The organism is Aquimarina longa SW024, assembly GCF_001401755.1.
Taxonomy (GTDB): domain Bacteria; phylum Bacteroidota; class Bacteroidia; order Flavobacteriales; family Flavobacteriaceae; genus Aquimarina; species Aquimarina longa.
This window is the reverse complement of the sequence record NZ_AVQK01000023.1, coordinates 115343-158301: the sequence shown is the minus strand read 5'-3', so window position 1 is coordinate 158301 and position 42959 is coordinate 115343. Positions and strand designations below refer to the sequence as shown.

General features: G+C 31.8%; 37 protein-coding genes (1 of these 37 cut by a window edge). 25 read left to right on the top strand and 12 right to left on the bottom strand.

What is annotated here, in order from left to right; genetic code table 11:
• Positions 1-460 precede the first annotated feature (460 nt).
• The 6 genes from N456_RS05440 to N456_RS05415 all read left to right on the top strand — a co-directional run bounded on the left by N456_RS05440 (position 461) and on the right by N456_RS05415 (position 6918).
• A complete protein-coding gene (locus N456_RS05440; RefSeq protein WP_062054724.1) occupies positions 461-2248 on the top strand; it encodes a tetratricopeptide repeat protein in 1788 nt (595 codons plus the stop codon).
• A 166-nt stretch (positions 2249-2414) separates the two neighbouring features.
• Complete coding sequence (locus tag N456_RS05435; protein ID WP_062054721.1) at positions 2415-2729, top strand: DUF4286 family protein; 315 nt, start codon at positions 2415-2417, stop codon at positions 2727-2729.
• Positions 2722-3576 (top strand): 16S rRNA (adenine(1518)-N(6)/adenine(1519)-N(6))-dimethyltransferase RsmA, encoded by an 855-nt coding sequence (rsmA, locus tag N456_RS05430; protein WP_062054719.1) that lies wholly within the window; start codon positions 2722-2724, stop codon positions 3574-3576. Before N456_RS05435 ends, rsmA begins: the two co-directional genes overlap by 8 nt.
• A 282-nt stretch (positions 3577-3858) precedes the next feature.
• Positions 3859-4308 carry a nucleoside deaminase gene (locus N456_RS05425; protein WP_062054717.1) on the top strand — a complete coding sequence of 150 codons (450 nt, stop codon included), beginning with the start codon at positions 3859-3861 and terminating at the stop codon, positions 4306-4308.
• Between the two features lie 18 nt (positions 4309-4326).
• Positions 4327-6246, top strand: a complete 1920-nt coding sequence (locus N456_RS05420) for a DUF294 nucleotidyltransferase-like domain-containing protein (RefSeq protein WP_062054715.1) — start codon at positions 4327-4329, stop codon at positions 6244-6246.
• On the top strand, positions 6247-6918 hold the full coding sequence (locus N456_RS05415) for a 3'-5' exonuclease (protein WP_062054714.1): 672 nt from the start codon (positions 6247-6249) through the stop codon (positions 6916-6918).
• A gap of 354 nt (positions 6919-7272) precedes the next feature.
• Here N456_RS05415 and N456_RS05410 read toward each other — a convergent pair whose 3' ends face one another.
• From N456_RS05410 to aspS, 4 genes are all read right to left on the bottom strand, one after another.
• The gene (locus N456_RS05410) at positions 7273-7470 is read right to left on the bottom strand and encodes a cold-shock protein (protein ID WP_062054712.1); all 198 of its coding nucleotides are present in this window, start codon (positions 7468-7470) and stop codon (positions 7273-7275) included.
• 87 nt (positions 7471-7557) lie between these two features.
• Positions 7558-7815: a hypothetical protein gene (locus tag N456_RS05405; RefSeq protein WP_062054710.1), complete on the bottom strand. Its 258-nt coding sequence runs from the start codon at positions 7813-7815 to the stop codon at positions 7558-7560.
• Between the two features lie 55 nt (positions 7816-7870).
• Positions 7871-9658 carry a chloride channel protein gene (locus N456_RS05400; protein WP_062054708.1) on the bottom strand — a complete coding sequence of 596 codons (1788 nt, stop codon included), beginning with the start codon at positions 9656-9658 and terminating at the stop codon, positions 7871-7873.
• A gap of 100 nt (positions 9659-9758) precedes the next feature.
• On the bottom strand, positions 9759-11507 hold the full coding sequence (aspS, locus tag N456_RS05395) for an aspartate--tRNA ligase (protein WP_062054706.1): 1749 nt from the start codon (positions 11505-11507) through the stop codon (positions 9759-9761).
• Between the two features lie 598 nt (positions 11508-12105).
• Here aspS and N456_RS05390 point away from each other — a divergent pair.
• Positions 12106-15138 carry a SusC/RagA family TonB-linked outer membrane protein gene (locus tag N456_RS05390; RefSeq protein WP_062054704.1) on the top strand — a complete coding sequence of 1011 codons (3033 nt, stop codon included), beginning with the start codon at positions 12106-12108 and terminating at the stop codon, positions 15136-15138.
• 19 nt (positions 15139-15157) lie between these two features.
• Positions 15158-16465 (top strand): RagB/SusD family nutrient uptake outer membrane protein, encoded by a 1308-nt coding sequence (locus tag N456_RS05385; protein ID WP_062054733.1) that lies wholly within the window; start codon positions 15158-15160, stop codon positions 16463-16465.
• 93 nt (positions 16466-16558) lie between these two features.
• Here N456_RS05385 and N456_RS05380 read toward each other — a convergent pair whose 3' ends face one another.
• From N456_RS05380 to N456_RS05370, 3 genes are all read right to left on the bottom strand, one after another.
• Positions 16559-17335 carry a DUF6261 family protein gene (locus N456_RS05380; RefSeq protein ID WP_062054702.1) on the bottom strand — a complete coding sequence of 259 codons (777 nt, stop codon included), beginning with the start codon at positions 17333-17335 and terminating at the stop codon, positions 16559-16561.
• Positions 17336-17836: 501 nt separating this feature from the next.
• Positions 17837-18385 (bottom strand): hypothetical protein, encoded by a 549-nt coding sequence (locus N456_RS05375; RefSeq protein ID WP_062054699.1) that lies wholly within the window; start codon positions 18383-18385, stop codon positions 17837-17839.
• A 49-nt stretch (positions 18386-18434) separates the two neighbouring features.
• Positions 18435-18818, bottom strand: coding sequence for a hypothetical protein (locus N456_RS05370; protein ID WP_062054697.1), 384 nt, complete (start codon positions 18816-18818; stop codon positions 18435-18437).
• Positions 18819-19191: 373 nt separating this feature from the next.
• Here N456_RS05370 and N456_RS05365 point away from each other — a divergent pair, with 373 nt between their 5' ends.
• The 5 genes from N456_RS05365 to N456_RS25110 all read left to right on the top strand — a co-directional run bounded on the left by N456_RS05365 (position 19192) and on the right by N456_RS25110 (position 22434).
• Positions 19192-19770: a HupE/UreJ family protein gene (locus N456_RS05365; protein WP_062054695.1), complete on the top strand. Its 579-nt coding sequence runs from the start codon at positions 19192-19194 to the stop codon at positions 19768-19770.
• Positions 19771-19855: 85 nt separating this feature from the next.
• A complete protein-coding gene (locus N456_RS05360; protein ID WP_062054693.1) occupies positions 19856-20287 on the top strand; it encodes a deoxycytidylate deaminase in 432 nt (143 codons plus the stop codon).
• Positions 20288-21868, top strand: a complete 1581-nt coding sequence (locus N456_RS05355; RefSeq protein WP_062054691.1) for a S41 family peptidase — start codon at positions 20288-20290, stop codon at positions 21866-21868.
• 21 nt (positions 21869-21889) lie between these two features.
• Positions 21890-22195 carry a hypothetical protein gene (locus N456_RS05350; protein WP_062054689.1) on the top strand — a complete coding sequence of 102 codons (306 nt, stop codon included), beginning with the start codon at positions 21890-21892 and terminating at the stop codon, positions 22193-22195.
• A gap of 113 nt (positions 22196-22308) precedes the next feature.
• Positions 22309-22434 (top strand): hypothetical protein, encoded by a 126-nt coding sequence (locus N456_RS25110; protein ID WP_262482805.1) that lies wholly within the window; start codon positions 22309-22311, stop codon positions 22432-22434.
• Between the two features lie 54 nt (positions 22435-22488).
• Here N456_RS25110 and N456_RS05345 read toward each other — a convergent pair whose 3' ends face one another.
• Complete coding sequence (locus N456_RS05345; RefSeq protein ID WP_062054687.1) at positions 22489-23070, bottom strand: MarC family protein; 582 nt, start codon at positions 23068-23070, stop codon at positions 22489-22491.
• 113 nt (positions 23071-23183) lie between these two features.
• Here N456_RS05345 and N456_RS05340 point away from each other — a divergent pair, with 113 nt between their 5' ends.
• The 4 genes from N456_RS05340 (at position 23184) to dgt (ending at position 29511) form a co-directional block, all read left to right on the top strand.
• Entirely contained in the window at positions 23184-23753 is a 570-nt protein-coding gene (locus tag N456_RS05340; protein ID WP_062054686.1) for a DUF3109 family protein, read from the top strand.
• 381 nt (positions 23754-24134) lie between these two features.
• The gene (locus N456_RS05335) at positions 24135-25115 is read left to right on the top strand and encodes a ribonucleotide-diphosphate reductase subunit beta (protein WP_062054683.1); all 981 of its coding nucleotides are present in this window, start codon (positions 24135-24137) and stop codon (positions 25113-25115) included.
• A 357-nt stretch (positions 25116-25472) separates the two neighbouring features.
• Complete coding sequence (locus N456_RS05330) at positions 25473-27938, top strand: ribonucleoside-diphosphate reductase subunit alpha (RefSeq protein ID WP_062054681.1); 2466 nt, start codon at positions 25473-25475, stop codon at positions 27936-27938.
• 229 nt (positions 27939-28167) lie between these two features.
• Positions 28168-29511 (top strand): dGTP triphosphohydrolase, encoded by a 1344-nt coding sequence (gene dgt, locus N456_RS05325; protein WP_062054730.1) that lies wholly within the window; start codon positions 28168-28170, stop codon positions 29509-29511.
• Between the two features lie 93 nt (positions 29512-29604).
• Here the strand turns inward: dgt and N456_RS05320 are convergent, their stop codons facing one another.
• Positions 29605-31374, bottom strand: a complete 1770-nt coding sequence (locus tag N456_RS05320; protein WP_062054679.1) for a 1-deoxy-D-xylulose-5-phosphate synthase — start codon at positions 31372-31374, stop codon at positions 29605-29607.
• A gap of 279 nt (positions 31375-31653) precedes the next feature.
• Here N456_RS05320 and mgtE point away from each other — a divergent pair, with 279 nt between their 5' ends.
• The 3 genes from mgtE to N456_RS05305 all read left to right on the top strand — a co-directional run bounded on the left by mgtE (position 31654) and on the right by N456_RS05305 (position 33846).
• The gene (gene mgtE / locus N456_RS05315; protein ID WP_062054677.1) at positions 31654-33009 is read left to right on the top strand and encodes a magnesium transporter; all 1356 of its coding nucleotides are present in this window, start codon (positions 31654-31656) and stop codon (positions 33007-33009) included.
• Positions 33010-33071: 62 nt separating this feature from the next.
• Positions 33072-33467, top strand: a complete 396-nt coding sequence (locus tag N456_RS05310; protein WP_062054675.1) for an acyl-CoA thioesterase — start codon at positions 33072-33074, stop codon at positions 33465-33467.
• A gap of 13 nt (positions 33468-33480) precedes the next feature.
• A complete protein-coding gene (locus N456_RS05305; protein ID WP_062054673.1) occupies positions 33481-33846 on the top strand; it encodes a cupin domain-containing protein in 366 nt (121 codons plus the stop codon).
• A 64-nt stretch (positions 33847-33910) separates the two neighbouring features.
• Here the strand turns inward: N456_RS05305 and N456_RS05300 are convergent, their stop codons facing one another.
• Genes N456_RS05300 through N456_RS05290 form a run of 3 tightly spaced genes read right to left on the bottom strand, consistent with a single transcriptional unit; the run spans position 33911 to position 37915 of the window.
• Positions 33911-36472, bottom strand: a complete 2562-nt coding sequence (locus N456_RS05300; protein WP_062054671.1) for a TonB-dependent receptor — start codon at positions 36470-36472, stop codon at positions 33911-33913.
• Positions 36473-37381 carry a FecR family protein gene (locus tag N456_RS05295; RefSeq protein WP_062054669.1) on the bottom strand — a complete coding sequence of 303 codons (909 nt, stop codon included), beginning with the start codon at positions 37379-37381 and terminating at the stop codon, positions 36473-36475.
• A 12-nt stretch (positions 37382-37393) separates the two neighbouring features.
• Entirely contained in the window at positions 37394-37915 is a 522-nt protein-coding gene (locus tag N456_RS05290; protein WP_338021346.1) for an RNA polymerase sigma factor, read from the bottom strand.
• A gap of 291 nt (positions 37916-38206) precedes the next feature.
• Between N456_RS05290 and N456_RS05285 the strand changes: the two genes are divergently transcribed.
• The 5 genes from N456_RS05285 to N456_RS05270 all read left to right on the top strand — a co-directional run.
• Positions 38207-39187 (top strand): zinc metalloprotease, encoded by a 981-nt coding sequence (locus N456_RS05285; RefSeq protein WP_148639200.1) that lies wholly within the window; start codon positions 38207-38209, stop codon positions 39185-39187.
• Between the two features lie 59 nt (positions 39188-39246).
• Positions 39247-39696 (top strand): DUF6438 domain-containing protein, encoded by a 450-nt coding sequence (locus N456_RS24025; RefSeq protein ID WP_148639199.1) that lies wholly within the window; start codon positions 39247-39249, stop codon positions 39694-39696.
• Between the two features lie 470 nt (positions 39697-40166).
• A complete protein-coding gene (locus tag N456_RS05275) occupies positions 40167-42002 on the top strand; it encodes a type VI secretion system Vgr family protein (RefSeq protein WP_062054662.1) in 1836 nt (611 codons plus the stop codon).
• A 2-nt stretch (positions 42003-42004) separates the two neighbouring features.
• Positions 42005-42175, top strand: a complete 171-nt coding sequence (locus N456_RS24265; RefSeq protein ID WP_158447833.1) for a hypothetical protein — start codon at positions 42005-42007, stop codon at positions 42173-42175.
• A protein-coding gene (locus N456_RS05270) for a hypothetical protein (RefSeq protein ID WP_062054660.1) crosses the window boundary here: on the top strand, positions 42162-42959 show its 5' portion. Its footprint extends 21 nt past the window's final position; only the first 798 of its 819 coding nucleotides appear in the window; its start codon is at positions 42162-42164; its stop codon lies off the right edge, out of view. The genes N456_RS24265 and N456_RS05270 overlap by 14 nt, the downstream gene beginning before the upstream one ends.

Here is a 42959-nt window from a genome sequence, read left to right as displayed (position 1 = left end):
GTGAGGATTCTAAAAAACTATACCTTTTATCTTTTTCTATCCTCCTTTTTTAAACCAGACAGTTCTTATAATTGCAAGAACGATCCCTATTGCTCCATAATCAAAAACTAAGGCGACTAAATATTGGAATACCCAAAAACAAAAGAAATTGATAATTGTGGGAGTTTTAGTATCTCCTGCTAGTTAGATGAGGTGATTTAGATAAACTGAGTTTAGCATTTAATCCCTCATAGAGCATTTAATTTTTCATGAACTTCTTCTGAGGTTGTTGTTATAATAAAACAATATCTTTTTTTGGATGCAGAATAAAATGAAAAAAGACATTTTATTCTAGTAATTTCAATTTGTAAATGAGATTATGAGTATATTAACATCAGAATTAGTATAACTAGACGATATTGATTTGCTCTGCTTAAAAACTCATTAACTTATTTATTATATTTACAAAAAAACTTGCAGAATGCGTCGTATCATTTTATATATCACCTTGTTGTTTACTGTTTTGACAGTTGCACAGTCAGAGCAGTTGGCTAAAAATTATGCTCAGCAAGGGCAATATAAAAAAGCACTTTCTGTATACCAGAAATTATATGCAAAAAACCCAAATCGTACGAATTACCTATTAGGGTTAGTAGAATCACACCAACAATTAGAACAATTTACCGAAGCAGAAAATATCCTTAAAAACAGAATAGCAGCAATTCCTAATAATGCACAAATGTTAGTAGAATTAGGACATCACTATGATGTACAAGGGAAAACAGAAGAAGCACGTTCTTATTATGATAAAGCTATCAAAACGTATGATGATAATAATGCAAACCATGCTTATTCTCTCGCTCAGACTTTCGAAAAGTATAGTTTATTAGATGAAGCTGCTATAATTTATGAAAAAGGGATGGTAGATAACCCAAGAGCTAATTTTAATGTACAGCTAGCTAAAATTTATGGAGAGCAAGGAAAATTAGAGAAAATGTTCGATAGTTATTTGGCATTATTGCAATTACAACCTAATTACATAAGTGTTGTACAACGAAACTTTGGAGATTATATCACCGATAATCCAGTAAGCGAAGCCAATGTTATTTTTAGAAAGCTATTGATTAAAAGACTTCAACAGAACCCTAATATCTTGTATAATGAAATGCTAAGTTGGTTATTTGTACAGCAAAAAGAATTTAAAAAAGCATTTATACAAGAAAAAGCTATGTATAAACGTACAGAAGATGGGCCAGGAGGTATTATTGCTTTGGCTAGAATTGCAATTTCAGAAAAAGACATTAAATCTGCCACAGAGATCCTAAACTATATTTTAGAAACTTCTGCATCAAAAGATATGAAGCTGACTGCTCATAAAATTATTCTAAAAGCAAAAGTGGAGAACGCTTCTAAAAAAGACTATAAAACAATTTTAGAACAATATAACACCATATTTGAAGAGTATGGTAAATCCAGAGAAACAATTGGATTGCAGATTGATTATTCACATTTTTTAGCATTTAATCAAGATAAAAAACAAGAAGCGATTCGTTTTTTAAAAGAAATCTTAGATAGAGAACGTCTTTCGAGATTTCAATCTTCTCGTATAAAAATGAAAATTGCAGATATTTTGGTTTTAGATCAAAAATTTAATCAAGCATTAATCTATTATACACAGGTTCAGAATGTATTAAAGAATAATTTTCTAGCTCAGGATGCTCGTTTTAAAGTCGCAAAAACTAGTTATTATAAAGGAGATTTTGCATGGGCACAGACACAACTCGATGTATTAAAATCATCAACCTCTCAATTAATTGCTAATGACGCTATGGAACTTAGTCTTATCATTAGTGATAATTCTCTGGAAGATTCTACGCAAACAGCATTAAAGATTTTTGCTAAAGCAGACTTACTAGCTTTTCAGAATAAAAACCAAGAAGCTATTGCAATGTATGAAACGATACTACAGCAACATAGAGGAGAAAAGATTGAAGATGAGGCTTTTTTGCGCCAAGCAAAGTTGCTAGAAAAAGAGAAGCAGTTCACTAAAGCTAAAGTTAATTATCTAAAAATTATAGAATTTTATAACGACGATATTTTGGCAGATGATGCCTATTATTGGTTAGCAGAATTATATGTAAATGAATTAGCAGAACCAGAAAAAGCTAAAGAATTATACGAAAAAATAATTTTTAACCATGCTGATAGTATTTATTTTGTAGAAGCTCGAAAAAAGTATAGAGCCTTGCGCGGTGATGCAATAAATTAGATAATCACCCAGAGATAGATTCATTATAAAGAAGTAAAGAATTTGATCACTATTAAAAGAGATTTTCATTTTTTAAAAGGAATTACCCCACTAGACTTCTGCTTCTTTGTAACTTTATGCGTTTTTAACGATATTAAAAGTAACCTCCTAAACGAATATAACAATTATGTATATCTATAATGTAACCATAAATATAGAAGAAACTATCCATGATGTGTGGTTAAATTGGATGAAAGAAGAACATATCCCTGATATGTTAGCTACAGGAAAGTTCAGTAAAGCATTAATGAGCAAAGTGTTAGTGGATGAAGAAATGGGAGGATTGACGTACTCCGTACAGTATACTACAGATAGTAAAGAAACGTTACAAAAATATTATGATGAAGATGCAGATCATCTTAGGGCAAAAGGGAATCGTTTTGCAGGTAAGTTCGTCGCTTTTAGAACAGAGTTAGAAATTGTAAGTAAGCAGAATGTCTAAAAATAAAAAAAAATATACTCCTAATCATAAACGTTCCCCTGAGAAAACTGCAGTAAAAGCAAAAAAACATCTGGGACAACATTTTTTGAAAGATGAGAATGTAGCTAGAAAAATAGGGGATACGCTTACTTTAAACGGATATCAGAATGTTATTGAGATTGGACCAGGAATGGGAGTACTCACCAAATATATTCTCCAAAAGGATATCAACCTTGTAGCAATGGATCTGGATAGTGAATCTATAGCATACCTCAATACTAATTTTCAATTAGAGCACTATGAGATTTTAAAAGGAAATACTAGTTTTCAAGTTATAGAAGCAGATTTTTTGAAATTTGATTTAAGTAAATTATTCTCAAAAGAGCAATTTGCAATAACAGGAAACTTTCCTTATAATATTTCTACACAAATTGTTTTTAAAACATTAGAAAATAGAGACCGTATTCCAGAGTTTACAGGGATGTTTCAGAAAGAAGTGGCACAGCGGATCTGTGAAAGATCAGGAAGCAAGATCTATGGAATTCTTTCTGTATTAACACAAGCATTTTATGAAGTAGAATATCTTTTTACTGTTCCTCCTGATGTTTTTAACCCTCCACCAAAAGTTGATAGTGGAGTCTTACGATTGATACGAAAAAAAGAATATGGATTATCATGTGATGAGAAATTATTTTTTAAAGTAGTGAAGACAGCTTTTGGGCAGAGACGTAAAACATTAAGAAATAGTCTTAAAACTTTTGAATTAGAAGAAGAAATTAAAACACTCGAAATATTAAGTAAACGTCCAGAGCAATTATCAGTTGAGCAATTTTTAGAATTAACACTTTTGATCGAAAAACAAGAGTAGAATTAATGAATTTCTTACTATTTGACTAGTATAATATCTCAATAGAATATATTTTTTTATGTTAAGAGCTTTTAATTAGTAAGTTAATGACTCTTTAAGTTTGTGTCAAAACTTCTGTTCTTTATTTGGTATTACCATCGGATACCAGTATTTTTATTTAGTTTTACTCACTAAGTGAGGTTTTTATTGCTTAGAAGCTTGCCTCGAAATCAAAAATATTTTTTCAAATGAATACCTCTGAGATTTGTCCCGAGGTAGTTTACTAAAAAATGATATAGATATATGTTAGCCCCATTAGATGATTCTTATTATATGAAGAAAGCACTTCAGGAAGCAGAATTGGCATATGAAAAAAATGAGGTCCCTGTAGGAGCGATCATTGTAGTAGCGGATAGGATTATTGCCAGAGCTCATAACCTTACAGAATTGCTAACCGATGTTACTGCTCATGCTGAGATGCAAGCTATAACAGCAGCATCTAATTTTCTTGGAGGAAAATACCTTAATGAGTGTACATTGTATGTAACATTAGAGCCATGCCAGATGTGTGCTGGAGCCCTCTATTGGAGCCAGATTAAGAAAATTGTTTATGGAGCTGTAGATCAAAAGAGAGGATGTACAGTGATGGAAACAAAGTTGCATCCAAAAACTGAAATTGTAGGAGGAGTTTTAGAAAAAGAATGTGGGGAAATTTTAACTCGTTTTTTCGTTGAAAAACGTAATTTGAATTAACAACTAGTTTTTTAGCATATGAAAAATACAATCGCTGAACGGATACAGGATTTTTTGAAACAATTCCCTCCTTTTGATAGCTTAACAAAAGAAGAGCTTCTGTTGATTTCTGGTAAAATTAAAGTTTTATATGCTGAGAAAGGAGAATACATCTTTCAACAAGGAGGACCGTGTCATGATGAATTCTATATTGTAAGAGAAGGAGCTGTAGGACTATATCGAGGTTTTGATACAGATCAGAGTTTGATCGATATATGTGATGCAGGAGATCTATTTGGTCTCCGTATTATGATTATCAAAAAAAAATACCGGATGTCTGCTAAAGCAGATGAAGAATCCATCATATATGCTATCCCAGCGCAGGTATTTGAACCATTAATTGAAAAAAATAAAGAAGTAAATAAGTTTTTATTAGGCACTTTTGCAGCTCATGCTAGAAATAATTTTACTGAAACAGAAAAAGGACAACGAATAGATAATACAATTTCTATTGAAGCAGCCAAGGACCTTTCTTCATTGAGGAGAGTTTCTTATCGAAAAAAACCAGTTACCTGTTCATTAGATGATACGATTCAGCATATCGCTATAAAGATGACAGATAAAAAAATAAGTTGTATTGTAATAGTTAACAATGATAAACATCCTGTAGGCATCATTACTGATAGGGATTTAAGAGCCAAGATAGCAACAGGGTTATATGCTGTAACATCATTAGTAGGACAAATTATGGTTTTTCCTGTAGTTACATATTCAAAAGATATGACAGTTGCAGAAGCTCAGATCGCTTTGATTAAACATGATATAAGCCATCTTTGTATTACTAAAAATGGTACTCAGAACTCAAAACTTATAGGGATTCTTTCTGAGCATGATCTTTTAGTCTCGTTTGGTAATAATCCCTCTGTACTGATAAAAGAAACGAAACGTATACGAAGCCTTCATAGACTCCGGTATATCCGAAAACAAGTAGAAAAACTACTTAAATTATATTTAGAACAAGATATTCCTACTAAACATATCATACATCTTATTTCTGAAATTAATGAGGCGCTTATTATACGTATTATAGAGTTGTCATTAAAAGAAATGCCTGCAGCACCACCAGTTAATTTTTGTTTTATGGTGCTAGGTAGTCAGGGTCGAAGAGAGCAATTACTTTTGACTGATCAAGATAATGCTATTGTTTTTGAAGATGTTGAAGAAGAAGATTATAAGGCGACACAAAGTTATTTTTTAGAATTAGCAGATAAAATTACAAAAGGACTCCATGTAATTGGATTTGAGTATTGTCCTGCAGAGATGATGGCTAGTAATCCTAGATGGTGTATGTCTTTATCAAAATGGGAAACACAATTTAGAGATTGGGTTATCACTCCTACTGAAGAAGGAACATTATTGTCATCTATATTTTTTGATTTTCAATATGTGTATGGAACTGCTGCTATGACAGATAGATTGTCCGAAATCGTATTTGAAGGAGTAAATAAAAGTAATAGATTTTTAGCATTATTAGGAGTTAGTACATTACAAAAACCATCCCCATTAGGGTTCTTTAAACAGTTTTTGATTGAACAAAACGGTGAACATAAAGATACTTTTGATATTAAAACCAGAGCAATGATGGTATTGATTGATGCTGCAAGAATATTAATATTGTATTATAATATTAGTGGGGTAAATAATACATTACTACGCTATGATAAACTTGCAGAAATCGAGCCCAGAAATGCAGCACTTTTTGAGAGTTGTTCTAAAGCATTTAGAATATTAATCAAATTTAGAACTAGACAAGGTTTACTTCATCACGATTCAGGTAAGTTTATAAAATTGAATGAACTGAGTAAAAATGATAAATTGAAATTAAAACGATGTTTTAGACCTATTAGAGATATACAAGAACTATTGAGAGTACGTTTTCAGCTTAAGAATTTTATGTAAATGCAATTCTGGACTAAAAAAAATAAAGAAGAGTATCCTGATTTCTGGAAAGAATATATAAAGCTTTTTGATAAAAAAAATCAAAATAAGTCACTAGATACTGCTCGTTTTATTGCTTTTGATACAGAAACTACAGGCTTTGATTATACAGAAGATCGAATTTTATCTATTGGTGGAATTACAATTATAAATAAAAGTATTGATGTGTCTGATCAATTAGAGGTCTATCTAGAGCAAGATGTTTTTAAAGAGCAAACGGTACCTATCCACGGTATTAGAAGAGATAATAATTTTGGAAAAATCTCCGAAAGAATGGCTTTGGAATTATTCATAAACTATATAGGCGATGCGATCCTTGTTGCACATTATGCAGAGTTTGATAGGAAGATGATTGATAAAGCTTTGAAAAGAAATGGATTAGGTGTGTTAAAGAATGCATTTTTAGATACAAGTATCCTTTATAAAAAAACAAAACATTTGGTGTATTATAATGATTATCAAAACATACAATATAGCCTAGATGACTTGTGTATGGATCTTAAAATTTCTAAAAGTGATCGGCATACAGCAGCAGGGGATGCGTTTATTACTGCTATGGCTTTTCTTAAGATATTAGCAAGACTAAATAAAAGTAAAAAAATAGAGCTCCCTTATTTATTTAAAATAAAATAAGGCTTTGTAATTGTAAATAAAGCAGATGGATGTATAAGATAGTAGAGAATACATCGTTGGGATTTCTTAGCGTACTAGGATGTTTCAGTAGGGAGTATACTAGATTTTTTAGAGTATAAGCAAGAAAGTTCTCGAAATATACTATGTATTTAGGAGTTTTTAATCCCTCATCGAGAGTTTAATTCTTCGAAAATTGCTACGAAAATAAAATGTGTTCTCTGGGAGCATACCTCATGAGGTTCTGGAGGCGTAACTTAGTTATAGTATTGTATTAATGCAATATATAAAGATGATTGAAAACAAAAAAACACTACATCTATTGTAGTGCTTTCTAAACTTTAAGGATAAGATGTTTTATCCATGAACTAGGCGTACACCCGCAGCAGTAAGCCCTTTTTTGCCATTTTCTTCATGGTATTCTACTTTGTCACCTTCATTTAATGCTTCACCATCAATTCCTGAGATGTGTACAAAGATGTCTTTTCCTGTTTCGTCGTTGGTAATAAATCCGTAACCTTTTGATTCATTAAAAAATTTTACTGTTCCTTCCATTGTAATTAAGATAATATGTATTTTGAATTCTAAAGGTAGTTTTTAATTTTATAGAAATGGTTATTAGAAAGTGAATTTTTTTTAAAACTAAGAGTTGTTATTTTCTCTATTTTGATCATAATCTCTCATTTTTTTTAGGTTTTCTTCAGTAAGCATATAATCCTTTACTTTTTTATCTTTCCATCGGTAGTAAATAAAAAGAGGCATTAAAATAAATGAAGAAACTAATATCCCGATTCCTACTAATTTATCTCCGGTTATATGATCGCCTGTATTTTTAAAATAATATCCAACGCTAATTAGAATAACAATGGCTATAAAAAGTATTCGGATTATATATTTCATTTGTATGAATTATGGTCTACGTTTATAAATGATTTACGATAAAATCATAATGGATTTATCGTGTAAAATTAATTAACTTTCTGCGATATGCAGTAAGCAATTTTGATTTTGAAATAAATCCAAAATATTTTCCGTCTTTAAGTACAGGAAGATTCCAAGCTCCTGTATCTTGAAACTTTTTCATTGCTGATTTTGCATTATCATGCTCATATATAATACTATCCGATACTTGATTCATAAGAGAGTCTACAGTTGTTCTATGATATAGAGAGATATCAAACATAATATCTCTAATATCATCTAATGAAACAATACCTATGAGACACTCGGACTCATCAATAACAGGGAAAAGATTTCTATTTGACTTTGCTACCGCTTCACTTAATAATTGTTTTAAGGTATATTCGGGTTTTACAGCTATAAAATTAGTTTCTATACACTCCTCTAGATTCATTAAGGTCAGTACAGTTTGATCCTTATCATGTGTTAGTAAATGTCCTTGCTCTGCTAGTTCTCGGGTATAGATATTATGTTCTATTCTATTTTTTGAAATAATAAATGATATTGCTGTCGTGATCATTAGAGGAACAAACAGTTCATAACTAGACGTGATTTCTGCAATTAAAAATATTGAAGTAAGTGGTGCATGGAGTACACCTGCGATAAGCCCTGCCATTCCTAGTAATGTAAAATTAGCTTCAGAAACATGAAATCCTATTCCTAGATTATTAATTACTTTAGATACAACATTGCCTAATGCGCTACCCATAACCATAGTAGGGATAAATATTCCGCCTGCACCTCCTGCAGCAAATGTAGCTGTCATCGCAATTGCCTTAAAAATAGTAATACCGGTTAGTAATGCAATAATAACCCAAATGTTACCTGTCATGGTATCAAATGGGGTTTTGCCAATAGCTGTTAAGTGATCTCCTCTCAATAAATCATTTATAAACCCAAGACCTTCTCCATATAGGGGAGGGATAAAATATAGCATAATTCCAATAGTGACTCCACCGATTAACAGTTTGTGAATTTTTTTAGAAAAACGATTGAAAAAATGAAGTATCCCAAAATACATTTTAGTAAAATAGATAGAAGCAATTGCAGTACCAATACCTAGAATAATATAAAAAGGAGTATCGTAGATGTCAAACTTTTCTATAACATTAAAACTAAATAATACTTCATCTCCTAAAAAGAAATAAGATGTAATAATAGAGGATACTGAAGCAAAGAGTAGGGGTAGTAGAGAGGCTAAAGTAAGATCTAAGCTAAATACTTCTACAGCAAAAACCAAACCTGCTAAAGGAGATTTAAATACTGCAGAAATAGCTCCTGCAGAAGCACATCCGATAAGTAGTACTCTAGTTTTTTGATTGATATGGAATAGATTGCTAAAACTAGAACTTAGTGCTGATCCAGAACTGATTGCAGGTCCCAGAAGTCCTACTGATCCTCCAAAACCTACAGTGATTGGAGCTAAAATAAGAGGTAAATACCCATGGATGGGTTTAATGATAGCCTTTTTTTTAGAAAGTGAATAGAGAATTAGCGGTATAGCAGATTGTACATCTTTCTTAACTATATATTTAGTGATTATATAAATGATAAGTAACCCAATTATAGGGATAATAAAATAAAAAGAAGCTTGCCAAGAAATAATATCACTTTCTAAAACTACTTGTATAAGGTGCGTAAGATTTTTTAATAAAAGCGAAACAAGTCCAGCAGTAAATCCAACAAGAACACTTAGAATCAGGATAAAAGTTTTGTCAGAAATGTAACGATAACGCCATTTTAGGATTCTATATAGTAGTGTCTTTTTCTTTTGGAGAGACATGTGTATTTAACTTATATCGTTTTTAAAGGTAATAAAAATCCTGCCATAAGCAGGATTGATATTATTTGAAATTTATATACCTATAAAAATAGGTATTATATTATAAATCTAGTTGTATATTTAATTCTTTAAGCTGTTCAGTGTCAATATTTGACGGGGCATCTATCATTACATCTCGTCCATTATTATTTTTAGGAAAAGCGATAAAATCTCTGATCGTTTCTTGACCTCCAAGAATAGCAACTAATCTATCGAATCCAAATGCGATCCCACCATGAGGAGGAGCTCCATATTGGAATGCATCCATTAAAAATCCAAACTGTGCTTTTGCCTCTTCTGGAGTAAATCCAAGGTGATCAAACATTAAAGCCTGTGTCTCCTTATCATGTATACGAATAGAACCACCACCAATTTCATTACCATTTAGAACTAAATCATAAGCATTAGCACGTACATCACCAGGATTCGTATCTAATAAAGCAATATCTTCTGGTTTTGGAGAAGTGAACGGGTGATGCATAGCGTGGTAGCGTTCAGTATCTTCATCCCACTCTAATAAAGGGAAATCAACAACCCATAGAGGAGCGAATTCTTCTGGATTTCTTAATCCAAGTCGTTCTGCAAGTTCCATACGCAATGCACTTAATTGTGCTCTTACTTTATGAGATTGACCAGACAGTACACAGATTAAATCACCAGGTTTAGCGCCAGTTACTTCTGCCCATTTGGCTAAATCATCTTGATCATAGAACTTATCTACAGAAGATTTATAGGTGCCATCATTATTACATTTAGCATATACCATGCCTAATGCACCAACTTGCGGGCGCTTTACCCAATCAATAAGCTTGTCAATCTCTTTTCTGGTATACGATGCTCCGCTAGGAACAGCAATACCTACTACTAGTTCAGCATCATTAAAGACTTTAAAATCCTTATGTTGCGCAACTTCATTAAGCTCACCAAATTTCATATCGAATCTTATATCTGGTTTATCATTACCATAAGTTCGCATAGCTTCATCATAGGTCATTCTTGGGAAATTCCCAATTTCAACCCCTTTTATTTCAGATAGTAGATTACGAGTAAGACCCTCGAATATATTTAAAATATCCTCTTGCTCTACAAATGCCATCTCGCAATCTATCTGTGTAAATTCTGGTTGTCTATCAGCTCTTAGATCTTCATCCCTAAAGCATTTTACAATCTGAAAGTATTTATCCATTCCTCCAACCATCAGTAATTGCTTAAACGTCTGTGGAGATTGTGGAAGAGCATAGAACTGTCCTTCATTCATCCGTGATGGTACTACAAAATCGCGAGCTCCTTCGGGAGTAGATTTAATTAAGTAAGGTGTCTCGACCTCTATAAACCCTTCTTGTGATAGGTAATTCCTAATTTTCATCCCTACCTGATGGCGAAACATCAAATTGTTTTTTACAGGATTACGTCGAATATCTAGGTAGCGATATTTCATACGGATATCTTCTCCTCCATCAGTTTGATCTTCTATGGTAAAAGGAGGAACTATTGATTCATTAAGAATGGTCAATTCACTTACTAAGACTTCAATATCTCCAGTAGGAATATTAGCATTTTTGGATTCACGCTCGATTACTGTTCCTTTTACTTGGATCACAAATTCTCTTCCTAGTGTTTTAGCTTTTTCGATAACCTTTGCTGAGGTACGCTCTTCATCAAACATTAATTGAGTAATACCATAGCGATCTCTAAGATCAACCCATATCATAAAACCTTTATCTCGGGTTTTTTGTACCCATCCTGATAGGGTTACTTCTTTATTGGTATCTGAGGGGCGTAGTTCACCACATGAATGACTTCTATACATAATTGCGTGTTAAGGGTGCAAAAATAAGAAGTTTAATATAAAAAAATATGATGTTTTGATGAAAATGAAACCTATAAATTCGATCCATAGAATTCTCCTAGATTTTGTTTCTGATGTAGTATATAAATTACTAGTGTTTATAAAAAAGAGCTAATCTTGTTTTTTAAAGCCAAGTGATCTAGTGATTATCTAATCAACTCTATTTTTAGGCAATAAGAACTGGGGATACTTAGGATTTTGATATGAAACTTTAAAAGTAATATATGTAGTGATTTAACAAATATAAAACTTATTAAACAATGGCTTGTGTGTTAATTATTTGTTAGTCTAATGTAAATGTAATTATTCTTTTTAAGGTTTTTACATAAGTTTTTTATGGGTAAACATCGAATTAGAAAGATTTTAGAATATAAGAACTCTTATGAATGATAGATTTATTAAAGTTAAAAATCTTAATAAGATGATTGTTTTATATTTTTTTAGGGTTTTTATGTGGTTTTTGTAATAAATTTCACACTTTACATTAACAATTGTTAGTTTTAACACTTTTTTGTCAATATCTTTTAATAGATTTAACCAAACATTTAAACAGATCATTATGAAAAAACAAATTCATTTTTGCAAAATGAAGATTTTGCTATTATTAATTTTTGCACCAGCAATACTACTGGCTCAAGAGACCATTACAGGGAAAGTGGTTGTAGAAGGGACAGGAGAAGGAGCAGCTTTTATGAATGTCGTAGAGGAAGGAACAAATAATGGTACCTCTAGTGATATTGATGGTAATTTTAGTATTACTGTAAACAAACTACCCGTAAACCTTAAGATATTTGCGTTAGGATTTTCAGAAAAAGTAGTTTCTGTGGCAACAGCAGGGAGCATAACAATTAATGTCAGAGAATCTTCAGAATCATTAGAAGAAGTAATCGTAACGGGTTTAGCGACTTCGGTAAAAAGAGGAAATGCTGCTAATGCAGTTGCATCAATATCATCAGAAGATTTAGCAGGATTAACACCTCCTCAAACTCTGGATGGTGCGTTAGCTGGTAAGTTTGCAGGGGCATTGATTACCAAAAGTTCTGGAGCTCCAGGAGGGGGGATATCAGTAAAATTAAGAGGGGTAACTTCTATTAATGGAAACTCTCAACCTTTATATATTGTAGATGGAGTATATGTAAATAATAATAGTATTGCTGCTGCAGGTTTAAATGCAGTGTCAGGAGCAGCTAGCGGAGGTAATGCCTCCAATCAGGATAACCCATCAAACAGGATTGCAGATATAAATCCGGATGATATAGAGAATGTAGAGATCCTTAAAGGTGCTTCTGCAGCTGCTATATATGGGTCTAGAGCTGCTGCTGGGGTAGTTATAATTACAACTAAAAAAGGAACAAAAGGAAAAACAAAAATTTCTTTTTCGCAAGATGTAGGATTTAATACAATTCTTAATCCCAGAGGACAACGAACGTTTACAGAAGCTAGGGTCTTTGATTTCTTTTTTAAACCTAATCCTAGTAAGCCAATAGAGGAACAAAACTCTAGAGATGCTGCTAATGCTCAGGTTGCACTTTTTACTGCAGCGAGAGATTCAGGAAAATTGTTTGATTACGAAGATGAGATTTATGGAGAAAAAGGATTTATTTCTAATACCAGTGTTAATATATCTGGGGGATCTGATAATACATTGTTTTATGCAGCTTTTTCTAATAATGAAGAAGATGGTATTGTAAAAAATACTGGGTATAACAGAAAATCAATTCGTTTTAATCTAAATCATGATTTTTTTGATAAAAGAGCAAAACTTTCTTTGTCTACTAACTATATCAATTCACAAGCAGATAGAGGTTTTTTTAATAATGATAATACAGGTACTACTATAGGAGTGGCACTTACTTCTACAAGACCTTGGACAAACCTATATCCAGATGCTAATGGTAATTACCCAGATAATCCTTCCGCAGGATCAAACCCTCTTCAAACAAGAGATAAAGTAATTAATAGAGAAAATGTAAATAGGTTTATTGTAGGAGGAGCACTTGATCTAAAACTCTTGGAGTATGATAATTCAAATTTAAAATTAATTCTTAGAGGAGGAGTTGATTATTATGAGTTAATCACAACTGCACTTTTTCCAGAATTCTTACAATCTCAAAAGTTAGCAAATAAAGGCTTAAATGGCTTAAATGCTATAGGAACAACAGAGAATAGAGATGCGAATTATTCAGCCTTTCTAGTTCATAATTATACTACAGATAGTGATCTTAACTTTAGAACCCAAGCAGGGATTACTAAGCAAACTTTTTCTAGAAATACGATAAGAAATACAGTTACAGATTTAATTGCTTCTCAAACAAGTATAGAGCAAGCAGCTAATAAAGACATAAAGCAGGATAGAAGAGAGCAAGAAGATCAAGGTTTTTTCGTGCAAGAAGAATTAAATTTCCAAGATAAAATTATTGCTACGATAGGTATACGAGGAGATAAATCTAATAATAATGGAGATGCTAACGAGATATTTTATTATCCAAAAGCTTCTGCAGCAGTGAACTTTCATAATTTTGATTTTTGGAAGGCAGAGTTTATGAATCAATTAAAAATTAGAGCGGCGTACGGAGAGGCAGGAAATTTTGCGCCAAATGGAGCATTATTTACAGCATATACTAATTCATTAATTGGTGGTAATGTTGGGATTGTTTTACCTGTAACTCTTGGGGATCCAAGTATTTCTCCAGAAAGACAAAAAGAACTAGAGGTAGGGCTTGATGTAGGCTTATTAAATAATAGAATAGGATTAGAATTTTCATATTATAATAAAAAAGTGGAAGATCTTATTTTACAAGCTAATATAGAACCATCTACTGGTTTTTCTTCTAAATTTGCTAATGCTGGTAGTTTGGAAAATAAAGGTGTTGAGATCGCGTTAAATGCAAATCCGGTGCAGAGTGAAAATTTTGAATGGAATACTAATCTGATCTACTTTACCAATACATCAGAAATTACAAAATTAGAAGTTGCTCCTTTTAACTTAGGAGGATTTGGTACTGGTTTAGGTTCATTTAGAATCGAAGAAGGAAAAAGTGCAACTCAGATTGTAGGTACCGATGGTAGTGGTAACTTAGCTGTACTAGGAGATTCGGAGCCTGATTTTCAGATGACTTGGAGTAATAATTTACGATATAAAGATTTTACATTATCATTTTTATGGCATTGGAAAAAAGGAGGTGATAATGTTAATTTATCCAGCTTATTAACTGATTTTGGAGGAACAAGCCCTGATTATGATGATATAGATTTAGATCCCGCAGGAGTAAAGCCAAACGGTGTTTATAGAGTAGATGCTTTTAAAGGGAAGAATGCAACTCCGTTTGTGGAAGATGCATCATATTTAAGACTAAGAGAAGTAGGGGTGTATTATAATCTGCCTAGTAAATTTCGTGATCAAATCTTCAAAGGATATGTCTCTAACCTAAAAATAGGGTTCTCAGGAAATAACTTGATAAATATTTTTGATTATAACAGTTATGATCCAGAGGTGTCTAATTTTGGTTCTAATGGATTATCAACTGGGGTTGAGGTAACACCATTCCCTTCATCGAAGCGTTACTTGTTTCATCTAGCAGTTGAGTTTTAAACAAAAAATGATAAGAAAAATGAACATATTAAAAAATATTTTTATAATAGGGATACTATCGATGGTGGTAGTTTCTTGTGAAGTTGAAGACGGAGCGAACCTTAATGGTCCCACAACTGATCAGATATCAAGTGATATATCTAGATCAGAATTAATACAGGCAACATCTGGAGTATTGGCAGATATGAGAACTAGATTAGGGACTCAGATCGATGGGCAATCTGTAGCAGGTAGAGAGTATTGGAGAATACAAAGTTCTGATCCTAGATGGACAGCAGATTTACTAACAGGTAAACTAGATGATAATGCTTTTTATTCAGTATCACCATATGCTTCTAGATATACAACGATTAAAGGAATTAATCTAATTTTAGAAGGATTAGAGAAATCAACTGCAGATTTTTCTAATGAAGAGAAAGCTGCAGCAAAAGGTTTTTTAAATACAATAAAAGCGCACGAGTTATTGATGGTGTTAAATCAGCAATATAAGAATGGAATACGATTAGATATATCTGACCCAAAAAACTTAGGTCCTTTTGTGAGCTATGAAGAAGGTCTTACGGCTGTTTTTAATATGTTGACTACAGCAGCAACTGATTTATCTAATGGAGGTAGTGCCTTTCCATTAGCTATTTCATCTGGCTTTTCATTATTTTCGACCCCAATAGAGTTTCTAAAATTTAACAACGCTTTAGCAGCTAGAGTGGAAGCGTATAGAGGAAATTATGAATCGGTGAATACATTATTGCAGAGCTCTTTTATGAATATGTCAGGAGATTTATCATCAGGAGCAAATTATACCTTCTCTCTAGCGGGGGGAGATGTTCCTAATCCATTATTTTTTGATGTAAACGCTTCTGAGGCAAATGCAAGATTGGCTCATCCATCTTTTATTGCTGATGCAGAAGCAGGAGATACTAGATTAAATAAAATAGCTGCAAGAACTACTTCTTTAGCTTTAGATGGTTTAACAGGGACACATTCAGTTTTTGTTTATAAATCAAACACTGATCCTGTATCTATTATTAGAAATGAAGAGTTAATTTTATTATCAGCAGAGGCGAATCATATCTCTAATCCAACTGCTGCGGTAGCTGCTATAGATGTGATTAGAACTGCAGCAGGGTTACCTGCATATAGCGGGGGGACATCACCAGCAGAATTAGTGACCGAAATCCTAAAACAAAGACGATATTCTTTATATGCAGAGGGAGGACATCGTTGGATTGATCTAAGACGATTTAATAAATTAAGTGAATTGCCAATAGATAGATCTGGAGATGCGATATTTGATCAATTTCCTACACCTGTAAATGAGAATAAATAATTAGATCATACGATTTTATATACTATACTAAACGCCGCAATTATTGCGGCGTTTTTTTTTGTTTACATGTGCTATTATTAATAGGTTTCTAGGTTATACATTTCCCTGTTGTTGGTCATAATCATCATTTAACTCTTGATGGGTATTGGATTTTCCACTAAGGCGGCGTTCTACTGATAAATTATATTGTTCTGTAAGCACATTTAAATTTCCTATATAAGTTTCGAACTGGGATATTCCATTGGTTTTAGCACGTATAAAAATCCAGTCGAATAATTCTCGTAATGCCCTAGAGGTGAGTTTTCTTAATGTTACAATATTTAGATCTGTTTGTTCTAGTTGTTGTTCTTTTACTCTAGATTTAAAAATATTGTCAAAAGCAGCATGCGCAGCTTTCATTTCATTAAAATATTTGCGTTGCTGCAGTATATCCAAAGCTGTGTTTAATTCGGGACTCCCCTCTATTTCTTCTATAATTTCATCCATAACACCACCTTGTTGATTGTATGCCATGTTATAAATTTCTTTACCATGTTTGGTAATTGTCTTATAGAGCAACATAGCCAGATTACGATCTTGCTCCTCTGCAGCAAGGTCTGCAATTAGTTTTGTGCCTCGCTGTATCAGTTTTAGACCATTATCTCTATGCTGATCATGCATAACCATTTGGGGAGTGAGAAGACTTCCTCTATTTTTTTTATAGACAGCTCTAAAATTAGCATAGTTAACTTTTAATTCGTTTGCATATGATATCAGTTCCAAAGCTCTTAGATCCTGCTCTTTACTTAACTCCAGTACAGTCCGAGTGTACTTAGAAAATTCTCCATTCTTAAAGCTTTCTAGCTTTGGAGCTACTACTAATTGTTTCATTATTTTTAATTACTTAAGGTTTATAATAATACACTTTTTAGTAAGCGTATTTTTTGTGTTATTTAGAATGGTTCTATGAAACTGGAAAACGCCCCCAGTTTTCTGGGGCGTTTTCCAGTAGTACTGTATATGACCCCAGAAAATCGGGGGCAATTCTAGTCGAACAGAGAATGGTGTCACAAAATCTGACAGTATTTTCTGTAGCACTAGAGAGATATTAGGGATTTAAAAGGGTTTACGGAGTACTAATTCAGTATATAATCCGTATTTCAGTACTATTTTTCTAGTATTCTTACATTCTAAATGCAATGATACGGTACGCCAGTTTCATTTTTCGGAACTGGGAATTTTTTATTAAAAATAAATTCAAAAAAAGTATTATAAGAATGTATAAACTCGATATAAGGAAACTGCATCAGTAGATATCCAATAAATTTTTATTCATTGGCTATACTGATGCTCTAAATTAGGTGATGTTATATGTTTTTGTTAGAAATAGTATTAAAGAGATACTCCTACCAAGACACCAATACCGATACCACCAATTGCGATAAGCACTTTTTCAAACACCCCTTTCATTCGTTGTTTTTTTACAGTTTTATCTACAATCTCTAGGCTGTTTGTAGCTTTATCAAGGCTGTGTATGGTATAGTCTAAAGCTTTTTGAGTATTGATTAAAGTAGCTTGAGTTCTTTGGTAGATTGCTTTATCTAAAGCATCATTTTCATCAAAATTGATTTTTAGTTTACTTTCTAACGCTATATTACGTCTTAATGTTTTTGTGTAATTTTCTAGAAGAGCATTAGTCATATCGTTTCTATTACTTACATTTTTATAAAAACTCTCTAATGCTAAAAATGATTTTTTGTTAACCAGATAAATATCCGAAGTTAGAAATCGATACAAACTATCTTTTTTAACCATAAAAGGTTGTCCCTGGCGATTAGCGTACGATTCAGGAATTTCAATAACTTTTAGAGAATCAAGTTCTTGGCTATAAGAAAAAAAACCAAGAAATATAAAGAGTAAAGAAGAATATAAAGTTTTCATCAATTCATTTTTTATAATTGTTAGTACTTAATATGTGCTAATAAAAATGTTATTCTATACCAAAAAGCTTATCCAAAACAGCTTTTTCTTCTGTCAGTTTTTGGTTGTTTTTTATAATAGTGTCTTTAATAGCCTTTAGTTCTTCCCAATCTCTTGCATTTTTCTTTTTAAAATCAAATAAAAGAGAATCTCGTTGTCGTGTGATAATATCCTTTTGAAGATTTATTTTTTCAAGCTCTTTAATAGAATTTCTTAAATTAGATTTAGTTATCGCTAAGGTATCTCGAGAGGTTTTTAATTCTTCTCTTGCGTTATCTAGTTCTGATTTTATAATTTTCCAGTTAGAACCAGAGTTAAAGGTCATATATCCAATGATGATCAAAAAAATAAGAGCTACTATTTGAAGAATGGTGTTAGTAGTAATACTTTTCATAAGGTATCCTTTTTGTGTTAATTGTAGCTTTGCAAAATACGTACTATAATAGCTTTGAGTTGGTTAATCTAACTTGAACTGTAAATGTAAGTATTTTATTTTTTTTAAATGTAAGTAAATATTTATGTTTCGTACTTTGTGAAATTTAATACGTTGTATGTTTTTGATTAAATATTTACATTAATAATGAAGTTATTTTTTTGTGTAAAATATTGATATTTAGTTGTATAGTGTTTTTTAATTTAACTTAAGATTTAGTTCTAAGAATGGTAAGATACCTAGTGATGTTTAATTTTTTAATAAGTATTTTTTATGTACTTCTTCATTCCTAATATTTAGTTGTAAATTAGTCCACACCTCAAAATTTAAAATTATGTCAGAATTTTGGCTTTATACTAAGCTAGGCTTTGGTCATGTATTGGATTGGAATGCTTATGATCATATTTTATTCTTAATTGTACTTGTAGTAGGGTATACTTTTGACCATTGGAAACGTATTTTAATGCTAGTTACGCTCTTTACTTTTGGTCATACATTATCGTTATTTTTGGCAGCGTATGATGTAGTCTCTGTAAACTCGAGATTTGTTGAATTTTTAATCCCTGTAACTATTTTGATAACCAGCTTATTTAATGTGTTTACCGCCAAAAATACTTCAAAAAATGGCAGAGGAATGTTATTATATGGAGTGACTATATTTTTTGGGTTAATTCATGGATTAGGATTTTCAATATTTTTTAAACATACAAGAGCAAGTACAAAAATTTTACCCTTATTAGAATTTGCATTAGGTGTTGAAGCGGCACAAGTTGTTATTGTTTTGATTGTTCTTGTAATTAGTGCTGTGTTAATGACTTTTTTTAGGTTTTCTAAACGAGATTGGGTACTTGTTATTTCGTCTATTGTGATAGGAATGGTAATACCTATGCTTATTGCTAATAAAATTTGGTGAATAAGTAAAATTAAGGTTGTATTTGCCACATCGTAGCAATATATTCGTATTTTAATTAATATACCTACATTTTTATTGATTTCCTATGTCTAAAAAAAAGCAACTTAAATATGATAAAGCCTATCTTAGAATAGCAAATGAATGGGGAAAGTTATCTCATTGTAAACGAAAAAAAGTTGGTGCGGTTATTGTTAAGGATAGAATGATTATTTCTGATGGATTTAATGGAACTCCAACAGGATTTGAAAACCCTTGTGAAGATGAAGCAGGGTATACAAAATGGTATGTATTACATGCAGAAGCAAATGCAATTTCTAAAGTAGCTTCTTCCACGCAATCGTGTAGTGGAGCAACTTTATATATAACATTATCTCCATGTAAAGAATGTAGTAAGCTAATTTATCAGGCAGGAATACGACGTATAGTATATCAAACAGCTTATAAAGATGATTCTGGCTTGCAATTTCTAGTTAAAGCTGGAGTACAAATAGAACAGATTACGGATTTAGAAGAATAAATGGGATATTCAAAAAAATATTTACCTCTATTTTTAGGATTGGCTCTGGGAGCAGGAGTGTTTTTAGGGAGTAAGCTTGATTTTAGTAGCCCTTCGGGAAAACTATTTTCATATAATCCTAAAAAAGAAAAACTTAATAGACTTATTGATTATATTGATTATGAGTATGTAGATGAGATTAATACTGATAGTATTGTAGAGGTTACTGTAAATAGAATATTAGAAAACTTGGATCCACACTCGGTATATATTCCTTCAGAAGAACTGGAAGGAATTACTGAAAATATGCAAGGCGATTTTATTGGTATTGGAGTAAGTTATTATCCATACCGAGATACAATATCAGTAATCAATACAATAAAAGACGGCCCTAGTGAAAAAGCAGGGATTAAGGCTGGAGATAGGATCCTTATGGCTAATAATGATACACTGTATGGAGATCGACTTATACGAGAACAGTTGGCTAATAAGCTAAAAGGAGAGTTAAATAGTCAGGTTCAGCTTAAGCTTTATAGAAAAGGAGAAGGAGTATTTGATGTTGTTGTAAAAAGAGGAAGAGTCCCTTTAAAAAGTGTTGATGCCGCTTATATGCTAGATCAGGTATTAGGATATATAAAAATAAATCGATTTGCTGAGACTACATATACAGAGTTTGAAGAAGCAATAGGAGAACTACAGAGTAAAGGAGCTAAAAATATTGTTATTGATCTCCGTGATAATGGAGGAGGATTTATTGCTCCAGCCTTAAAAATGGCAGATGAATTTTTAAAAGATGATGTCTTGATTATGTTTACTAAAAACAAAAAAGGAGCTATTGAAAATAATTTTGCAACCAATAAAGGGAGTTTTGAAGAAGGAGAAGTTTATGTATTGGTTAATGAAAATTCAGCTTCTGCTAGTGAAATTTTTGCAGGAGCGATTCAGGATAATGACAGAGGTATTATTGTAGGTAGAAGATCATATGGTAAAGGGCTTGTGCAACGAGAAATGGCACTGGGGGATGGCAGTGCAATACGACTAACAATCTCACGATATTATACCCCTACAGGACGTTCCATACAAAAACCATATGGTAATGGCAATAAAGAATATTTTAATGAATATATGGAACGCTATAAAAATGGAGAATTGCAGAGTGCGGATAGTATTCAGGTGGCAGACTCTTTAAAATTTAAAACACCTAAAGGTAAGATCGTTTATGGCGGTGGTGGGATTATACCAGATATATTTGTTAGTAAAGATACCACTCGTGTAGGAGAAACATTGGATTATATGTTGCGTTCTGGACGTATGGGAGGATATATATTTGAAGAATTAGATAAAAACAGAGAGTTTTATAACGGGTTGTCAGAAAACGACTTTAATGAAAAAGTTACTATAGACGATGCTTTTGCCAATGATTTTTTGAAATATATAAAGAGAAGAGGTATAGAAATTGAATTAGAAAACTATAAAAATCAATTGAAAAAATATTTAAAAGCAACTATGGCACAGCAGTTGTTTGGAACCGATGCATTCGAAAAAATTATAAATAAGGACGATGCAATGATTACTAAAGTTATATCTCTTACTGAAGAATAATAAACGTAGACTCTTTATAATATGTCAGAACTTGAAGAATATTTAGTTGCGATAGCTATCTGCTCCCCTCTTTTTTTCTTTATTATAGCAGTTGCTTTTAGGTTGTTAGATAATAGTGCTTCTATTTTTTTGAAGCACGATATTCTGGTTGATACTTCGTATGTATCAGGAGATATCATAAAAGAGCATTTGCATAATTCTGAGGATAAAAAACTTAAAAAATCTTTAATGAGAGCACTTCTATTTAGAAGACTCCATAACTTTTTTATGATCTTAATGGTAATTTCGATTCCACCAGTAATCATAGCGTGTTTTTTTGTTTTTTAAAAAATAAAATATATCAAACTCAATCAATATAAGGCTTCTGTTCTACCCTTTATTTTTTGCGACTACTCTTTTTTTGAATGCTTCTAGCGGTCAATAAAATTAATAAAAGTAGGATGACACAAGCAGAGGAAAAAACACCAATGAGAGCTGTTCTACTATCACCACCCAATATGTTATTTAGATCTATATATGTAGTATTGTATAGTAGTAACCCTGCTGCGATGGTAAGTAATATGTAGATGAAATATTTCATTTATTTTGTTTTTATGTATATAAAATGACTACTTTTTTTGTTAAATGTTGTCTAATAATTCTGTGATATTAGCAGTAAATAGTTTAACAGCAATAGCAAGTAATATTACCCCAAAGATCTTACGTACAACGTTGATTCCTTGTTTCCCTAAAACCTTCTCTATTTTACCAGAAGATTTCAGTACTATATATACAAAGAGGATGTTGATAATTATAGCAATGATGATATTAATAGTATGGTACTCTGCTCGTAGTGATAGAATAGATGTCATTGTACCAGCCCCTGCAATAAGAGGAAATGCTAAAGGTACAACAGCTGCTGTTTCGGGAGCATCATCTTTATATAATTGAATGCCTAATATCATTTCTATAGCCAGAAAGAAAATAATAAAAGATCCAGCTACTGCAAATGAATTAACATCTATTCCTATTAAACTTAGGATTTCTTTTCCTACAAATAAGAAAATAATCATCAGAATCCCTGCTACAATAGAGGCTTTTTCACTTTGTACGTGCCCTACCTTTTTACGTAAATCTATAATAATAGGAATACTCCCTATGATATCTATAACAGCAAATAAAATCATACTTGCAGTTAGTATTTCTTTGATATTAAAGTTCATAAAAAAGAGTTTTAAAAATTTGCGCAAATATAAAAAGAGTTTATTAGATAAAGATATTATAAAAAGGTGAATAAATTGTAAAAATTCTCTGGTATAAGAATTATCTTAGCGGCATGTTTCAATTAGGGAAAACTATAGTTTCAGAAGATATTATCGAGAAAGATTTTTTATGTAATCTTTCTGCGTGTAAAGGAGCCTGTTGTATTGATGGAGAAGCGGGAGCCCCTTTGGAGCAGTCAGAAATTCATAAGCTTAAAGAGGTGTACCCAGTAGTAAAATCTTATTTAAGACAAGAAGGTATAGATGCTATAACGCATCAAGGAACCCATGTTGAAACAGCTAATGGAGAATTAGAAACCCCTTTGATTGATGGTGCGGATTGTGCATATGTTATTTTTGATGAAAAAAATGTAGCAATGTGCGCTATAGAAGAAGCATATAATCAAGGAGAAGTTGACTGGAAAAAACCGATATCATGTCATTTATACCCTATTAGAGTGCAGGAATACACTGAATTTGCTGCGGTAAATTATCATAAATGGGAAATCTGTGATGATGCTTGTGCCTTGGGAAAAGAATTACAAGTGCCAATTTATAAATTTGTAAAAGAAGCTTTAATCCGAAAGTTTGGCGAAGATTGGTATATAGAACTAGAAAATGTAGCCCAAAAACTAAAAAAATAACCTTCCTTTTTTGTTTTTTAAGATAAAAACAAGTGTTTTTTTGATAAAAAATATATGTTTTCAACACTACGGTTTTACCGTAAATTCACTTATTTCTACCTTTCTTATTTTTAATAAAAAAAACGCTGTTAGCAAGTGGAAAATAGGAGGTTTCCAAAGATGTTGTTTGTGTTGTGTTGGAATTTTAAAAAACACGTAAGTATCTTTGTATTAGTGATTTAATAGTTATTTTGTAAAGACTGATTTTTAAGATAAATTTACTTTGTGTTGAAAACTTTGTTGAAAACGTTTGCTAATTTTTAGTGGAATTTTTAAGCTATTTTTTGATCTTTGTATCACGCTATTGAAAAGAAAAAGAATACAAAAAACAGCTAGAAAAATATGAAGAGTGTTGTAGAGCCTATTTTGCAAGAAAATAAAGATCGTTTTGTGATTTTTCCTATTCAGCATCATGATATTTGGGAATGGTATAAGAAATCAGAAGCTAGTTTTTGGACAGCAGAAGAAATTGATTTGCATCAAGATATTACAGATTGGGCAACAAAGCTTACACAAGATGAAAAATATTTCATTAAACATATTTTAGCATTTTTTGCAGCATCAGATGGTATTGTAAATGAAAACCTTGCAGAGAATTTTGTAAATGAAGTACAGTATAGCGAAGCAAAATTTTTCTATGGATTTCAGATTATGATGGAAAATATTCATTCTGAAACGTACTCATTGTTGATTGATACCTATGTGAAAGATGAGAAGGAAAAGGATTTGTTATTTAATGCTATTGATAATTTCCCTGCAATTAAGAAAAAAGCAGATTGGGCATTAAAATGGATAGAGTCTGATTCTTTTGCAGAACGATTGATTGCCTTTGCAGCGGTAGAAGGAATATTCTTTTCAGGAGCTTTTTGTTCTATATTCTGGTTAAAAAAACGAGGATTAATGCCAGGCCTTACTTTTTCTAATGAGTTGATATCTAGGGATGAAGGAGTGCATTGTGATTTTGCAGTTCATCTTCATAATAAACACTTGGTTAATAAAGTGCCAAAGAATAGAATTCGTGAGATTATTATAGATGCACTTACTATAGAAAGAGAATTTATTACAGAATCTCTACCAGTAAGTTTAATAGGGATGAACTCAAAGCTAATGACGCAATATTTAGAGTTTGTTACCGATAGATTATTAGTAGAATTAGAATGCGAAAAAGAATACAATACATCTAATCCATTTGATTTTATGGATATGATTTCATTACAAGGAAAAACAAATTTCTTTGAGAAACGAGTATCAGAATATCAGAAAGCAGGAGTGCTTAACAAAGATACTGATGATAATAAAATAAGTTTTGATGCCGATTTTTAATTAAATAAAGCTAGTATACTGCTGATTTTTTAAAGATCGAAATTTTATAGAATGAGATAAAAATCTCTTCGTATAAAAATATATTCATTCTGAGCTAATAAAAAACATTTCTTCTGTTTGATTCAGATTAGTTCAGTTTGATACAGTTTTGTAAAGAATTTACAAAAAAAACAAGGGGGCGAGTCATATAATATATTTTAGATTTAGAAATACTCTTATTTTTTAGGATATAGAGATTTCTGTTAATACCTATTAAAAAAATAAGGTATGTTATGTAGACTCGTAAATTATAAAAATAGTAACACGAATTAATATCAATTTCTTCGATAAGAAGAAAATTAAAAACCAAAAAAGCGTATGTATGTAATAAAAAGAGATGGGCGAAAAGAACCAATTATGTTCGATAAGATTACCGCAAGGGTAAGAAAATTATGTTATGGGCTTAATGCGTTAGTTGATCCTGTAAAGGTAGCAATGCGAGTGATAGAAGGATTGTATGATGGAGTAACAACAAGTGAGTTAGATAATTTAGCGGCAGAAATAGCAGCAACAATGACGATAACACACCCCGATTATGCGAAGCTTGCGGCTCGTATCTCTGTTTCTAATTTACATAAAAACACAAAAAAGACTTTTTCTGAGGTAGTTACAGATCTATATGAATATGTAAACCCAAGAACGGGCAAAAAAGCTCCTCTGATTGCAGATGATGTATATGAAGTGATTATTGCTAACAAAGAAAAATTAGATTCTACAATTATTTACAATCGTGATTTTGGTTATGATTATTTTGGCTTTAAAACATTAGAACGTTCTTACTTATTAAAGATTAACGGTAAGATTGCAGAGCGGCCACAGCATATGTTGATGAGAGTATCTATAGGAATTCATCCTAATGATTTAGATGCAGCTATTGAGACTTATGAATTAATGTCTAAAAAATATTTTACACACGCCACACCTACATTATTTAATGCCGGAACTCCAAAACCACAAATGTCATCTTGTTTTTTGTTAGCGATGAAAGATGATAGTATTGATGGGATATATGATACTTTAAAACAAACTGCCAAAATTTCTCAATCTGCAGGAGGGATAGGATTGTCTATTCATAATGTAAGAGCCACAGGTTCCTATATTGCAGGAACTAATGGTACATCTAATGGTATTGTTCCTATGCTACAAGTGTTTAATGATACAGCTAGATATGTAGATCAAGGAGGAGGAAAACGTAAAGGGTCATTCGCGATATATGTAGAACCATGGCATGCAGATATTTTTGACTTCTTAGATCTGAAGAAAAACCACGGTAAAGAAGAGATGCGTGCACGTGATTTATTCTACGCAATGTGGATTCCGGATTTATTTATGAAACGTGTACAAGAAGATGCAAAGTGGACACTAATGTGTCCTAATGAGTGCCCTGGATTATTTGATATTCATAGTGATGAGTTCGAAAAAGAATACCTTCGATTTGAGTCAGAAGGAAAAGGACGTAGAACGATTAAAGCAAGAGAGTTATGGGAAAAAATCTTAGAATCGCAGATTGAGACAGGAACACCGTATATGTTGTATAAAGATGCAGCTAATCGTAAGTCTAATCAACAGAATTTAGGAACTATACGATCATCTAATCTATGTACAGAGATATTAGAATATACTAGCCCAGATGAAATAGCAGTATGTAATTTAGCATCGATTGCATTACCAATGTTTGTAAAAAATGGAGAATTTGATCATAAAGAGCTCTACAGAATAACCAAGCGTGTTACCAAAAACCTTAATAAGGTAATAGACCGTAATTATTATCCAGTAAAAGAAGCAGAAAATTCTAATGTACGTCATCGCCCAATAGGATTAGGAGTACAAGGATTAGCTGATGCGTTTATTATGCTACGTTTACCATTTACCAGTGATGAGGCTAAGAAGTTAAACCAAGAGATTTTTGAAACATTGTACTTTGCTGCAGTAACAGCATCGATGGAAGAAGCTAAAATAGATGGAGCTTATCAAACTTATGAAGGATCTCCTATATCTAAAGGAGAATTTCAATATAATCTATGGGGTATCAAAGATGAAGAACTAAGTGGTCGTTGGAATTGGGCTAAGCTTCGTAAGCAAGTGCTTAAAAACGGGGTTAGGAACTCATTATTAGTAGCACCAATGCCTACAGCTTCTACTTCTCAGATTTTAGGAAATAACGAAGCATTTGAACCATATACAAGTAATATCTATACTAGACGAGTACTGTCAGGAGAATTTATTGTAGTAAATAAACATCTATTAGAAGATTTAGTAAAATTAGGATTGTGGAATGATACACTTAAGGATGCTATTATGCGTGCTAATGGATCTATTCAGAATATAGATATTATCCCTCAGGAGTTAAAAGAACTCTATAAAACTGTTTGGGAGTTGAGTATGAAAGATGTTATAGATATGTCTCGTCACAGAGGATATTTTATAGATCAATCTCAGTCATTAAACCTGTTTATGGAAGGAGCAACAATGTCAAAACTAACCTCTATGCATTTCTATGCTTGGAAGAGTGGATTAAAAACAGGGATGTATTACCTGAGAACGAAGTCTGCAGTAGATGCGATTAAGTTTACACTAAAGAGTGAAAAAACAGAAATACCACAACCAGAAAAAGTAGCAGTAGCTGCAGCGCAGGTAATGGAAGCGCAGGGATCGACTAAAGTAATTTCAAAAGAAGAGCCTGTTGCTGTAGAAAACACAGCACTTACTCCAGAAGAACTTCGTGCAATTATAGAACAATCCAAGGCCGCAGAAGGTGATGATTGTTTAATGTGTGGATCATAAGCTGTTCTACAAGAGTATTTAATCAGATAGATATATCATTATATATAGTAAAAGGGAAGTTTTCTTATAAAGATACTTCCCTTTTTTGTTATTTTTGGGCGAATCCTCGATAGTAAATCGAGGTTGGGCTATCCACTGTATCTTTTTATAGATCATTTTTAGACAGTTAAAAATGATCTATAAAAAAGATGCCGTTACTATCCCTTTCGCAAAAGCAAGTATACATATGATGAACTGGGAACAACTCCTATCTTTAAAACGACAGGGAGATAGAAATAAAAGATTACGTAAAGAGCAGGATGAAACCAGGCTAGGTTTTGAGGTAGACTATGATCGTATTATTTTTTCTTCTGCTTTTAGAAGTTTACAAGATAAGACACAAGTAATACCATTATCCAAAACCAGTTTTGTACATACCCGATTAACGCATAGTTTAGAAGTGTCTGTTGTAGGACGCTCTCTAGGACGAGTAGTAGGAAAAAGAATACTAGAAAAACACCCCCATCTTACGGCTGTTCATGGATATAGGTTTAATGATTTTGGAGCTATAGTAGCCGCCGCCGCATTAGCACATGATATAGGTAACCCGCCTTTTGGGCATTCTGGAGAAAAAGCGATAGGAGAATATTTTAAAACAGGAAGCGGAACTAGGTATAAAAACCAGCTGACTCCAAAACAATATCAAGACTTAATAGATTTTGAAGGAAATGCTAATGGATTTAAAATCCTTACCGAATCTAAAAAAGGAATTGAAGGAGGTCTTAGACTATCATATGCTACATTAGGAGCTTTTATGAAATACCCTAAAGAATCTTTGCCTAAAAAACCAACAAAACATATTGCGCATAAAAAGTTTGGATACTTTCAGAATGAGACCTCTTTTTTTAAAGAAGTAGCAGAAGAAATGGGATTATTGGCACATAGTATAGGAGATGAGTTTACTTATAGCCGCCATCCATTAACCTTTTTAGTAGAAGCAGCAGATGATATTTGCTATACAATTATAGATTTTGAAGATGGAATTAATTTAGGATTGATAGAAGAAGAATATGCCCTAGAATACTTGATAAAACTAGTAAAAGACACAATCAATACCTCAAAATATAATCAGTTGATTACTACAGCAGATCGATTGAGTTATCTTAGAGCTTTAGCTATTAATACTTTGATAGGAGAAGCAGCAACTATTTTTGTAGAGAATGAAGAACAAATCTTATCAGGAACCTTTGATGTTGCTTTAATAGATAAAAGTAAGTACGAAGCTCAGATCAATGATATTATAAAGATTAGTATCGATAAAATATATCAAAGTAAGGAGGTAACCGAAAAAGAGATTGCAGGATATGAGATTCTTGCCACACTTCTAGATCGATACTGCGTAGCAGCAGATAATTTTAATCAAGATCAAAGCTCCAATTATGATAAGCTTATTCTTAGAGCAGAAGGAGCTAATTTTGATTATAAAAATGAAGACCTCTATACACGTCTTATTGGGATTAGCAATTATATAGCCAGTTTAACTGATGGTAATGCATTACTGAAATTTCAGAAAATACGAGGATTTGGGATATAAAAAATATCTATTTTAAACCATAAATTATGGACTAGAACTTTGTTAAGAAGTTTAGAAATGCAATAAAATATAGGAATAGGTTTTTCAGTAGTTTCAAGATGTAATAGTTTTTAGGTACTCTGCTATTTTTTCACTAGAAATTTCACAAATTTCATATAATTCATCAACAGTACCATGGTGAATAAATTGATCAGGAATACCTAGTGTAATAACTTTGTTTTTGTAACCATTTAGGTTTGCATACTCCAAAATAGTACTACCCAATCCACCTTTTATAACACCATCTTCTACTGTGATAATGGTTTTGTATTGTAGTAATATTGTTTTCAAAAGATGCATATCCAGCGGTTTTATAAAGCAAAAATGGTAATGTCCTATTTCTTGTTCTGTTTTTTCTAATGCTTTGGTAACATGATGTGCAATAGTACCAGTGGAGAGTATTGCAATATCAGAACCAGATTGTAATTGTATAGCTTTTCCTATCTCTAGCTGTTGCATAGGAACTTCCCAATCGATAATATGCCCTCTCCCTCTAGGGTATCGTATTGCAATAGGGTGCTCTAATCCTAAAGAAGCAGTATATAGTAGGTGTCTCAATTCAATCTCATTGATTGGAGCTGCAACAATCATATTAGGGATGCAATTAAGATATGCGATATCAAAAACCCCATGATGTGTAGCACCATCAGCGCCTACTAAACCAGCACGATCAATACAAAAAATTACAGGAAGATTCTGCAAGGCTACATCATGGATTACTTGATCGTAAGCACGTTGTAGGAAAGTAGAGTAAATTGTACAAAAAGGGATTAGTCCCTGTGTAGCCATTCCTGCTGCCAGTGTAACCGCATGTTGCTCTGCAATACCTACATCAAAAGCCCGATCTGGCATTTCTGCCATCATATATTTTAGAGAACTCCCAGTAGGCATGGCAGGAGTAATACCCACAATCTTTTGATTATTTCTGGCAAGTTCTAAAATAGTATACCCAAACACATCCTGAAACTTAGGCGGTAATCCCGAATTATCCTTGGCAATTAAGTTCCCTGTTGTAGCATCAAATTTACCAGGAGCATGGTATTTTACCTGATTTTCTTCAGCTTGTTTTAACCCTTTTCCTTTGGTTGTGATGATATGTAAGAGCTTAGGGCCTTTTATAGATTTTAATTTTTCTAAAGTTTTAAGTAATACAGGTAGATTATGACCATCAATAGGTCCAAAATAATTAAAATTTAATGCCTCGATGATATTATTAGTTCTAGGTTTTACTCCAACTTTGGCTTTAGTAAGATATTCTTTTAATGCACCAACACTAGGATCGATTCCTATAGCATTGTCATTAAGGATTACAAGCATATTTGTATCAGTAACACCAGCATGATTAAGACCTTCAAAAGCCATTCCACTAGCTATAGATGCATCTCCAATCACAGCAATATGTTGTTTTGTGATGTCTCCTTTTAATTTAGAAGCGATTGCCATTCCTAATATAGCAGAGATAGATGTTGAAGAATGTCCAACCCCAAAAGTATCATAATCACTTTCACTGCGTTTTGGAAATCCACTGATTCCTCCTAATTGGCGATTGGTATGAAATATATCTTTTCTTCCAGTAAGTATTTTATGAGGATAGGCTTGATGTCCAACATCCCAGATGAGAAGATCATTAGGAGTGTCAAATATATAATGAAGTGCAATAGTGAGTTCAATAACCCCTAGACTAGCTCCAAGATGTCCTTCTTTAGTAGCAACAATAGTAATCACAAAATCCCGTAATTCTTTTGCCAGTTGTGGTAATTGATCAGGAGAAAATTTACGAAGATCCGATGGATACTCAATATGTGATAGAAGAGATTGTTGCATACCACAAAAATACTATTTTTATGAGGATTCTATAAACAGAGGATACTTTTGAATCTATTCTATTTTATATGAAGTAAATACGTTATTTACTCGATAGAATTTATTAGAGTTAAGGAGTTCATGAATAATGTTTTTAAACTCAATGATTATGATATATAAAAGAGTTTATGCCTTGATTTTAAACAGCTTTATTCATTTAACATAAGCATAAAGGCTAATCAAATTCTTTAGCTATCTTTGTGGGCGTTTATAAAAGGGATCATTAAATTAAATCGGTGTATGCAGTTTCATATTTCAAACGAGCTTATCCAACAAGTAAAGCACCTCATTATAGCAAAAGATGATAATTCTCTGCGGGGTATGCTTAGTGAAATACATTATGCAGATGTAGCCGAAATTATTAGTGAACTTAACTTATCTCAGGCAACATATCTTATCAAATTATTAGATAGCGAAAAGACCTCAGAGGCTCTTATGGAGTTGGAAGAAGATTTTCGTGAACGTATTCTTGAAAATTTATCAGTAAAAGAGATTGCTGAAGAGTTAGAAGAAATGGATAGTGATGATGCAGCTGATGTTGTAGCAGAACTCCCTGAGGATCGTGCAGAAGAAGTGATTGCTCAGATAGAGGATGAGCAACATGTCGAAGATATAAAAGAATTACTTTCTTATGCAGAAGATACCGCAGGAGGGCTGATGGCTAAGGAATTAGTAAAGGTTAAGGAGACTTGGACTGTAGCTGGTTGTGTAAAAGAAATGCGAAGACAGGCAGAAAATGTAACTCGGGTGCATTCTATTTATGTTATTGATAAGGAAAGAAGACTTAAAGGAAGATTATCATTAAAAGATTTGTTAACAGCATCTGCTAAAGCTCATATTAGTGAAATCTATATTCCTAAAGTAGATTACGTAGATGTGGATACAGAAGGAGAAGAAGTGGCACGTATTATGCAAAAGTATGATCTAGAAGCAATACCAGTTATAGATCATAGTGGGGTATTAGTTGGGCGGGTAACGATAGATGATATGGTAGACTTTATTAAAGATGAAGCCGAAAAAGATTATCAACTCGCAGCAGGGATCTCTCAGGATGTAGAAGCAGATGATAATGTATGGGAACTAACCAGAGCACGATTACCATGGCTGATTTTAGGCCTTTTTGGAGGATTAGGAAGTGTGTTTATTATGCAGGGTTTTGAAGAGGTAATGAGTAATCCCAGAATTAGAGACTTGTTTTTTTATACTCCATTGATTGCTGCAATGGCAGGTAATGTAGGTGTTCAGTCTTCTGCAATTATTGTACAAGGATTAGCAAATAATGTTGTAAAAGGAAGCTTATTAAATCGATTATTAAAAGAAGTAAGCCTTAGTTTAATAAATGGAGTTGCATTAGCAATGTTGATTCTTATTTTTGGGTTTATAATGGGGTATGAGATTTCATTCAGTCTAACTATAGCTGCTGCCCTTATGAGCGTGATTATAGTAGCAGCTCTAATTGGTACTTTTGTTCCAATCATTTTAGATAAAAAAGGTATCGATCCTGCGATTGCAACAGGACCTTTTATTACTACAAGTAATGATATTTTTGGGATTTTCTTATTCTTTTATATTGCACAACTTATTTTAGGATTTTAGTGATATGATCATCTTTTTGATGAAAAAAATAGTTGTAGCTTTATTTGTTAATTATAATACTTATGAAACCTGAAGTTTTTGAAGATCAATTCACCGTTCCAGAATCTGCAATTGATGATATGAATCATGTAAATAATGTAGTATATCTACAGTGGGTACAGGATATTGCTATAAAACATTGGAAGTTTAAGACTGATGATATTATAAGAAATAAATATGTTTGGGTTGCACTTAGTCATCATATCGAATATCACTATCCGGCTTTAGAGAATGATACGATTATCATCCAGACTTGGATAGAGGAGTGTAAAGGTGTTAAAACGGAGCGACACACTAAAATAATAAATAAGACTACTCAAAAAGTATTGGTTACTGCAACAACAATGTGGTGCTTGTTATATAAAGAAACGTTAAGACCTACTAAGATTACAGATGAAATAAGTACCTTGTTTTATTGAATATTTAATTTTTATGGAAGCAATTAATATAAATGAAAAATTATCAAAATTTGATAAACAATGGCATCCGCACCGTATTGCTACAGTAGATGATAATCAAGTATACTTAGCTAAATTTTGTGGTGATTTTATTTGGCATAAACATGATGATGAAGATGAATTGTTTCAGGTGCTAAAAGGCACGCTGTACATGAAATTTAGAGATGAAACAATATCTGTTAAACCGGGTGAACTTATCGTTGTTCCTAAGGGAGTTGAACATTGTCCTTTTACCAAGAATAATGAAGAAGTGCATGTATTGCTTTTTGAAAAACAAAGCGCTAAGCATACAGGAGAACTGCAAACCGAACGAACGGTTGATAAATATGTAGATATATAGATTAATATATATAGAATGATTAGGCGAAAAACTTGATTTTTAATTCGATACAATTTAGTGGTATTTAAAAACTAACTCTAAAACTAATATTAGGAGTTACTCCTAGAGAATATCTATTGATTTCTCTTAATTCGTAAGATATACTATTATCTATATTTGTTATTTCATATACTGCATAACTACGGTTTAATATATTTTTTCTCTTATAAATGTTTAGTAAAGAAAATCCTATACGACTTTTAACTCTGTCATTTTTTGCAGACCAGTTAAAATCATATACAACAGAAAAGTCTAATCTATGATAATCAGGTAGTTTCATTGTATTAGTAGATTCATAGTCAATTATAATTTCATCCTCTTCGATAGAAAACCCTGTAGCAGTAGTAAATGGAATTCCTGTATGGTATTTCCATCCTAATGAAAACTGAATTTTTTTCCATTGATACGCATGCGACCAAGAAATAGAATGTGTAATATTATTATTTCCTTTAAAAGTTTTACTTTGATTAAGTGTGTCAAACATAAATTCTGTATCAGAAAATGAATATCCGAATGCTGTTGAATATTTTCTGATTTTCTTTTTGATTAAAAGATCAATCCCTTTAGATATACTCTCTCCTTCATAAAACAAATTAGAATCAGACGATTCAAAACCTCGAGTTATAGAAGTGAGTCCTATTGTTTTTCTATAATAAGTATCTGTCTCTATATCCAAGTTTTTTGAATGAAATAACCCTCCTGCTGTATATTGATGACTTCTTAATAAAGGTATTTCTTGTTCTTTAGCTAAAAGCCATACTTGATTCTCTAAGCCAAAACTGAAGGTAGAAAATTCAATAATTTGGCTAATAGATTGATTTTTGATTTCTACCGATCCATTGACTCTAAAATAGTTGCCTAATTTTCTTTCTATATAAAGTCTTGGTTCGATAAAAACAGATTGTAATCCAGAGTAATATGTCCCCCTTGCACCAAAGTTAATAAGCCATGTTTTAGGAGTGCTGTATTCTAATTGAGAATATAGACTATGAGTGGGATAGCCCTGAGTATCCAGAAAAATATCGTCGTTGTTTTCTATATAGTAAGAAACATTATTAGTATATAATTGATACCCATTAGAAAAAGTGATGTGAGGAACGATATCCCAGTTAGAATGAAATAATAATCCATGTTCTTTAATTGTATTCTTTTTTACAACAGTTAGGTCTTGATTAGTAAAAAGATATCTTCCATTATATTTTAAATCATATTCAGAGAATGATAATTGCATTTCGGAAGAGAATCGAGAATTCCATTTACGATTCCATTTGATATTTGTTCCAAAATTTTTGATAGCTAATTCATCACTAGAAATATCAGCAAAATCGACATCTTTAAAAGAGTAATTAAGTTTATTTCGGGTAAATAAATTAGATATGGAGATATTATCTTTCTCAGAAAGATTTGTAATTAATTTTAAAGTTGCATCAGTAAAGTAAAATAGCTCTTTACTTTCTATAAATCGAGGGTCAAAATTAGATAGGTTCTCGGTAATACTTGTGTTCTGAAAAGATCTTTCAGAATATGTATTGATTGTTGGCGTTTCAATAACATCTGTTATTGATCTTCTGGTAGATAAAAAAATAGCTGTTTTTTCAGAAAGGGGTAGTTTTAAGTAGGCATCTGCATGGGTCATATTAACTCCTATTCCACCAGATATCTCTTTTGGAACCTTTTGATCTGTTTTGATATCAATAACTCCAGATACTCGATCTCCATAGATAGGTTGAGTTCCATTTTTATAAATCGTAATGTCTTCTGTTATATAAGGATTAAAAGCAGATATTAACCCAAAAAAATGATCAGAATTATACATTTTAATACCGTCCCATAAAATTAAGTTTTGATCAGGAGTACCTCCTCTTATATATATTCCAGAAGCAGTTTCCTGTGGGCTTTCTATACCAGGTAGAAGCTGGATGCTCTGTAAAATATCGGGTTCTGATAAGCCAGAAATAATACTTTGATCATTAGGTCTAATTTTAATTGATCCGTCTCGGTTTTTTACGATTCCCGAAGTTAAATATTCTTTTATGACTAATTCATTTAGCACAAATCCTTCTGGGTTTAATGTATAAGTATCACATTTTTTTTTAACCAGATTCTTGATAGGAAAAGAAATTGTTTTGTATCCTAGATAAGAAATTGTTATAGTATCTGATATGCTGTTTTCTATTAATACAAAAGAGCCGTTCTCATCAGATAGAGTGCCTGTCTTTTTTATTTTATTAATGATGCTAGCTCCTTCGATAATATTAGATTTGTCATCTATTAAATAGCCACAAATAGAAATTTTATCATCAAAATTTACTACATAATAGCGATCATCAATTTGTTTAAAATGGATAGCATATCGATCTGATAATATAGTTATGATTTCCTTTAGAGAAACAGCATCCTTTTCTATTGATATAGATAGTTCTTTAAATGATGTAGTGTTGTATGAGAATTTTATATCAAATAATAACTCTAACTCATTTAGAAAATTATCTAATGAGAAATTGGTATAATGAATGTTTTCTTTTTTTTTCTGAGCGTTAACGCTCAGAAAAAAAAAGAAAACAAGTAGTAGTAATACGTATTTCATTTATTTTACAGATAATTCTATTGTATTTTTATCGGTAAAATTAAATTTAATATTCATAGCATCAAAAATAGTTTGTAAAGCATTTTTTAAATTAGTATGTGTAAACCCTCCACTATATCGCTGATTGGTATCGATATACTGACTATTAATAGTAATCTGATATTGATTTTCTAGAGCAGTAATCACTTGTTCTAAAGGAGTATTGGTAAAACTACTCTCTCCAATAGTCCAAGAAGGAACAGTATCATTTAGTTTCCATTCTTCAAAAGAAGAATTGATATTTCTTACAGCTTCTCCTTTGGTAATTATTTTTGAAATAGTAGTATTTGCTACTTTAACTTTTCCTTCATAACAAATTACTTCAAAAAAATCATGATTGGCATTAACATTAAACTGAGTGCCTAATACAGAGACAGTTCTATCTTTTGATTTTACAGAAAACGTACTTCCTTTCTTTACCTTAAAGAAGGCCTCTCCTTCTAAAAATACAGTTCGTTCAGAATTTTTCCAATTACTTTTTTTATAATACAATTTTGATTTAGCATTAAGTATTGTTTCAGAACCATCAGGAAGTATTATAGTAAGCTGTTCACCAAACCCTGATTGGTAAGTAGTATTCTGATTAAAAAAGAAAGTAGACCCTATGATTAGTGCAATACTTGCAGCAACAGCATATAGCCATTTAGGAATCATAGGGATTACTTTTTTATTTTTAATTACATCTTCATGGATACGCTCAAAAAGTCGTTCATTGTCAACTTTAGGTACATCTAGTAATTTTGTTCCTTCCAGAATAGTTTCATATAAGATGTAGTCCTTAGACTGTCTAAAAGTATTCATTTCTTGTTCTGATAATTCTCCACTAGCCCATTTGGCTAAAAAATCATCTGTATTATTTAAATCTTCCATTTTGGTTTTATATTATATTGCTCGCCCTAATTTTTCTCTTAATTCTAGTAATGCTAAATGCATTCTTCGTTCTACTGCTTTTTGTGTCAATCCTATAATTTCTGCAATTTCCTTATAGGTTTTTTTGTCTTTTCTACTTAGTAAGAAAACTTCTCGTTGTTTTTGAGGAAGCTCAGCAATACTATGTTGTAATTTTATCATAAACTCTTTTTCTTCTAATAAAAAATGAGGGCTATACTCATATTGTATAGAAGAAAAGCTTTGCTGATTATATTTTAAAATTACTTTTTTATGATTTAACTCATTAAAAAAAGCATTTTGAGCTACTTTCATTAAAAAAGACTTCGCTTTTTCAAAAAGTACTTTTCTGCAATTTTTCCAAAGTTTTACAAATGCATCCTGAGTGATATCTTCTGCTTGTTTAAGATCTCCACATTTATAGTAAATGAAATTAGTAATTACTTCAGAATGGTTATCAAAAATTATTTTAAAAGTTTTTTCATCACAAATAGATTTTTGTTTTTCAGTCATCATATGAGAGCTTACATTTTTTAAACTAAGATATTTAAATAAATTTAAATAATATTTTTTTAATTTATTGTTTTACAGTGTCTTAATGTTGAAAAGCTAAAGCCATTTCTATACTAAGATAGTATTCATTTTTTAATCTTTTTTAGGGGTACTATATCCATTTGTAATAACAACAGTAAAGAAGCCATTTACCCTATATTTTTTCTAAAAAATATTTAAATGATATTAAAAAAAAGAAAATAAATAATAGGGTGTTTGCTAAACAACTTGTTGTTTGTGAAAAAAGAATTGGATATGAGTATAACGAAAAAGCTAAGGATATTAAATTGTGTAATAATCATTTTTTTAGGGATTGTAATGATTTCTATTCAATCATGTAAAAAAGATGATGATGCAATTATACCTGTATCAGAGCAAAACACGGATGTAGATGGAGGTATAGTTAAAAAAGAAGAAAAATTTATAACTCTATATAAAGTTGATGGAGATCATATTATAAAAGAAAAAGATTTTAAAGTAAAAGGGAAATTTTTAGAGTTCCAAAAAGATACTAAAAAGCATCAACAGGTATGGAATTTGGTAAAAAAGATTGTTCCAATAGAGTATAGATCTAAGATGAGCGAGTTTATGATTTATTTTGGTAATGGCGATAGTGCAGGGTATGTAGTGTCCAATAGCAATGATTTATCAAAATGGCAAATGGGGATAGCTGTAGATGATGCTTATTATAATGGAATCTTTGACAGTGGTGGTGAAATAACATATACTATTATACACGAATTAGGACATATTATTACCCTAGAAAAAGCACAGGTAAACTCTACTATATCAGAAGATGAGTGTACTAATTTTTTTACAGGAGAAGGGTGTTCAAGAAAAAAATCTAACATCAATATATTATATCAAAATCATTGGGCAGATATATGGGGAGAATTCAAAGGTTCGAATAGTGAAACTGCAAAAATGAATTTTTATAATAAATATAAAGAACGATATGTGACCCCGTATGCATCTACCAATCCAGGAGAAGATATAGCAGAAGTCTTTACTGAGTTTGTAATCAGATCAGGGGGAGTAAAAGTAAACGTAAATAATAGAGTAGAGCAAAAAATAAAGATAATGTATGATGATAAAGAAATGATAAAATTTAGAAATCATATTAGAAAGAATATTACAAAAAAGAGTAAGAGATCTTTATCAGTTTTAGGAACATTAAAAAACACACATGTTTTTGCAAATAGAAATAAAAAAAGCTGCCTTTCTCATGGAGATTAAGTTTATAAAAAGTTTATAACTAGTAAAATACTCGTTTAGAAATCATAAAATATGAACATATGAAATATTTAATAATAGTATGTATATTATTAAACACTTCTTGTAAATGTAAACAAGCCTCTAAGACTACTTCTTTAAAAGATGACGTTCTGGTGTATTATTCAAAAAGCTCTTGTCGCACGACTTGTCCGGTTTATGATTTATGGATTTATGAAGATGGTTCCATGTCTTATTCAGGGATAGATAATGTAGCTATTAAAGGAATTGTTAAAAGTAGATTGAATGCAGAAGAGCTTATGGAATTAAAAACAATGTTATATAAAGAACCCTATAAGAAACTACCCTTTAAAAGGGTATTAGATAAATCAATAACTACCTTACAATTTAGTAAAGGAATATATAAATATTATTCTATAGAGGTTAATGATTTTGTAAAAAAAATTGATGCAAAAATAGCGCGCATATTAGATAAGATTATATCAGATCATACATATTATGATAAAAATTAAATAGCCTTAAAATGAGTACCTAGTTTGTAAATTTATTTAGTGCCATATTCATTTTTAGGATAGTATACATTTTAGCAAATAGTGAAAATTAAGTGACAGATATATAAGATTTGATTGATAACAAATTGTCCTTAATGTCCCCCATTCTCTATTTGTAAGCCCGATAAGTTAACTTATCGGGTTTTTTTATAGTATTGATTTATAAAAACTATTTTTTCACTGAATACGGTGTATTTAGAGATTAATTATAGTATTATTTTTGAGTAGTAAATATATTTTAAGTCATATAAGAAGCATTAGCGCTTTAGTAATATAGATAATTAGGAGATTAGTAGTTGCTTTAATAAGAGGAGCTTATAAGAAGAAGCGTATTACGGTTTAACAATAATTTATCATATATTACTAAATATAAAGGCGTATTTTTTCGTTCTTTTATGATCGATATTTTACACGCTAACCAATACAATACTATGGCATTACAAACCAATACACAGATTTTTATAGGAGGCAAGCTTATTAAGACTTTTAAAGAGTTTACTCTAGAGCAAAATATAGATGCACATCATTCTTTCAAACTAATATGTCGTATGGATGCTTTAGAAGCATTGATAGGAGAATTAGCTTCAGAAACACGAAACTTTCTTGGAGAAACATTAATAATACAAGTCTCTTCTATTGTTAATTTGTCTAGATATAAGCAGCTAGAGTTTAAAGGAGTTGTAACTAATGTTAATAATCTAAAAGGATTTCATGCACAAGATGGTGATATCGTTGTAATCCAGGGATATAGTTGTAGTATCATTACAGATGATGGACCACATTATGAGTCTCATAGTGATATCAATCTTACAGAGATTTTAGAAAAAAACTTTCAGGGATATGATCGATCAAAATTAGAGACTAAATTTACTCCTAATTATTCTGATACGATACATTATAGTGTACAAGCTAATGAAAGCTCTTTTAGATATGCCAGTCGATTAGCAGCACAATATGGGCAATGGTTTTATTATGATGGAAAAGCATTAGTTTTTGGAACCCCAGAGAATAACGACCCTATCCCTCTTATATATGGTCATGACTTGCAGCAATTCTCGATGAATTTAAAACCTTCATCCAATCATTATAACTATTTTACGAATGATTACCTTATAGATGAACACTATAATGCAGCTACATCACAAGTAAACTCTGATCTAAACGGGTTTAATAGTTTTGTAAGTAAAAAAAGTACTGAGATTTTTGCCAAAGAGACAAATGTTTATGTAAACTCTTATAATGATCCAAACCTGAGACGACGATTAGACTCTCATGTAGAACAACAAAAAAAAGCTACAGATATCAAACAAGTGGTTATTGCAGGAGTTAGTGACAATCCAGGAGTATGTATAGGAGGAACAATTGCCATTAGAGGAGATGCAACAGACTATGGAGTTTATAGAGTTATTAAAGTAATCCATACCAATACAGAGAATGGAGAATATCAAAATAAATTTGAAGCCGTAACTGCAGAAGGTAATATATATCCTAATGCCAATATACATGCATATCCAAAAAGTGATACACAAGTAGCAACTGTAGTAGAAAACTCAGACCCTAATTCAATGGGTAGAATTAGAGTACAATTTCCTTGGCAAAAACCTATGGGTGGGATGACACCATGGATACGAATAGTTACCCCACATGCAGGAGGAGAGAAAGGATTTCATTTTATCCCAGAGCTAGGAGAAGAGGTTTTAGTAGGATTTGAAAATGGAAATGCAGAGCATCCATATGTACTAGGAGCTTTATACAATGGTACTAAAAAACCAAGTAATTGGAGAACACAAAACAATGATATCAAGGCAATTCGTACCAGAAGTGGACATACATTAGAGTTTAATGATATTCGTAATTCCGAAAGAATCACCATAACCGATAAAAAAGGAAATCATATCGTTATAGATACCGCAGGAGAAACCATAAGTATCAATGCATTAAAAGACATTAATATCACTGCAGGAGAAAATATTACCATGACAGCCGGTAAAAATATTAATATCAGTGCAGGAGAAATGATGGCTCAGGGAGCAGGAGAAAATATCTCTATAGTAGCTAATAAAGATATGTTATTAAGCGCCTCTGGAGATATGAGAGAAACATCAAATAATCGTCAAGATATTATCGACACTAATTTTAGTAGGCAATCCAATATCTCTGATGAGTATGCAAAAGAAATATCACTCTTTAGTGCAGAAGAAAATATGACCATGCAGAGTACTAAGTCAGTACGGATAAATAGTTCAGAAAAAAGTAAATTATTTTAGAGATGGCGATAACAAGACAAGCAAACAACTACACCATAAGAGTAGAAAATAAATACGAGGCAGTTGTAGGAGGTACGTTATATAAAAATGCAAATCGTATGATTGTAGAAGCCTCAGAAGGAGATCTTAATCTAATTAGTAACAAAAAAGTGATTAGTAATGGCGGCTGCTAGAGTAGTATTTGGAGAAATAGAAACTATTGAGAGAGAAGAAGAGGTTAAAACAGAAACATACTTAGTATTATATGGTAGTGGGTATTTAGCCCCAGGATATTCAGGGCATAATGCAGGAGATGCTTTTAAGCTAGTTGCAGAAGGCAGGAATGAGGTTAATAAAGCACAATATACTGATGGCAACTTCGAAGTTCTTTTTTGCCCTACAGATAAAGATTTTTTTAATAAAATAAAATCTAGGACAGAAATCAAAAGATTAGACATCTACTCTCATGCATGGCAACATGGAATAAACTTAGGAGGATTTACAGGTAAGCGTACCATTGATGGGGTAGAATATGATGGAGATACTATTAATTGGTTAGACGAGGTTCAGGATGGAGGAAGAGACCTCAGAAGAGTAGAAATTCATGAAAATGTATATATCCCAGCAAGTACTCAAACAACAGAACTAACGGAGCTAGCAATAACCTCATTCGCAGATGGATGTGAAATCTATTTTTGGGGATGTAATGCAGGTGGGCAATTAACATCTTCTGGAGATCATGTATTAAGTAATCAACCTTATATGGAAGATCCAAAAGGCTCCTTTGCTCAGGAATTTGCAGAAACAGTAGGGAAAGGAAACGTATACGCCTTAGTAGGTAAAGGAACTGGTGCTGGATCAATGTTTAAAACAGATAAGAATGGAGAAAATGTTTACACAGATGGAGAGATGCTACCAGCAAATATAGCTTTGAACCATAATAATATTAATACCGTTACTCTTAATGCAATGGATTAT

What these genes read in the sequence shown, in the direction of transcription:
- N456_RS05420 (WP_062054715.1), top strand. Translation starts at nt 4,327, where the DNA reads ATGAAAAATACAATCGCTGAACGGATACAGGATTTTTTGAAACAATTC.
- N456_RS05295 (WP_062054669.1), bottom strand. Translation starts at nt 37,381, where the DNA reads ATGGAAGATTTAAATAATACAGATGATTTTTTAGCCAAATGGGCTAGT.
- N456_RS05425 (WP_062054717.1), top strand. Translation starts at nt 3,859, where the DNA reads ATGTTAGCCCCATTAGATGATTCTTATTATATGAAGAAAGCACTTCAG.
- N456_RS05440 (WP_062054724.1), top strand. Translation starts at nt 461, where the DNA reads ATGCGTCGTATCATTTTATATATCACCTTGTTGTTTACTGTTTTGACA.
- N456_RS05400 (WP_062054708.1), bottom strand. Translation starts at nt 9,658, where the DNA reads ATGTCTCTCCAAAAGAAAAAGACACTACTATATAGAATCCTAAAATGG.
- N456_RS05355 (WP_062054691.1), top strand. Translation starts at nt 20,288, where the DNA reads ATGGGATATTCAAAAAAATATTTACCTCTATTTTTAGGATTGGCTCTG.
- N456_RS05435 (WP_062054721.1), top strand. Translation starts at nt 2,415, where the DNA reads ATGTATATCTATAATGTAACCATAAATATAGAAGAAACTATCCATGAT.
- rsmA (WP_062054719.1), top strand. Translation starts at nt 2,722, where the DNA reads ATGTCTAAAAATAAAAAAAAATATACTCCTAATCATAAACGTTCCCCT.
- dgt (WP_062054730.1), top strand. Translation starts at nt 28,168, where the DNA reads ATGAACTGGGAACAACTCCTATCTTTAAAACGACAGGGAGATAGAAAT.
- N456_RS05380 (WP_062054702.1), bottom strand. Translation starts at nt 17,335, where the DNA reads ATGAAACAATTAGTAGTAGCTCCAAAGCTAGAAAGCTTTAAGAATGGA.
- N456_RS05320 (WP_062054679.1), bottom strand. Translation starts at nt 31,374, where the DNA reads ATGCAACAATCTCTTCTATCACATATTGAGTATCCATCGGATCTTCGT.
- N456_RS24025 (WP_148639199.1), top strand. Translation starts at nt 39,247, where the DNA reads ATGAAATATTTAATAATAGTATGTATATTATTAAACACTTCTTGTAAA.
- N456_RS05360 (WP_062054693.1), top strand. Translation starts at nt 19,856, where the DNA reads ATGTCTAAAAAAAAGCAACTTAAATATGATAAAGCCTATCTTAGAATA.
- N456_RS05340 (WP_062054686.1), top strand. Translation starts at nt 23,184, where the DNA reads ATGTTTCAATTAGGGAAAACTATAGTTTCAGAAGATATTATCGAGAAA.
- N456_RS05350 (WP_062054689.1), top strand. Translation starts at nt 21,890, where the DNA reads ATGTCAGAACTTGAAGAATATTTAGTTGCGATAGCTATCTGCTCCCCT.
- N456_RS05275 (WP_062054662.1), top strand. Translation starts at nt 40,167, where the DNA reads ATGGCATTACAAACCAATACACAGATTTTTATAGGAGGCAAGCTTATT.
- N456_RS05385 (WP_062054733.1), top strand. Translation starts at nt 15,158, where the DNA reads ATGAACATATTAAAAAATATTTTTATAATAGGGATACTATCGATGGTG.
- N456_RS05370 (WP_062054697.1), bottom strand. Translation starts at nt 18,818, where the DNA reads ATGAAAAGTATTACTACTAACACCATTCTTCAAATAGTAGCTCTTATT.
- mgtE (WP_062054677.1), top strand. Translation starts at nt 31,654, where the DNA reads ATGCAGTTTCATATTTCAAACGAGCTTATCCAACAAGTAAAGCACCTC.
- N456_RS05410 (WP_062054712.1), bottom strand. Translation starts at nt 7,470, where the DNA reads ATGGAAGGAACAGTAAAATTTTTTAATGAATCAAAAGGTTACGGATTT.
- N456_RS05415 (WP_062054714.1), top strand. Translation starts at nt 6,247, where the DNA reads ATGCAATTCTGGACTAAAAAAAATAAAGAAGAGTATCCTGATTTCTGG.
- N456_RS05310 (WP_062054675.1), top strand. Translation starts at nt 33,072, where the DNA reads ATGAAACCTGAAGTTTTTGAAGATCAATTCACCGTTCCAGAATCTGCA.
- N456_RS05305 (WP_062054673.1), top strand. Translation starts at nt 33,481, where the DNA reads ATGGAAGCAATTAATATAAATGAAAAATTATCAAAATTTGATAAACAA.
- N456_RS05330 (WP_062054681.1), top strand. Translation starts at nt 25,473, where the DNA reads ATGTATGTAATAAAAAGAGATGGGCGAAAAGAACCAATTATGTTCGAT.
- aspS (WP_062054706.1), bottom strand. Translation starts at nt 11,507, where the DNA reads ATGTATAGAAGTCATTCATGTGGTGAACTACGCCCCTCAGATACCAAT.
- N456_RS05290 (WP_338021346.1), bottom strand. Translation starts at nt 37,915, where the DNA reads ATGATGACTGAAAAACAAAAATCTATTTGTGATGAAAAAACTTTTAAA.
- N456_RS05345 (WP_062054687.1), bottom strand. Translation starts at nt 23,070, where the DNA reads ATGAACTTTAATATCAAAGAAATACTAACTGCAAGTATGATTTTATTT.
- N456_RS05300 (WP_062054671.1), bottom strand. Translation starts at nt 36,472, where the DNA reads ATGAAATACGTATTACTACTACTTGTTTTCTTTTTTTTTCTGAGCGTT.
- N456_RS05335 (WP_062054683.1), top strand. Translation starts at nt 24,135, where the DNA reads ATGAAGAGTGTTGTAGAGCCTATTTTGCAAGAAAATAAAGATCGTTTT.
- N456_RS05375 (WP_062054699.1), bottom strand. Translation starts at nt 18,385, where the DNA reads ATGAAAACTTTATATTCTTCTTTACTCTTTATATTTCTTGGTTTTTTT.
- N456_RS05405 (WP_062054710.1), bottom strand. Translation starts at nt 7,815, where the DNA reads ATGAAATATATAATCCGAATACTTTTTATAGCCATTGTTATTCTAATT.
- N456_RS25110 (WP_262482805.1), top strand. Translation starts at nt 22,309, where the DNA reads ATGACACAAGCAGAGGAAAAAACACCAATGAGAGCTGTTCTACTATCA.
- N456_RS05390 (WP_062054704.1), top strand. Translation starts at nt 12,106, where the DNA reads ATGAAAAAACAAATTCATTTTTGCAAAATGAAGATTTTGCTATTATTA.
- N456_RS05365 (WP_062054695.1), top strand. Translation starts at nt 19,192, where the DNA reads ATGTCAGAATTTTGGCTTTATACTAAGCTAGGCTTTGGTCATGTATTG.
- N456_RS24265 (WP_158447833.1), top strand. Translation starts at nt 42,005, where the DNA reads ATGGCGATAACAAGACAAGCAAACAACTACACCATAAGAGTAGAAAAT.
- N456_RS05285 (WP_148639200.1), top strand. Translation starts at nt 38,207, where the DNA reads ATGAGTATAACGAAAAAGCTAAGGATATTAAATTGTGTAATAATCATT.